Origin of the sequence: Microcosmobacter mediterraneus, assembly GCF_031846265.1 — a bacterium.
Taxonomy (GTDB): domain Bacteria; phylum Bacteroidota; class Bacteroidia; order Flavobacteriales; family Flavobacteriaceae; genus Microcosmobacter; species Microcosmobacter mediterraneus.
This window is the reverse complement of sequence record NZ_JAVRIA010000006.1, coordinates 173,015-218,573: the sequence shown is the minus strand read 5'-3', so window position 1 is coordinate 218,573 and position 45,559 is coordinate 173,015. Positions and strand designations below refer to the sequence as shown.

Annotated in this window: 48 protein-coding genes and 1 tRNA gene (1 of these 49 only partly in view); 32 read left to right on the top strand and 17 right to left on the bottom strand. The window is 31.4% G+C overall.

Annotated elements, in window-relative coordinates; translation table 11 throughout:
• The 3 genes from RM697_RS11615 to RM697_RS11605 all read right to left on the bottom strand — a co-directional run.
• The coding region (locus tag RM697_RS11615) for an immunoglobulin domain-containing protein (RefSeq protein WP_311428064.1) at window positions 1–828 on the bottom strand (828 nt) is incomplete at its 3' end.
• 227 nt (window positions 829–1,055) lie between these two features.
• Complete coding sequence (locus RM697_RS11610; RefSeq protein WP_311428063.1) at window positions 1,056–2,984, bottom strand: muramidase family protein; 1,929 nt, start codon at window positions 2,982–2,984, stop codon at window positions 1,056–1,058.
• Window positions 2,985–3,081: 97 nt separating this feature from the next.
• Window positions 3,082–4,677, bottom strand: coding sequence for a peptide chain release factor 3 (locus tag RM697_RS11605; protein ID WP_311428062.1), 1,596 nt, complete (start codon window positions 4,675–4,677; stop codon window positions 3,082–3,084).
• A 104-nt stretch (window positions 4,678–4,781) separates the two neighbouring features.
• Here RM697_RS11605 and idi point away from each other — a divergent pair, with 104 nt between their 5' ends.
• From idi to RM697_RS11580, 5 genes are all read left to right on the top strand, one after another.
• Window positions 4,782–5,309, top strand: a complete 528-nt coding sequence (gene idi, locus RM697_RS11600) for an isopentenyl-diphosphate Delta-isomerase (protein ID WP_311428061.1) — start codon at window positions 4,782–4,784, stop codon at window positions 5,307–5,309.
• Window positions 5,306–5,716 carry a 6-pyruvoyl trahydropterin synthase family protein gene (locus tag RM697_RS11595; RefSeq protein ID WP_311428060.1) on the top strand — a complete coding sequence of 137 codons (411 nt, stop codon included), beginning with the start codon at window positions 5,306–5,308 and terminating at the stop codon, window positions 5,714–5,716. Before idi ends, RM697_RS11595 begins: the two co-directional genes overlap by 4 nt.
• Window position 5,717: 1 nt before the next feature.
• A complete protein-coding gene (locus tag RM697_RS11590; RefSeq protein WP_311428059.1) occupies window positions 5,718–6,689 on the top strand; it encodes a type I phosphomannose isomerase catalytic subunit in 972 nt (323 codons plus the stop codon).
• A gap of 36 nt (window positions 6,690–6,725) precedes the next feature.
• On the top strand, window positions 6,726–6,995 hold the full coding sequence (locus tag RM697_RS11585) for a hypothetical protein (protein WP_311428058.1): 270 nt from the start codon (window positions 6,726–6,728) through the stop codon (window positions 6,993–6,995).
• Window positions 6,996–7,052: 57 nt separating this feature from the next.
• Window positions 7,053–7,126 (top strand) — tRNA-Thr (locus tag RM697_RS11580).
• Between the two features lie 42 nt (window positions 7,127–7,168).
• Here RM697_RS11580 and RM697_RS11575 read toward each other — a convergent pair.
• The 4 genes from RM697_RS11575 to RM697_RS11560 all read right to left on the bottom strand — a co-directional run bounded on the left by RM697_RS11575 (window position 7,169) and on the right by RM697_RS11560 (window position 11,245).
• Entirely contained in the window at window positions 7,169–7,864 is a 696-nt protein-coding gene (locus RM697_RS11575; RefSeq protein WP_311428057.1) for a DUF4369 domain-containing protein, read from the bottom strand.
• Between the two features lie 53 nt (window positions 7,865–7,917).
• Complete coding sequence (locus RM697_RS11570) at window positions 7,918–9,228, bottom strand: DUF819 family protein (protein ID WP_311428056.1); 1,311 nt, start codon at window positions 9,226–9,228, stop codon at window positions 7,918–7,920.
• Window positions 9,229–9,513: 285 nt separating this feature from the next.
• Window positions 9,514–10,239: a DUF6090 family protein gene (locus tag RM697_RS11565; RefSeq protein WP_311428055.1), complete on the bottom strand. Its 726-nt coding sequence runs from the start codon at window positions 10,237–10,239 to the stop codon at window positions 9,514–9,516.
• Window position 10,240: 1 nt separating this feature from the next.
• Window positions 10,241–11,245, bottom strand: a complete 1,005-nt coding sequence (locus RM697_RS11560; protein ID WP_311428054.1) for a 3-oxoacyl-ACP synthase III family protein — start codon at window positions 11,243–11,245, stop codon at window positions 10,241–10,243.
• A gap of 184 nt (window positions 11,246–11,429) precedes the next feature.
• Here RM697_RS11560 and RM697_RS11555 point away from each other — a divergent pair, with 184 nt between their 5' ends.
• The 5 genes from RM697_RS11555 to RM697_RS11535 all read left to right on the top strand — a co-directional run bounded on the left by RM697_RS11555 (window position 11,430) and on the right by RM697_RS11535 (window position 18,006).
• A complete protein-coding gene (locus tag RM697_RS11555) occupies window positions 11,430–13,874 on the top strand; it encodes an alpha/beta hydrolase family protein (protein ID WP_311428053.1) in 2,445 nt (814 codons plus the stop codon).
• A 167-nt stretch (window positions 13,875–14,041) separates the two neighbouring features.
• The gene (gene htpG, locus RM697_RS11550) at window positions 14,042–15,925 is read left to right on the top strand and encodes a molecular chaperone HtpG (RefSeq protein WP_311428052.1); all 1,884 of its coding nucleotides are present in this window, start codon (window positions 14,042–14,044) and stop codon (window positions 15,923–15,925) included.
• Window positions 15,926–16,102: 177 nt separating this feature from the next.
• Window positions 16,103–16,519 (top strand): hypothetical protein, encoded by a 417-nt coding sequence (locus RM697_RS11545; protein WP_311428051.1) that lies wholly within the window; start codon window positions 16,103–16,105, stop codon window positions 16,517–16,519.
• Window positions 16,520–16,522: 3 nt separating this feature from the next.
• A complete protein-coding gene (locus tag RM697_RS11540; protein ID WP_311428050.1) occupies window positions 16,523–17,269 on the top strand; it encodes a Tim44 domain-containing protein in 747 nt (248 codons plus the stop codon).
• Between the two features lie 152 nt (window positions 17,270–17,421).
• Window positions 17,422–18,006, top strand: coding sequence for a Crp/Fnr family transcriptional regulator (locus tag RM697_RS11535; protein ID WP_311428049.1), 585 nt, complete (start codon window positions 17,422–17,424; stop codon window positions 18,004–18,006).
• 230 nt (window positions 18,007–18,236) lie between these two features.
• Here the strand turns inward: RM697_RS11535 and RM697_RS11530 are convergent, their stop codons facing one another.
• Entirely contained in the window at window positions 18,237–19,295 is a 1,059-nt protein-coding gene (locus RM697_RS11530) for a hypothetical protein (protein WP_311428048.1), read from the bottom strand.
• A gap of 31 nt (window positions 19,296–19,326) precedes the next feature.
• On the opposite strand from RM697_RS11530, the gene RM697_RS11525 reads away from it, so the two are divergent.
• Both RM697_RS11525 and RM697_RS11520 read left to right on the top strand, forming a co-directional pair.
• Window positions 19,327–20,076, top strand: a complete 750-nt coding sequence (locus RM697_RS11525) for a hypothetical protein (protein WP_311428047.1) — start codon at window positions 19,327–19,329, stop codon at window positions 20,074–20,076.
• 42 nt (window positions 20,077–20,118) lie between these two features.
• Window positions 20,119–21,447, top strand: coding sequence for a hypothetical protein (locus RM697_RS11520; RefSeq protein ID WP_311428046.1), 1,329 nt, complete (start codon window positions 20,119–20,121; stop codon window positions 21,445–21,447).
• Here RM697_RS11520 and RM697_RS11515 read toward each other — a convergent pair.
• Window positions 21,444–21,854 (bottom strand): hypothetical protein, encoded by a 411-nt coding sequence (locus RM697_RS11515; protein WP_311428045.1) that lies wholly within the window; start codon window positions 21,852–21,854, stop codon window positions 21,444–21,446. The two genes, RM697_RS11520 and RM697_RS11515, sit on opposite strands and share 4 nt — an antisense overlap.
• Window positions 21,823–22,425, bottom strand: coding sequence for an RNA polymerase sigma factor (locus RM697_RS11510; protein ID WP_311428044.1), 603 nt, complete (start codon window positions 22,423–22,425; stop codon window positions 21,823–21,825). The genes RM697_RS11515 and RM697_RS11510 overlap by 32 nt, the downstream gene beginning before the upstream one ends.
• A 140-nt stretch (window positions 22,426–22,565) precedes the next feature.
• On the opposite strand from RM697_RS11510, the gene RM697_RS11505 reads away from it, so the two are divergent.
• Together RM697_RS11505 and RM697_RS11500 are read left to right on the top strand one after the other, a co-directional pair.
• Window positions 22,566–22,904, top strand: coding sequence for a DUF6249 domain-containing protein (locus tag RM697_RS11505; RefSeq protein WP_311428043.1), 339 nt, complete (start codon window positions 22,566–22,568; stop codon window positions 22,902–22,904).
• A gap of 92 nt (window positions 22,905–22,996) precedes the next feature.
• On the top strand, window positions 22,997–23,992 hold the full coding sequence (locus RM697_RS11500) for a hypothetical protein (protein WP_311428042.1): 996 nt from the start codon (window positions 22,997–22,999) through the stop codon (window positions 23,990–23,992).
• On the opposite strand, the gene RM697_RS11495 is transcribed toward RM697_RS11500, so the two are convergent.
• Complete coding sequence (locus tag RM697_RS11495) at window positions 23,993–24,670, bottom strand: M15 family metallopeptidase (protein WP_311428041.1); 678 nt, start codon at window positions 24,668–24,670, stop codon at window positions 23,993–23,995. It abuts the gene before it with no gap.
• A gap of 31 nt (window positions 24,671–24,701) precedes the next feature.
• Here RM697_RS11495 and RM697_RS11490 point away from each other — a divergent pair, with 31 nt between their 5' ends.
• The 7 genes from RM697_RS11490 (at window position 24,702) to RM697_RS11460 (ending at window position 28,803) form a co-directional block, all read left to right on the top strand.
• Window positions 24,702–25,307 carry an alpha-ketoglutarate-dependent dioxygenase AlkB family protein gene (locus tag RM697_RS11490; RefSeq protein ID WP_311428040.1) on the top strand — a complete coding sequence of 202 codons (606 nt, stop codon included), beginning with the start codon at window positions 24,702–24,704 and terminating at the stop codon, window positions 25,305–25,307.
• A 374-nt stretch (window positions 25,308–25,681) separates the two neighbouring features.
• On the top strand, window positions 25,682–26,605 hold the full coding sequence (locus RM697_RS11485) for an alpha/beta hydrolase family protein (protein ID WP_311428039.1): 924 nt from the start codon (window positions 25,682–25,684) through the stop codon (window positions 26,603–26,605).
• A gap of 306 nt (window positions 26,606–26,911) precedes the next feature.
• Window positions 26,912–27,772 (top strand): SPFH domain-containing protein, encoded by an 861-nt coding sequence (locus tag RM697_RS11480; protein ID WP_311428038.1) that lies wholly within the window; start codon window positions 26,912–26,914, stop codon window positions 27,770–27,772.
• Between the two features lie 3 nt (window positions 27,773–27,775).
• On the top strand, window positions 27,776–27,958 hold the full coding sequence (locus RM697_RS11475) for a hypothetical protein (protein WP_311428037.1): 183 nt from the start codon (window positions 27,776–27,778) through the stop codon (window positions 27,956–27,958).
• A gap of 3 nt (window positions 27,959–27,961) precedes the next feature.
• Window positions 27,962–28,120 carry a DUF4177 domain-containing protein gene (locus tag RM697_RS11470; RefSeq protein WP_311428036.1) on the top strand — a complete coding sequence of 53 codons (159 nt, stop codon included), beginning with the start codon at window positions 27,962–27,964 and terminating at the stop codon, window positions 28,118–28,120.
• A gap of 2 nt (window positions 28,121–28,122) precedes the next feature.
• Window positions 28,123–28,626: a DUF1648 domain-containing protein gene (locus RM697_RS11465; protein WP_311428035.1), complete on the top strand. Its 504-nt coding sequence runs from the start codon at window positions 28,123–28,125 to the stop codon at window positions 28,624–28,626.
• Window positions 28,627–28,629: 3 nt separating this feature from the next.
• A complete protein-coding gene (locus RM697_RS11460) occupies window positions 28,630–28,803 on the top strand; it encodes a type II toxin-antitoxin system antitoxin (RefSeq protein WP_311428034.1) in 174 nt (57 codons plus the stop codon).
• Between the two features lie 38 nt (window positions 28,804–28,841).
• Here RM697_RS11460 and RM697_RS11455 read toward each other — a convergent pair whose 3' ends face one another.
• Both RM697_RS11455 and RM697_RS11450 read right to left on the bottom strand, forming a co-directional pair.
• The gene (locus tag RM697_RS11455; protein WP_311428033.1) at window positions 28,842–31,154 is read right to left on the bottom strand and encodes a M56 family metallopeptidase; all 2,313 of its coding nucleotides are present in this window, start codon (window positions 31,152–31,154) and stop codon (window positions 28,842–28,844) included.
• Window positions 31,155–31,156: 2 nt separating this feature from the next.
• Window positions 31,157–31,516, bottom strand: coding sequence for a BlaI/MecI/CopY family transcriptional regulator (locus tag RM697_RS11450; protein ID WP_311428032.1), 360 nt, complete (start codon window positions 31,514–31,516; stop codon window positions 31,157–31,159).
• A 172-nt stretch (window positions 31,517–31,688) separates the two neighbouring features.
• On the opposite strand from RM697_RS11450, the gene RM697_RS11445 reads away from it, so the two are divergent.
• Entirely contained in the window at window positions 31,689–32,630 is a 942-nt protein-coding gene (locus RM697_RS11445; protein WP_311428031.1) for a calcium/sodium antiporter, read from the top strand.
• Between the two features lie 51 nt (window positions 32,631–32,681).
• Here the strand turns inward: RM697_RS11445 and RM697_RS11440 are convergent, their stop codons facing one another.
• Window positions 32,682–33,704, bottom strand: coding sequence for a glutamine synthetase beta-grasp domain-containing protein (locus RM697_RS11440; protein ID WP_311428030.1), 1,023 nt, complete (start codon window positions 33,702–33,704; stop codon window positions 32,682–32,684).
• Window positions 33,705–33,884: 180 nt separating this feature from the next.
• On the opposite strand from RM697_RS11440, the gene RM697_RS11435 reads away from it, so the two are divergent.
• From RM697_RS11435 to RM697_RS11420, 4 genes are all read left to right on the top strand, one after another.
• The gene (locus RM697_RS11435) at window positions 33,885–36,068 is read left to right on the top strand and encodes a glutamine synthetase III family protein (RefSeq protein ID WP_311428029.1); all 2,184 of its coding nucleotides are present in this window, start codon (window positions 33,885–33,887) and stop codon (window positions 36,066–36,068) included.
• A 188-nt stretch (window positions 36,069–36,256) separates the two neighbouring features.
• Complete coding sequence (locus RM697_RS11430; RefSeq protein ID WP_311428028.1) at window positions 36,257–36,397, top strand: hypothetical protein; 141 nt, start codon at window positions 36,257–36,259, stop codon at window positions 36,395–36,397.
• 236 nt (window positions 36,398–36,633) lie between these two features.
• A complete protein-coding gene (locus RM697_RS11425; protein ID WP_311428027.1) occupies window positions 36,634–37,338 on the top strand; it encodes a Curli production assembly/transport component CsgG in 705 nt (234 codons plus the stop codon).
• A gap of 39 nt (window positions 37,339–37,377) precedes the next feature.
• On the top strand, window positions 37,378–38,556 hold the full coding sequence (locus tag RM697_RS11420; protein ID WP_311428068.1) for an AIR synthase related protein: 1,179 nt from the start codon (window positions 37,378–37,380) through the stop codon (window positions 38,554–38,556).
• On the opposite strand, the gene RM697_RS11415 is transcribed toward RM697_RS11420, so the two are convergent.
• A complete protein-coding gene (locus RM697_RS11415; protein ID WP_311428026.1) occupies window positions 38,553–38,840 on the bottom strand; it encodes a hypothetical protein in 288 nt (95 codons plus the stop codon). The two genes, RM697_RS11420 and RM697_RS11415, sit on opposite strands and share 4 nt — an antisense overlap.
• A 248-nt stretch (window positions 38,841–39,088) precedes the next feature.
• Between RM697_RS11415 and prfA the strand changes: the two genes are divergently transcribed.
• From prfA to RM697_RS11395, 4 genes are all read left to right on the top strand, one after another.
• On the top strand, window positions 39,089–40,165 hold the full coding sequence (gene prfA, locus RM697_RS11410) for a peptide chain release factor 1 (RefSeq protein ID WP_311428025.1): 1,077 nt from the start codon (window positions 39,089–39,091) through the stop codon (window positions 40,163–40,165).
• Window positions 40,166–40,198: 33 nt separating this feature from the next.
• Complete coding sequence (gene pyrF, locus RM697_RS11405; RefSeq protein ID WP_311428024.1) at window positions 40,199–41,014, top strand: orotidine-5'-phosphate decarboxylase; 816 nt, start codon at window positions 40,199–40,201, stop codon at window positions 41,012–41,014.
• A 24-nt stretch (window positions 41,015–41,038) separates the two neighbouring features.
• Window positions 41,039–41,839 (top strand): ABC transporter substrate-binding protein, encoded by an 801-nt coding sequence (locus RM697_RS11400; RefSeq protein ID WP_311428023.1) that lies wholly within the window; start codon window positions 41,039–41,041, stop codon window positions 41,837–41,839.
• A 184-nt stretch (window positions 41,840–42,023) separates the two neighbouring features.
• Window positions 42,024–42,533 carry a hypothetical protein gene (locus RM697_RS11395; RefSeq protein WP_311428022.1) on the top strand — a complete coding sequence of 170 codons (510 nt, stop codon included), beginning with the start codon at window positions 42,024–42,026 and terminating at the stop codon, window positions 42,531–42,533.
• Between the two features lie 4 nt (window positions 42,534–42,537).
• On the opposite strand, the gene RM697_RS11390 is transcribed toward RM697_RS11395, so the two are convergent.
• Together RM697_RS11390 and RM697_RS11385 are read right to left on the bottom strand one after the other, a co-directional pair.
• Window positions 42,538–42,738 (bottom strand): Lacal_2735 family protein, encoded by a 201-nt coding sequence (locus tag RM697_RS11390; protein ID WP_311428021.1) that lies wholly within the window; start codon window positions 42,736–42,738, stop codon window positions 42,538–42,540.
• 98 nt (window positions 42,739–42,836) lie between these two features.
• Complete coding sequence (locus RM697_RS11385; RefSeq protein ID WP_311428020.1) at window positions 42,837–43,544, bottom strand: DUF4197 domain-containing protein; 708 nt, start codon at window positions 43,542–43,544, stop codon at window positions 42,837–42,839.
• A 40-nt stretch (window positions 43,545–43,584) separates the two neighbouring features.
• On the opposite strand from RM697_RS11385, the gene RM697_RS11380 reads away from it, so the two are divergent.
• Complete coding sequence (locus tag RM697_RS11380; protein WP_311428019.1) at window positions 43,585–44,544, top strand: MBL fold metallo-hydrolase; 960 nt, start codon at window positions 43,585–43,587, stop codon at window positions 44,542–44,544.
• 78 nt (window positions 44,545–44,622) lie between these two features.
• Window positions 44,623–45,559: the 5' portion of a TlpA family protein disulfide reductase gene (locus tag RM697_RS11375; protein ID WP_311428018.1), read on the top strand. The gene runs 200 nt beyond the window's last position; 937 of the gene's 1,137 nt are visible here — the first part of the coding sequence; its start codon is at window positions 44,623–44,625; its stop codon lies off the right edge, out of view.

The window sequence follows — 45,559 nt, the reverse complement described above, 5'->3', positions numbered from 1 at the left end:
AACAGAAGCTGTATCATCTTGACAGAGATCAATTGTACCATCTTCACCAGGATTAACTTGTTGTATTAAGTTAACTGTTACTGCCAATCTATTATCGCTTTCGCATGGAGGATCTAATGAAGTAGCAAAATAGGTTTGACCATCAATAAGAGGAGTACTTAAATCCAGAGGAGATGCAGACGAAAAAGATAAGTACCAATTATTTATTCCGCTAGCAACCAAATCACCTACAGTAGGTGTATTACCATCTATGACACAAAATTCTTGTAGACTATCTCCTATTGGCACATCAACAATGCCTACATTAACAAAAACAGATAGTCTTGATGTTCGGCATCCAGTAAAAGGACTTGATTGATCTGCATAATAAATCGTATTATCTGTTAGTACAGTAGTTATATTTAGTGCTGTTCCGCCAGAAGGTGTTAAATACCATTGAACATCATTACCAAATGCTTCTAAATCTTCTAATGTGGCTTCTAAGGCGTTTTCGACACAAACTCCTTGAAAGTTTAAACCTGTGGGAGGACCAAGAATATTGACCAATACTGCTTCTCTTGTTCCACAGGTTCCTGCAGCATTGTCTAAGTAATATGTTTGTCCATTAATTAAAGATTCTGAACCATTGAGCGGGACTGTGCTCGATGGTGTTTCAAACCATGCAACGCCTGCACCTTCATCTGTAGCTTGTAAATCAGATATCAATAATGAATCTAAATCACAAAATGTCTGAACTGTATCAGCAACTGAAGGACATTGTGCAAAACTTTTAAAACACAATAAAAAACTTGTAGTAATTATGAATAGTATTGATTTGGGACTTTTCATTTTAGTTTTACTATGAAGAGGCTTATGTAATCAGAAATACATAGTGATTGAATTTATAAATATTTCATAACATCAATAAGCGGAATTTCATAGGTGTTAGATGATTTAATTAATGGCTTTATACCAAAGGTATGAAATATAAAGTTACGATAAAAGGTTATTTTTTTGGATAAGATACCTTAATTCTTCATTTATGAATTGTTTTATCTAAGAAAAAAGTTGTTTATCTAATAAGTGCCAATGAGATAAGCATCAGAATTATCATTAAACATATAAATAGATACGGCTTTATTTTGAGCCATATCATTGTTGAATTTATAGCTGAAAATTGTTCCAAGAAATGAAGTGGATTTTTTATTTTTAAATGTGTTGACACCATCTAATTTTAACCTATTTAATATGTCAGAGCTTAATAGGTATCCCATTTTGTAACTTTCAGACGTTTCTTTTAAATAATTAGGGTTATATGGCTTAGGATACATGAGATTCAATATTTTGAAACGATTGTATGATACCTTCGTATTATCAGGTATATTTTGAGCATTTAAAACTACTAATTGGATATCGTATTTAGATGACTCTTTTAACAGAAGACTTGTTACACTTAAAAAGACACCAACTCTAGAACTTTCTATTATGACATAATTTTTTTGCGTAGAATCTAAATTTTCTTTGAGATCTTTTGTCTTAAAGCTTCCATTTCTGCTTAATTTTATAAGTTCTACCTCACTAATTTGTTCTTTAAAGGATTTTATATTTACTGAGTGATTTCTATCGTAGAGACAAATAACTTTACCATTTTCATTTTTTAAATAGTTAATCATTTTCTCTTGCATTTCCTCATAAGTAGGTAAGGTCTTTACAATAATTGTTTTACTAGTGTTACTATCTACTTTAGTAATAATAAAAGTACCTAGTTTACTAATGTCATTGTTGTAATTAAAATTGGGTATTGGTTTTATTTTATAGCGAATGGAGTTGTCGTTAGTCTCCTCAAATTGAAGGCTATCAGCTTGTTTTAGGCGTATTAAATTTGGAATCATGTTAGGATGATTCGTTTTAGCAGAAGCTATAGCATCATTAATTCCCTTTAAATAGTCGTCGGCTTTGTTGGTTATATCTGTCGTGTTTTCTGTAGAATGTTCAATCCAAAATATGTCTGTTTTAAAAGGAGTTGTTTTTACAGTTTTATTAGTGATATTTTGCCCGGATGTACTGCTTAATCTAATAGTGTCTCCAGCCATAACCGACGTCTCAAGTTTTGGATTTAATGCTATAAGTTGAGCAGTTGTTATACCAGCTTTCTTGGCAATACTGTAAAGAGTTTCTTTTGGTTTAATAACATATAATTCTTCAGATTCAGTAATTGTATTAGGAGGTTTCTCTGAAATAGTTATCGTTGTATCATTGTTTTTATTCGTATTTTCTTCTGATTTTTTTAAGGTAATTAAAGTGCCAGTTCTCAATACGTCCTTTATTTGAGGATTAAGAGTTTCTAATTCAGTGATAGAAAGATCAAATTGTTTTGATAGTTTAAATTTAGTATCTCCTTTTTTAACTAGATAGGTTTTTGGTGTTATAGTGTTTTTATTATCGGAGACAATAAGTATTTGTCCAATTTCTATAAGATTACCATTTAGGCGGCCTTTGTTTAACTGTCTCAGTTCTTCTATGGGCATATTATAGTTTTGCGAAATTCTCCACAGCGTTTCACCTTTTGCTACGACATGAGTCCCATTTGTCTCAGAAATAGTATTTGTAATTCCGTTTGAAGGAACCCTAAGGTTATGACCAGCTTGGAGTCCATTGCGTATAAATGGATTCAATTCTTCGAGAGCAGTAATACTTATGCCGAAGGATTTTGAGATACCATATTTTGTTTCTCCTTTTGAAACTATGTAGTTGCTATATTCATCAGATATGTCTAACGAACTTGAATTGCTGAATTTAGGAATTAAAAGAATTTCTCCTGTTCTAATAACCTCTTTAGACTCAGGATTTAATTGATATATCGCATCTATAGTTACATTGTATTTTAGAGAAATTCTATAAACATTCTCACCTTTTTTTATGAGATGCTCAATAGTGTTGTTTTGACCATAAGTATATAGCCCAGAAAAAAAAAGCACTAAAGCAATTTTAAAAAAAGTGCTCATTCGCAGAATAATTGAGAGGGTTAAGGATTTACTTATGTAAAAATATTACATTCTAATGGTAATGTAAATCGCCTTTTTTCAAATTATTCATAGTTTATCAACATAACTCAAATTCAGAAGTGAAATGCAATTTAATGTTAGGATATTTCTGTTGTGTCATCTGAATAGAAAATGCTGAATCAGATAAAAAGACCAATTGCCCTTGTTTATCCTTGGCTAAATAGCGTTGTTTCACTCTAACAAATTCTTTAAACTCCTCGCTTTTCTCATCTTCAGGATCTACCCAACACGCTTTATGAACATTAAGGTTTTCGTAAGTACATTTTGCGCCATATTCGTGCTCTAATCTGTATTGAATCACTTCATACTGAAGTGCGCCAACTGTACCAATCACTTTTCTTCCATTGAGTTCAAGAGTAAACAATTGTGCTACTCCTTCATCCATTAATTGATCTATACCTTTATAAAGCTGCTTTGCTTTCATAGGATCTGCATTATTGATATACCTAAAATGCTCAGGTGAAAAACTAGGAATGCCTTTGTAGTTTAGTACTTCACCTTCGGTTAAGGTATCACCAATTTTAAAATTTCCTGTATCTTGTAATCCAACAATATCTCCAGGATAAGAAATATCTACAATTTCTTTTCGTTCGGCAAAAAAGGCATTAGGACTTGAGAATTTTAGTTTCTTATTATGTCTTACATGCAGATAAGGCGTGTTCCGTTTAAACTCACCAGAAACTATTTTTATAAAAGCTAAACGGTTTCTATGATTAGGATCCATATTAGCATGAATCTTAAATACAAATCCTGAGAATTTATCTTCATTGGGTTTTACCAATCGTTCTTCACTGTTTTTTGGTCTTGGCTTTGGAGCAATCTCCACAAAACAATCTAATAATTCTCTAACACCAAAGTTATTTAAGGCAGATCCAAAAAATACAGGTTGTAAATCGCCATTTAAATATGTTTCTTTATCAAATTCTGGATAAATACCTTCAACTAGCTCAATCTCATCTCTTAAAGTCTGAGCTGCATTATCGCCTACAAGTTTATCTAATTCAGTAGATGCAAGGTCATTAATTTCGATAGTTTCTTCTATGTCTTTTCTACTATCTCCACTAAATAAATTAATGTTCTTTTCCCAAATATTATATATACCTTTAAAATCGTAACCCATTCCAATAGGGAAACTAAGTGGCGTTACTTTAAGACCAAGTTTTTGTTCAATTTCATCTAATAAATCAAAAGCGTCTTTTCCTTCTCTATCCATTTTATTGATAAAAACAATCATAGGAATATTACGCATTCTACAGACTTCAACTAGTTTTTCAGTCTGCTCTTCAACACCTTTTGCAACATCAATAACTACAATAACACTATCAACTGCAGTAAGGGTTCTAAACGTATCTTCAGCAAAATCTTTGTGACCAGGTGTATCTAAAATATTTATCTTTATACCATTATATTCAAAAGCTAAAACAGAGGTAGCAACAGAAATTCCACGTTGACGCTCTATTTCCATAAAGTCACTAGTAGCGCCTTTTTTTATCTTATTACTTTTTACAGCACCAGCTTCTTGTATAGCACCACCAAAAAGCAATAACTTTTCAGTTAATGTAGTTTTACCAGCATCTGGATGCGAAATAATTCCGAAGGTTCGTCGTCTGTCTATTTCTTTTTGAAAACTCATATCATCTTAAAATCGGTTGCAAAGATAATATTCTACTGGTCATTTTCTTTATTTTAGTAAATCCTTATAAGTTTTTATTGGATTAGTTGGTATTTTTGCAATCTATGAATGAAGAACATGTTATCCTTGTTAATGAACACGACGAAAAAGTAGGTTTAATGCCAAAATTAGAAGCCCATGAAAAAGCGCTTTTACATCGTGCTTTTTCTGTTTTTATTTTTAATAGTAAAAATGAATTAATGCTTCAGCAGCGAGCATTACACAAGTATCATTCTCCAGGACTTTGGACTAATACTTGTTGTAGTCATCAACGCGATGGAGAAACTAATATTGAAGCAGGGAAACGACGTTTACATGAAGAAATGGGCTTTGTAACAGAATTAGAAGAAGCTACATCCTTTATTTACAAAGCACCTTTTGATAATGGATTAACCGAGCACGAATACGATCATGTAATGACAGGTTATTTTGAAGATAACCCTGTCATAAATCCTAACGAAGTTGCCGATTGGAAATGGATGAAATTAGAAGATGTAAGGAAAGATATAACCTTAAATCCAAGTGAATATACTGCTTGGTTTAAAATAATATTTGATCGTTTTTACGAATTTATAAATGTAAATAACAGATGAGAGTAACCGTCCACAGAAAAGCACATTTTAATGCAGCGCATAGGTTATATCGTAAAGATTGGAGTTTTGAAAAAAACGAATCTATATTTGGAAAATGTAATAATCCAAACTTCCATGGCCATAATTATGAGCTTATTGTTAGTGTTACAGGTGCAATTGATCCTGAAACGGGTTATGTCATTGATATGAAAGTGTTGAAAGACATTATTAAATCTGAAGTAGAAGATGCTTTTGATCATAAAAATCTTAACGTAGAGGTTGAAGATTTTAAAAACCTTAATCCAACTGCAGAGAACATTGCTGTGGTGATTTACAATAAAATAAAACCAAAGTTAGATACTAGTTTGGATTTAGAGATAACGCTTTACGAAACGCCAAGGAATTTTGTAACATATTCAGGGAACTAATATGAATTCAGAATTATATCCACTAAAGTTTTACCCAATTTTGAAAGAGAAAATTTGGGGAGGAAATAAGTTAGCAAAACAACTGAATAAACCATCCAATCAGCAAAATATAGGAGAGAGTTGGGAAATTAGTGATGTAGAAGGCGATACATCAATTGTTGCAAACGGCAGATTAAAAGGTGAATCGTTAAAATCACTTTTATCTAAATATCAACATGCATTGGTAGGAGATAAAAATTACGAGGTATTTGGAGATAAATTTCCTTTGCTCATTAAATTTATTGATGCAAAACAAGATTTATCCATTCAGTTGCATCCAAACGATGAGTTAGCTGCAAAACGACACAATTCTTTTGGTAAAACTGAAATGTGGTATGTAATGCAAGCAGATGAAGATGCCAATCTTATTGTTGGTTTTAACAAAAAGATAACGCCTCAAGAGTATTTAAAACATTTAGAAGAAAAGACCTTGACTGAAATATTGAATTTTGATAAGGTTAAGGAAGGCGATACTTATTTCATCGAAGTTGGACGTGTACATGCCATTGGAGCAGGTGTGATGCTTGCTGAAATTCAGCAGACAAGTGATATAACCTATCGTGTTTACGATTGGGATCGTGTGGATGCTCACGGTAATGAACGCGAATTGCACAATGATTTAGCTATAGATGCCATTGATTTTAACATGGCTAATGATTATAAGGTTAATTACAAGTCTAGTGTTAACAGGTCTAATATAATGGTTGATTGTCCTTACTTTAAAACAAGTCTTTTACCAATAGAAGGCACTATAAACAAAATAAACGATAAGGATTCATTATTTATTTATATGTGTGTTGATGGCGAAGTAAAGATTGAAACTAATACTGTTACTGAGATATTAACTAAAGGAGAAACAGTATTGATACCAGCTTCTGTTAAAGATTTTAATATTGTTTCAAAAGGCGCTAAACTCTTAGAGGTTTATGTGTAATAAATGTTTATTTTTAACTAACAAATAATTGAGATTATGGGAAATATTAGAGATTTAAAAAAGGATATTAATTATGTTTTAGGAGATATTATAGAAGCTGTCTATGTTTGGGAACTTCAAAACCCTGATAAAGACACTAAAAAAAGTGAAGCTATAATAGACGATGCCATTAATACGTTTGACGATCTTATTGCTAAGGTCAATGATAGAAAAGTAGAAAACCGTAAAGCACATTTAAAGGCTGTTAATACAGAATTAGAAGATCGAGGTAGAGGCTTAATCGACAAGATTAATGCTTTAAGCTAAAAACCGATTAAAAGTTTGCAATTTTAATTTTCAAAATTATATTTGCAGCGCTTTTTTGCCGATGTAGCTCAGCTGGCTAGAGCAGCTGATTTGTAATCAGCAGGTCGTGGGTTCGAGTCCCTCCATCGGCTCTTCAAAATTACCTCTCATGCTATTTTAGTGTGAGAGTTTTTTTATTCCTCATTTAATTCAGAAATAAACGTGTTCAGCTCTATTCCGTATAATGAGTTCTTTACATTTTCAGATAAGCCTTTGTAGATAGAATCTATAAATACAGGATTAGCATCTGGGATTTCATAAAGTGCTAAGTAAGGTGCAATTTCACTATCATTATTATTTATGGCAAACTGTATCGTATAGCTATATTTCTTTTTAATCAGTTTGGTAGATTGCTTTGTGAGCGAATCTAATGCCACGCTATCTTTATTTTTTTGAGCTAAAAAACTAGCTTCAATAATATCTAGATTCTGATTGTTATAGCGATTCATCACTTTTAAATACTCATCTAGTAATTTTTGTTGCTTGGATCCAATGATTTCAGCATCGAAGTTAAAGTTCTTTAAAGAGGTGTTTATTTGGGTTATACCTTTATTGGCAAAGAACGGAATCACATTTTCTTCTTTACTGTTTTTATCAAGTTTTAAGAATAAAACTTCTGGTTGAGATAATTCAGATTTTAAGGTGAAATTGGAATTTCCATTAAGACTTGCAGAGTCAAGAGTTACGTAGACAGAATCTTTAAATTTTTGAAGGTATAAGGTTCCTTTCTTTAAACCTTTAACAGTTCCGTTCAGGGTAAAGTCTGCAACAGTTTCTTTCTGACAACTAAGGCAACATATTACTAAAGCTAATACCAATAATTTCTTCATGAAATTTTGTCTTAAAATTTGAAGGCAAATATCTAAAAACTATTCTAGGAATACTAACCTCCAGAAGCAATTTGCATTAAAATAGTACATCCAATAGCTGCAATAGTTCCAATAGCATAACCAAATACAGCTAAAAGAACACCAACTGTAGCTAACGATGGATGAAATGCTGAAGCTACAATTGGTGCAGAAGCAGCACCTCCAACATTAGCCTGACTGCCAACTGCTAAGAAAAAGTAAGGAGCTTTAATGAGTTTAGCTACAACAATGAGAAGTAATGCATGTATTGTCATCCAAACTACTCCAATTACAATTAAACCACTATTTTCAAAGATAAGAGTCAAGTCCATTTTCATACCAATTGATGCGACTAGAATATAAATAAAAACACTTCCAAATTTACTTGCACCTGCACCTTCATAATTCTTAGCTTTTGTATATGATAGTAGAATGGCAATTAGAGTTGAAATACTTATCATCCAGAAAAATTTAGACCCAAGGAAGGTGAAAATATTTCTGACTGTATCTTTTTCAATTTTAGCAACTATAGTATCAAAATAAGGTGCTAAAAAGTTAGAGGCAAAATGCGAAAAACTTACCGCTCCAAAGGCAATAGCTCCAATAATCATAATTTCTGAAAGTGATGGATTTCGCTTAACTTTTTCAGAAAACTGTATTACCTTTTCTTTAAGGTCTTCTATTGAGGACGTATCTGCTTTAAGCCATTTATTTATAGCATTACGCTTACCAATACCGATTAAAATAATGGCCATCCAAATATTGGCTACAACGATATCTACAAATACCATGGCTCCATATTTAGAGGGATTGTATTGATAAATTTCTAACATAGCTGTTTGGTTGGCACCACCACCAATCCAGCTTCCTGCAAGTGTAGATAAACCTCTCCAAACGGCATCAAAATCTGCACCACCAACAGTTTCGGGAGAGAAAAGCGAGATTAGTAGTATTGCAATAGGTCCACCAATAACAATTCCTATAGTTCCAGTAAAAAACATAACTAGTGCTTTCCAACCTAAGTTAAATATGCCTTTTAAATCAATACTTAATGTCATTAAAACTAAGGCAGCTGGTAATAAATAACGACTAGAAACGTAGTATAAGCTCGTACTGTGCTCAATGGTTTCTCCAGCATCATTAGTTGTAGTCCATTCAGGAGCAATTAGACCAAGAGTTGTAAATAATGCAGGAATCATATACGCCATAAAAAGGCCAGGAACTATTTTATAAAATTTTTCCCAAAATCCTCCTTTAAGTGATTCTGTATAAAATACAAATCCTAAGGCGAGCATTAGGAGTCCGAAAACAATTGTATCATCTGTAAAAAGCGGTTGCGTATCCATATAGTTAGTTTAGAGTAGCAAAATACAAATTAAATTAGAGTCTGTAGAGGTATACTAAAGTGTTAATTGATAGTTAAAAATGTTAAGAAATGAAATAAAACTAAAGTTATTACGTCTAATAAGTGTGATAAGCTTAAATAAACAAAAACTGGTTAAAACCACTTCATGTTTTAATAGTTTAGTGTTAGTTAAAGTTGGTTAATAGCGAGAAAAGCCCAGATTTTTTATCTGGGCTTTTCTATTTTTTACAATGAGCAATGAATTATAAAAGTTGTTGTGCTTTCGTTATTTTTTAATTTTAAGCTCACTATCTATTAATTCAATTAACTTTTTTGACGAATTATGTAAATCCATCAAACTGTTTAAAGTTGGTATCCTTGTATCTAGATTTATTTTCAACAAAACCAAGAATTCGCTATCTCTACTCAAGGCTTCATAACTATTTGGAATAGCATAATTTCGATAGCTGAAGTCCTTAAAATTAGCTTGTATATATGGGAACCACATATTTGTTAAGCTATTTCGGTCATAAACTTGTTGCTGTTCAAATCTCTTCTTAAGCTTTTCGTAATAGAAAATAAGCTCAGTTTCCAATTCTTTATTTTTCAAGTTACCCAATCCAATTTCTTTAATTTTTTCATATCCAGTTACAGTAATTGATATACCATTAAGCGTATTGCATTTACCAATTTTGTAATTGTGAGTAGAATCTAATACTACTTTTTTTTCCAGAGTTTCTATTAATTCTTCTTGAATTTTTATTTCGTTTTCAGCTCTATCGATAATTTTAGGTGTTTCGAGATTATCCGTTCTCAAATTGTCTCGAATTTCTATTAAGGATTGCTCGATAGATTTTCTCTTTTTATTGTTTTCATTCCAATTATTAATCTGAAGTGCAATCAAGATTCCTAAAACGACAAGAATAATTTCTCCAATTGCATAAATCAGGTACTTACTGAATTTATTTTCAGTCAGCATTTTTTGTCTAATTTTTCTAAAGAATTTTATCATTCTACCACCTAATAATCGCACTTCCCCAAGTAAAGCCACTACCAAAAGCGGCGAGCACAACAGTGTCTCCTTCCTTTACTTTACCTTCTTCCCAAGCTTCAGTCAAAGCAATAATCACTGAGGCAGCAGTAGTGTTACCATATTTCATAATGTTGTTAAAGACTTGGTCATCACGTAAACCAAATTTCTTTTGTATAAACTGCGCAATTCTTAAATTGGCTTGATGTGGTATAAGCACATCGATATCCTCTTTTTGTAAACCGTTAGCCATTAAGCCTTCCATAATGACTTCACTAAAGCGTACTACAGCATGTTTAAATACAAAAGTGCCATCCATATACGGGAAATAGGATAAATCCTCTTCGCCACCTTCTAAGATTTCAGGAACCCAATGCCTAATACTTGGTGATTCTACAATTAATTTGTCGGCATATTTGCCTTCACTATGTAAGTGTGAAGATAAAATTCCTTTAGTGGTATCTTCTTCTCTAGATAAGACACAAGCACCAGCACCATCGCCAAAAATTACTGTGACACCACGACCACGTGTTGTTTTATCCAAACCATTAGAATGGTATTCTGCACCAACAACAAGAATGTTCTTGTACATTCCTGTTTTTATAAATTGGTCGGCAACCGAAATTGCATATACAAACCCAGAACACTGATTTCTAATATCTATAGCTCCAACGTTTGGCATGTTGAGCATGTCTTGTAATTGCACACCACATCCAGGAAAATAGTAATCTGGTGTCATGGTTGCAAACACAATAAAATCAATGTCATCCTTATCTAAACCAGAGCGTTCTATAGCCATTTTAGATGCTTTTGCGCCCATAACAGCAGAGGTGTCTTCTGTACCTTCTTTAATCCATCGACGTTCTTTAATTCCTGTGCGTTCTTGGATCCATTCGTCACTGGTATCCATCCATTGTTTTAAATCATTATTGGTTACTACATTTTCAGGGACATATTTTCCGAGTCCAGTGATTTTAGAATTGTACATATAATTAGTTTTTATTCAGTCTTGCAATTTAAGTAAATAGTCGTTAAAGGTATTTGATAAGCTATTTTAAAAACTATGCATGCATAGTATTACAAGGCTTTTTGCTCTAATTTTAACAGCATATTAAACTAAAAACCTTGTAAATTAAGTATCTTCATGTCCACTAATTTAATCATTCTTCATCATGAAAACTACACTTAAGTTTATGCTTATCTTTTTTATCTGTTTTGGATATGCTCAAGATAACTTAACCTATCAAACACCTCCAAAAGAAATACTCGATTTAGCAGATGTTAACCTTGCTCCTGGCGTACAAATAGATAGTAAAGCTGAGAATATGGTTTTATTTTACAGAAACCAATACAAATCTATTGCAGAGCTATCTGAAACCGAATTACGTTTGGCAGGTCTTCGTATTAATCCGGTTACTAATATTGGTAGTAGAACCACCTTTTACACTAACCTAAAGGTAAAAAAGGTAAGTGAAACCGAGGCAAAACAGGTTTCTGGATTACCAGACAATCCAAGATTATCCGGATTTAGTTGGTCTCCGGATGAGTCAATGATAGCCTGTTTAAATACTACAAGAAAAGGTGTTGAAGTTTGGGTTTTAGATATTAATAAAGCTTCTGTTAAGAAAATTACTGAGGCTAATATTAATGCTAATATGGGCAGCACCATTCGTTGGTTTAAAGACAATAAAAATTTACTAGTTAAGGTTCTTCCTTCGGATAGAAAACCTTTAATAAATACGAGTGTTGCTGTACCAACAGGACCTACAGTTTCTGTGAGTGATGGAACCAAAGCACAAAATAGAACCTATCAAGATTTATTAAAAACACCAAATGATGAGTTTAACTTTGAGCAATTAGCACGTTCAGAACTCAAAAAAGTATCTATTGATGGTGTTATGGAAAATTTTCTTCCAGCGAATATGTACAATGGTGTAAGTTTTTCTCCAGATGGCGAATACGTTATGATTACCACTATTAAAAGACCATTTTCTTACTTAGTAACCTATAGACGTTTTCCTAGTGAAAGTCATATTTATAATGCGAGTGGAAATTTAATAACCATGGTTAACGAAGTGCCTTTGGACGAAGTAAGACCAAAAGGTTTTATGTCTACCAGAATGGGAAAACGTAGTATGCAATGGCGAGGAGATAAACCATCTACACTAGTTTGGACAGAAGCTTTAGATCAAGGAGATCCTGCACAAGAGGTTGAATTTAGAGATGCACTTTACGAGGTAAATGCACCTTTTAAAGGAAAACCTCGTCTCATGCTTAAAACAATGCAACGATTTGGAGGTGTAGAATGGGGAAATGATAATACTGCTATTGCTTATGATTATTGGTGGAATACAAGAAACCTTAAAACCTATATGTTTAATCCATCGGATGCCAACCAAAAACCAAAACTTATTGGAGATCGAAATTACCAAGACGTCTATAGTGATCCAGGAAACTTTGTAACCTCAAAAAATGAATATGGTCGTAACACACTAGAAATAGATGGTTCTAAGCTCTATCTAATGGGAGATGGCTATACTAAAGAAGGTCAGTTTCCATTTATTGATGAGTTTAATATGAAAACGACCAAAACCAATAGGCTTTACCAATCTGAATATACAGATAAGTTAGAACGTTTAAACTCGGCTTTAGATCTTAAGAAAGGTAAAATTTTAGTGCGAATAGAGTCGCAGACAGAGTATCCTAATTACTACATAAGAAACATTAATAAAAAGGACGATTTAGAGGCTATAACTGCTTTTGAAAATCCGTTTAAAAGTATTGAAGATGTAGATAAACGCGTCATTAGTTATAAAAGAGATGATGGATTAGACTTAGAAGGTACGCTGTATTTACCACTAAATTTCGAGAAAGGTAAAAAATATCCAATGGTGCTTTGGGCTTATCCAAGAGAGTTTAAAGACAAATCTAGTGCGTCTCAGAGTACAACAAATCCTAACGAATTTATTTATCCTTATTATGGTTCACCAATTTATTGGGTTACGAGAGGTTATGTGGTTTTAGACGATGCTGCTTTTCCTATTGTTGGTGAAGGAACAGATGAACCAAACGATACCTTTAGATCACAATTAGTAGGTAATGCCAAAGCGGCTATCAATGCCGTAGATGATTTGGGTTATATAGATCGAAATAAAGTTGCTGTTGGTGGTCACAGTTATGGTGCATTTATGACGGCTAATTTATTATCACATTCCAATTTATTTGCTGCAGGAATTGCTAGAAGTGGAGCTTATAACAGAACACTTACACCTTTTGGATTTCAAAGCGAAGAACGAAGCTATTGGGAAGCGCCAGATATATATTACAACATGTCGCCATTTATGCATGCAGACAAAATGAAAACACCTTTGTTGTTAATTCATGGTGTGGCAGATAATAACTCAGGGACGTATCCTTTACAAAGTGAACGTTATTTTAATGCTTTAAAGGGATTAGGAGCTCCAGTACGTTTAGTTATGTTGCCGAAAGAAAGTCATGGTTACAGAGCAAAAGAGTCTATTATGCACATGCTCTGGGAGCAAGATCAATGGTTAGAAGAGCATGTGAAAAATAATGATGAAACAATTGAGAAAAGAGAAGAAAAAATAAAGAATTAAATGTATGAGACTATAAATAAAAGAGTCGTTCTGAAAAGAGCGACTTTTTTTATGTCATCTTGTCACAATTTTAGACTTGGTATTTTATTTGACTAAGTCTATGCAGTATATAAATTATTGTATTAATTAGATTCCTGCCTGCGTAGGAATGACAAAAACAACATAAAATGACAAAAGGAAGTATTAATGTATCGGTAGAAAATATCTTTCCGTTAATTAAAAAGTTCTTGTACAGTGATCACGAAATCTTTTTACGTGAGCTGGTTAGTAATGCTACAGATGCCACGATGAAATTGAAGCATCTCACCAATATTGGTGAAGCCAAAGTGGACTATGGAGACCCTAAAATTGAAATTAAAGTTGATAAGGAAGGTAAGAAACTTCATATCATAGATCAAGGTTTAGGAATGACTAAGGAAGAAGTAGAAAAGTACATTAATGAAGTAGCTTTTTCTGGTGCTGAAGAGTTTTTAGACCAGTACAAAGATAAAGTTGAAGATGCAGGAATTATTGGACACTTTGGTCTTGGATTCTATTCGGCATTTATGGTTGCCGATAAGGTTGAGATAATTACAAAATCTTTTAAAGATGATCCAGCTGCGCATTGGACCTGTGATGGTTCTCCAGAGTTTACCTTAGAGGAAGCCGATAAGACTGAGCGAGGAACCGAAATTATTCTTCATATTGCTGAAGATTCAACCGAGTTTTTAGAGGATTCTAGAATCAATGAACTGCTGACTAAGTACAACAAGTTTATGCCTATTCCGATTAAATTTGGAATGAAGACTGAAACCTTACCGAAACCAGACGATGCAAAGGAGGATGATCCTGCTCCAACGCAAGAGGTAGATAATATCATTAATAATCCTAATCCTGCTTGGACCAAACAACCAACCGATTTAGAGGACGATGATTATAAGAACTTCTACAGAGAGTTGTATCCAATGCAGTTTGAAGAGCCTTTGTTTAATATTCATTTGAATGTAGATTATCCGTTTAATCTAACAGGTATACTATATTTTCCAAAAATGACTAACGATCTTAATGTACAAAAAGATCGTATTCAATTATACCAAAATCAAGTATTTGTAACTGATAATGTAGAAGGTATTGTGCCAGAATTCTTAACCATGTTAAAAGGTGTTATTGATTCTCCAGATATTCCGTTAAACGTTTCACGTTCGTATTTACAAGCTGATGGTGCTGTAAAGAAAATATCATCTTACATAACCAGAAAAGTAGCTGATAAATTAAAATCGTTATTTAATAATAACAGAGGAGATTTTGAAAAGAAATGGGATGATATCAAAATCGTTATTGAATACGGCATGTTGTCAGAAGAAAAATTCTTTGAAAAAGCCGATGCCTTTGCATTGTATCCTACAGTAGATGGAAACTTCTATACCTATCAAGAATTATATGATAAGATTAAGGCTAACCAAACCGATAAGGATGATAAGCTGGTTATTTTATACGCATCAAATAAAGATGAGCAGCATAGTTATATTGAAGCCGCTAAAGCAAAAGGTTACGAGGTATTATTGTTAGATTCTCCGATTGTATCACATTTATTACAGAAATTAGAAACCACCAAAGAGAAGATTTCTTTTGCTCGTGTTGATGCAGATCATGTAGATAATTTAATTAAGAAAGACGACTCTAAGATTTCTAAGTTATCTGATGAGGAGAAAACTAAATTGGACGAATTACTAAAAGACGTTATTCCTTCTGAAAAATTCTCTGTACAGTTAGAAACTATGGATAGTGATGCTGCGCCATTTATGATTACGCAACCTGAGTTTATGCGTAGAATGAAAGAAATGCAAGCCACAGGAGGAGGCATGTTTGGTATGGGTAATATGCCAGAGATGTATAATCTAATAGTGAATACAAATTCTGAATTGGTAGGCGATATTTTAAACACCAAAACGCGTAAAAAGCAAGAGCGTTTAATCAATCAGAGTTTAGATTTAGCACGCTTATCGCAAGGCTTACTTAAGGGTGAAGAACTTACTAACTTTATTAAGCGAAGCTATGATATGATTAAGTAGTTGATACGCTGATGAATTTCAATAACCTATATATTTAAAACCACTTAGAGACTCTAGGTGGTTTTTTTGTTTCAAATTTTACAAATAATTTTTATACCTTAAAAACTATGAAATTCGATTTATCTAAATACGCTAAGCTCATAAAAATATTAGTGTTCATTCCTTTTTATAACAGGATTGCTAATACTCTCAGAGTTGGTATTGCCAGAAAAAGAGATACAAACAACAGTAGTTTCTAAAGATGAAAGTTATAGAGCGAGGTTTGGCACAACAACCTATAACATATATTTCGAAAATTTAAACGATCAATTTAATAAAGAAGTCTTTGATCATTTAATGGAAGGAGAAGAAGTCCTAGTTAACGTCTCCTTTTTCTCTAAAGAAATTTCAACTGTTACCTCTATTAAAACTGGTATTACGCATGTTAAAGAGACAAGTGAGGAATACTTTTTATACGGATTAGCTTTAGTATTTATCTTAACTAGTTTAATATGGTTGAAACCAAGAATGATGTCAGCCAAAGAAGCCAGAATATTAGCAATTCTTATATTTATCAGTGCATTTTCATTACTAAGAATTTTAAAACACCTATAAATTATGAAGCCACATCATAAAAAAGTACTCCTTACCATATTAATCATAGGATTCTTGTTTTACATAGATCCAGTATACGCAGGACCAGGAGGCTCTGTTGTAAAAGGATTGTTTAAAACATGGTGGGGAAAACTATTATTATTTGCACTATGTATTATTTTCTTTCCTTTAATAGTCTATACATACACTGTTGAATTCTTTGCTATCAGAAAAACTAAAAAGCAGCTTAATGCTATTGGATTAATTAATAGAGATTTCTCATGGTTAAACCTTCAAAAAAATGTTTATAATGTTTTTACAAGAGTTTATGAAGCTTGGGATAAAGAGAATATGAAAGAGGTCTCTGAGTATGTAAATCATTGGTATTGGCAAAATCAACAACAAGTTCATATAGATCGCTGGAAACGCGAAAATTTAAAGAACATTTGTAAGCTAGATAAAATTAATAGTATAAAACCTGTATATGCAGAAATTACGGATGAAGAGAATTTTGAAGGTTCAAAGATAGCGTTCATTATTACAGCTAATATTAAAGATTATCTTATCAATAGAGATACCGGAAAAATAGTTGAAGGAAAAAATGTATATGGAGGTGAAGAACATATATGGATCATGGAATACACTGAAGGCAAATGGTTACTAGATGATATTAGAGAAGGTAAATTGAGTTTAGCTTTTGCAAAAATGAAAAATGTTATTCCAGAGTTAAAACTTACAGGAGCATCAAATTCAGTTCGCAATAGCCAATAACCGTTTTTTAAACTAAAATAAAAGCCATTTCAAAACTTGAAGTGGCTTTTTTCTTGTTAATGGTAGACATCATCTAATTTTTAATTCTATTATCGAAGTTACTTCACGTATTTAGAGTTTATAGTTATCTTAACACTAATAAAAGTTTACTAGTGCGCTCTGATAATTCTAAAATAAAAGAGATATTTAAAGACATTGTTTTTACCGAAGACGAAATAGAGATTATTACATCTGTTTTTCATAAGCTAAATGTTAAAAAAGGGACTATTCTTCTTAATGCAGGAGACAGTGTTAATGAGCAATACTATATTTTAGAAGGTTGTTTAAGATCGTATTATATAAATTCTGAAGGTAAAGAATTTACAGTTCAATTTGGTATTAAAGATTGGTGGATGAGTGATTATACGGCATTTTTTACAGGATCTAAAGCAACGATGACTATAGAAGTCATACAAGATGCTATACTTTATAAAATAACAGAGAAAAATAAAGAGTACTTGTATGCCAAAATCCCAAAAATTGAACACTTTTTTAGGGTTAAATTAGAGAAGGCCTTTGCTGCTTTTCAAAAACGTGTGTTATCAGATATCTCAAAGTCTGCAAAAGAACGTTACTTGTTATTTATAAATACTTATCCTAACATACATAAAAGCGTTAAAAATTATCATATCGCATCTTATCTAGGTATTACGACAGAAAGTTTGAGTAGAATTAGAAAAGAACTGCTTAAAGATTAGTTTATTACCATAGATCAATTTTTAACTGCTTCAAAACTTATAAATTTGTTACACAAAATAAATCTATCCCTAATAATTAATAGCTAAAAAGCGCATTGTATTCTGTACATGCGCTTTTTTACATTATTAGAATCCTTTGGAGTATTTTGTCTTATTAGTCTAAAAATAGGTTTGGTAAAAAGAGAATAGTAAAATAATTAAAATAAGATTAAGCATTTCAGAAAACAATATTACATATTTCTTGCAGCATCTAAGATGTACTTTTTAAATTTAGCTTCGTTTTCCAAGATTTTGTAAAACTCTACAATATATTCTTTAGTAACTTTAAATGCTGTTTCATTTTTAAAGAATATTTCATGGTCTTGAAGCATTGTTAAGACCTCTGCTTTTTTAGCTTTAAATAGTTGTCTTACAGTATTAAATACTTCAGCATCTCTTTTGTAGCCTAAAAATAATCGTTCTCTTACACTTGTAATTGGTAGTTTATATGATCTTGAATCTGAGACTACTGCATAAGAACAATTGACCAAGCCAGACATATCGAAATCATAAGGAACAGGAACGTATTTTTTATCAATTACCATCATCTTTACATTATGTTGATATGTTGCAGAGAAATCAGTATTACCAATCATAAACTGAAATAGTTCTGTTTTTAGAGCTTCAAAAGCATCTTGTCCATTAGGATAAATAGATCTATTAACCACATTACCTTCAAAGCGCTTAGCAACAGATTCATCATCTTCAATAACAAATCCTTTGATATTATGAAAGTCAGATTTTTTCTTCTTCACATCTTCATATTCAATATCTAAAAGCCGTGTTTTAAAATGTATTGGTGATATAATCTCATAAATTTTATATGCTAAATACTCCTTAACCACATTATCATTCATGGCTTTTTCTTTCTTACATGGTAAAACAAGTTTTAATTTTTTTTCACCTTTAAAGAGTGTTGTTTTAGCATCACTCTTTTTAATTTTAAGTTTTAAAGGCGTGAAATAGCAAGCTTTTTTTCTAAAATTACCTCTAACTTTTAATTTTATTGGTAAGGATTTCCATGCACTATCTGCTGTTTTGTAACTTAACTCAGACTCCATATAAGTAGTATCGTTAGTTACTTTTTTTACGTTTTTTCGCGAATATTTTAGTTTAATTGGGAGTAAATTATTACTAGAGAAAAGGCGTACTTTTGTAGTGTTAGCTTTAGTCTTTAACTCTGTTTGTGCATTTATGTTTGGAGTACATAATAACAAGATTAAAGAAAGAACGAAATAGTATTTATTCATTTTAATTGCTAACTTTATCAAATATAACCAATTGCAAATTATTATCAATAAGTATTTTACAATCTTAAACTTTAGAACAGTCACTGTTCTGGTGTTATCAGTACTCATTACTTATTTATCCTACCATTTTAAAATAGATTTTAATGTGGATATGACCTTGTTAAGTATTGCTATTATCTTCCCATTGGTATTTTCCATTAGAGGTTCTTTTAGAAGACGAGAAAATGCACTTGAGCATCTTAGTGAATTTAAAAGTAGTCTCAGTACAATTCGGTATTTTTTACTCTCTAAACCAGAGTTGGTAGATCAGTTTAAAGACGAAGTAGATACCATACTTAAAACGATTAATGATAGTGCAATCGATCATTTATCTGATAAAATTAAGGATATTTCAAAAGTAGATAATGCTATGAATAAAGTGTATGAATTTATGCTAAATCATAGCGATGTTTTTACACGACAGATACGTGATAAGGTCTTTCGTTTTATGAAAGATACGCATGAGTCTTTTGAGAATCTTAATGCAATACATATTCACAGAACACCAGTAAGTTTAAAGGCTTACTGCTTAGTATTCATTTATATTTTTCCGCTAATTTACTCGCCTGAGGTTATTAAAAATGTTGGCTATAATAGTACTTGGATTGTGTATGGTGTAGTGTTGTTTACGCAATTTATATTAGTATCTCTTTACAATATTCAAAATCAATTAGAGTATCCTTTTGATAATTTTGGAAATGATGATATAGATTTAGACAATTTTAAATTAGATAGAAGTTGATTTAAAAAGTAATTTACCTTCTACAGTATAACGTAAAATTACATGAGTCAAGATTATAATAATCCAGCTTTTAAAAAACTACTACAGAAATTACAAGAAGAAAGTTGGCAATTAGAATTACTAATTTCTGGATTTGCCATTTTTGGGTTATTTCAAGCTATAGATCCTATAGGATTGTTTGCTGAAGAGGCTAAACGTAATGAGCAAATTATGCTCTTTATTATTGGAATTGTATCCTTAGTATCTTGCTATATACTGCTCTTTAACCTCCTACTGCATGTAATACTCAGAGGTTTATGGATTGGTGCTCTCGGCCTACGTTATGTATCTGGAGATATTGATTATGAAGAGTTAAAGTATAGCCCAAAATTCACCAATTATCTTAAGAAAAAAATTGGCTCTTTTGATCGATATATAGGAACATTAGAAAACTATTGTAGTATCATTTTTGCTATCTCATTTTTACTTATTTTTTATGTTTTAGCATTTACAATGACTATTGCTGCTATAGCTTTAGTGTCTTATTATATATTAAATGAACAAGTTTTAGGAGAAACCATATCTACACCAATTGGTGTAGTATTAATTGTATTTATTGTTTTTGGTATGTTCTTTACTTTTATAGATTTTGTCACACAAGGCTGGCTTAAGAAAAAAAAGTGGACAACCAAATTTTACTTTCCAATCTATTGGGTCTTTAGTTTTATTACCTTATCGTTTTTGTACAGACCATTAGTTCATAACTTTTTAGATAATAAGTTTGGAAAGCGTTTAAGTTGGGTTTTATTACCTATTTACCTTATTATTTTAATCTCAACAAGTTTTACTTACAAACAATCTAACTATATAAATTTGGGTAACTCTTCCTCTGAAACTCGAATGCATGATAGAAATTATGAGGCTTTAATTAATAGAGATAAAGGTCAGTTTATAAGACGTGTTGCCATTCCATCAAAGGTTATAACTCAACCTTATCTAAAAATTTTTGTGGTTTTTGATGAAGGTGTAGAGGATCATATTTTTGAACTGAATTCTGGATTAAAACCAGAAAAAGATATTAGAGGACTTAGCTCTGATGTTGTTTTTAGTAATAATGGAATAAATTTTAGAAAACGAGATAGTTTACGCCTAGCCTATATTAAAACTTTTAATGATATCTACCACGTTTATATAGATTCTACTGAGTATATCACAGATTTTATTTTAGGCAGAAGCTCTACTAAAGAATTTGGTTTTGAGACTTATATTGCAGTTGATAGTTTGCCTAAAGGCAAGCATATACTCAAAGTTAACAGGGAATTTATTAATAGAGACAATGATACAGCACAAACGCGTCGTGCTACTATTCCATTTTGGTATTTTAAAGACTAAACTTTAAACTGTTTATTGTGATATTGTTTTAGTATAGGGATTTGAATAAATAACATAATGCCTAAAAGACCTATAGCATAAATAAGTGTCTTAGAAATTGTAAAACCAGAAACAACTTCTGTAAATTTAGTATTAGAAAGAGAGCTTAAATCTAAACGCTTTAACCAAGTGGAATCTCCTGTGGAATTAAGCATAATATAAGTAGAAAGGCTGATTAGAACGATAATAATAGCTAGCCATCCATATTTAGATATCAAAGGTTTATAATTAATAGATTTACTCAGAGGTAGAGCGTTAATAGAGTTCATAATATTAGTTGTAAAATCTACCGAAGGTGACTCCAAATTTGGAGTCTTTAAAACTTTTTCCGCTAACTTATCTAAATGCTGCTCTGTATGTTTGTCCATAACTTTCTATTGTTTCGTTATCTAATTGTTGCTTTAAAATAGTAGCTAATTTTTTTCTACTTCTAAAAAGCTTCACTTTAATATTGTTAGGTTTTAGCTTCACAATTTTTGCAATTTCATCGAGTGATAGTTCTTCAAAATAAAATAAAGTTAGTAAAAAACTATCTTCACTCGGTAATGATTCTATACAATGCTTAATGGTTGCATTACGCTCTTCAGTTTCTAAATGATCTAAAGCATTGTCTATAGTTTTAACTTGGTGTGCTGTAAATTCATTTATTTCAAGCGTTTGTTCTGTTCTTTTATTCTTTTTAATTCTGTCTAAACTTGTATTATATGCTACTTTATAAATCCAAGTTGAAAATTTTGAATCACCTTTAAATTTTGGTAAGGACTTATATGCTTTAATAAAAGTGTCTTGAGCAACCTCTTCAGCTTCCTCCTTATTTTTCATCATTCGTGTAGCTAATGTATACACCAAATCCTTATAACGATTTACTAAAATGCTAAATGCATTTGTATCGCCAGATAAGATCTTATCTATATGTAATTGGTCGTCGTTGGTGGTCATTTGTAATTAAGACGACATATACTCATATTAGGTTACACAAAGAGTCTAAAAAAATAATTTTAAAAAATTGTAACCTAAATCTAAAGGTTGTCGTCATAAGCTATGAACACATTAAAATAATCAATTAAAAACAAACAATTATGGAAGTAGCAGTATTAGCAATTATATTCGGATCAATATTTGGCGTATTTTATTTATACTTTTCAACCCGAAACAAAGAGCGTTTAGCATTAATAGAAAAAGGAGCAGATGCAAGTATTTTTAATATAGGTAAACGCGCAGGATCATCATGGAAAGTCATTGTACTTAATATAGCATTCCTTTTAATGGGAATAGGTTTAGGTGTATTTATTGCCAATATTTTAGATACCTATACTAATTTAGATGATGATGCAGTTTATCCTGCAATGATATTCTTAATGGCAGGAGTTGGCTTGTATGTTGGTTTTACACAAACCAGAAAAGCATTAGAAGATTAATACTTAGACCAATCAATATTTTAAGAAGCGTTTCAGAAATGGAACGCTTTTTTCATTGTAGATAATTAAACTATATTTAAACCATGTTTGCATTGAAAAGAATAGTTGTATTTGCATTATTTTCTTTGAGTAATTTCTCAGTAGCACAATTTGTAGACTTTAATCAGCATTATATTAAGGATAGTGAAGCAAATTATGCGATTTCATATGCTTCTATATCCTTTGGTGATGGTCAAGGTATTTTTGCTGATGACGAAGGTATGTTTGTATTCAATAAAAAGTTATATGCAGATGTAGACTCTATCTTCATTACTGCATTAGGTTATTCTAAATTGGCATTGTCTACAGAATCCTTACCTGAGGTTATTTTTTTAGCTCCCAAAATAGATGAGCTTTCAGAAGTATTAATAACTGTTGCTTTAGATAGAAAGTTTAAAACCGAAAAACTAAAACCCTATTTAGATGATGATTATTATCATTGTTGGTTACCAACTATAGAGTCTGAAATTGCAGTGCTATTTAATAATTCAGATACAAAAGACCGACAAATTTCTAGTGTTTTGTTTCCATTGGCTTTAGAGAGTAGAGATTGGAAAAAACGAAAGCGATCTAATGCAGATAAACGAAAATTTTCAACCTTATTTAAAGTTGTGTTTTATAATAATAACAAAGGAGTTCCTGGGCAACCATTACTTAATGAAACCATAGTATTTAGAGCTACCGAAAAAGATGGTGATATGCATAATCTTAATGTAGAGGATTATAATATTACTGTACCTAAATCGGGATTCTTTGTGTCTTTGCAAGTATTGGGTTATACAGATGCTAATGGTAAATTACTACCTAATAAAAAGTACAAGGAGATTAAATCTGGTAATAGAGTGGTTAAAATTCCAACTAATTTTAGACCATTATTGCCTTTTACTAATAAGATGACTTCTGATAGAACCTTTATAAAACGTGTATTTATTAATAATAATGAATGGAAGCAGTTTAGAAAAGGTAATGGGTTTAAGTCTAATCTTTTAGATGAAGGATTAACTAATTATGGTATTGGTGTAAGTTATAAGGTATTTAAGGAGCAATAATTACTCCACTTCAAAATCAAAATACGTTTTAGGAAATGGCTCACCACGTAATGTAAAATGCCACCATTCTTTACTGTAGTTTCTAAAACCATACTTAAGCATTACTCGCTGTAGTAGTTGTCTGTTCTGTTTTTGAGTTTCAGAGATATTCTGATAATTCACCCATGATTGTTCACCAAAAAAATCATAAGCACTTCCCATATCTAGTTCTTCTTCTGTATTACCATCAATAATAGTTAAATCTATAGTGCTGCCTCTGCTATGACCAGATCGTGTGGCAATATATTCTTCTTTAAAAAGATGACGTTTTTCAACTTCAGGATAAAAACGAGACTTATTAATGGTATCGTTTAAATCTTTTGCCCAACGTATAAAATGATTCACAGCGCGTTGAGGTCTGTAGCCATCAAATACCTTTAAGCAATAGCCTAAGTTTTGTAACTCGTTCTGAACATTTTGCAAGGCTTCCACTGTAGGTTCTGTTAAAATAAGTCTATTAGATTTGTAACCAGTAATAGTATCACCAACAAAGTTGTTAGTAGAGTAGTAGCGTAATTCTACATCTAAATCTTTAATCATAGATTTTGCATATACAAAACCATCAGGGAGTTTGTTTTGATTATAAGACAAAATACTTAAAACCAAAAGACAAAGACTAAAAACTTTGATATACTTCATAGAGTAGCTAATTTAGGAAAAAAATTACCTAATGTCTCTATTTGCCAAAGCACAAGAAGTTTTTGAGCTTCCAAATGCCGATTTAATTTATAGACCTAAATTCATTGAGGAGTCAGAAGCTTCCGATCTTTTTAATCACCTCATTAATACAACACCTTGGCAGCAAGATGATATTAACATCTTCGGAAAAACATATGCACAACCTAGGCTTACTGCTCTTTATGGAGTTGAAGATAAGCCTTATAGTTATTCTGGTATTACAATGCATCCTCATAGATTTACCAAAGTATTATTAGCGTTAAAACATAACATCGAAGAGATTTCAAGCCAACCATTTACCTCAGTACTTCTTAATTTATATAGAGATGGAAATGATAGTAATGGTTGGCATGCAGATAATGAAAAAGAGTTAGGGAAGCATCCAGTAATTGCTTCTTTAAGTTTAGGAGAATCTCGCTGGTTTCATTTTAAGCACAGAACATTAAAACAAGAACGCCATAAATTATTATTAGAACATGGTAGCTTATTGATAATGAAGGGTGAAATGCAAGAGCACTGGTTGCATCAAATTGCTAAAACAAAACGAAAGGTTAAACCAAGGGTAAACTTAACTTTTAGAAAATTAATTAACTTGTAAGAATACAAATGATAAAAACAAAAAACCGAGATCCCTCAATCTCGGTTTTTCTTATTTGCTTTTTTATATACGTAGTAGATTTAGGGTCTCTAAGATCAACAACATATGGCAAATATTAATTAATTAATCCATTGAACTAAAAACTAAATTTTAGTACACTTCAAATGTAGAATTATATTTTAATTAACCTGATTAAATACAATAATTATCGATGAAGTACATTAAAATTTAACATTTAAAGTTGAAATTATGTATTTTATCGATGAAATACAACTTCGTGTGATGTCGTTGATATATTTGAGTATACCATTTTTTATAGATTTTCGTTAGGTGTATAGCGTGTAACTTAACCTTATATTTGTAAAAAATATCTCATGTACAAGATTTTTGTTGTCTTAATACTGTTTTCTAGTAGTCCTGTTTTTACTCAAAACGATTCAATTGTAGAAAAAGAAATTTCTATAAATACATTAATTGATGGTACGTTAGTATTACCAAAAACTAAAGCTAAATCTTTAGCAATTATTATTGCAGGTTCTGGACCAATAGATAGAAATGGAAACCAGAACTTTTTAAAAAATAACGCTTTAAAAAAATTAGCAGAAGGTTTAACGTTAAATGGAATTGCAACCTTTAGATATGATAAGCGCATCGTAAAGCAAATACAACAAGGTAATGTTGATCCAAATATCAAGTTTGATGATTTTGTAACAGATGCTATTTCTGTGGTTGAATATTTTAAAACATCTAAAGAATTCAGTAAAATTTATGTTTTAGGTCATAGTCAAGGTAGTTTGGTTGGCATGCTTAGTGCTAAAGACAGAGCTGATGGATTTATTTCATTAGCTGGAGCAGGACAAAACATTGGAGATGTTATTGTAGAACAAGTGTCTAAAACAGCACCAGGATTAGCTGAAGATTCTAAAAAAGTGGTCGATATACTTAAAACAGGTGAGACAACAGATAATTTCCCTCCAGTTTTAGCATCACTTTTTAGAAAAGATCTACAACCTTTTATGATTAATTGGATGTCTTATGAACCAACTTTACTTATCAAAGATTTGCAAATACCAATATTATTAATCAATGGCACTAAAGATTTACAAGTTTCTGTAGCCGAAGCAAAGCTCTTAAAAGCAGCTAATATTAAAGCAGAGCTTGCTATTATAAATGATATGAATCATGTGTTGTTTATTATCAAAGGCGGAAATTTAGAAAACTCCAAATCTTATAACGAATCCTTTAGGCCAATTTCTGAAGAGCTGGTAAAGGTCATTTCTACATTCATTAATAAATAAGCCTTAAAACACACTATGTTAAAATTGAAAAGCACCTTATTAAGGTGCTTTTTCACTAACTAACCAACCAAAATGTGTGTAATATGATATTCGCAATTATTTTGAAGTGCTATTAATCATTTCTAGCGACATCATCTTTACAATTAATATTTATCAAACTACGTGCCAAACTCTTTTTTAAATTTATTTTTTAAAAAGTGTAACAAACTATTTCATTTGCACACTAATGAAATAAATTATATCTTTATGATATCATTTTAATATCAAATTAAATTAATAATGATTAACCGATTAAATTTTTAGATTATGAAAGAAGAAAAAAGTATTGTGCCTGCAAATGGCTATTTTATGTTGTTAGTGTTTTTAGTGTCGTTTTTTGGAAGTATTGCTGCAATATTTGTTTGGCAGACGCCTTGGCCAGTAATTACTGTGGTATTATCCTTAATTATGGCATTTGGCTTTGTTATGGTGCAACCCAATAATTCTAGAGTGCTACTTCTGTTTGGTAAGTACGTTGGTACTATTAAAAAAAATGGCTTTTATTGGGTAAATCCGTTTTATACCAAGAAGAAAATTTCTTTACGTGCCAGTAATTTTGATAGTGAGCGCCTAAAAGTTAATGATAAACTTGGTAATCCTGTAATGATTAGTACCATTTTAGTTTGGAGAGTATTCAACACTTATAAGGCAGCTTTTGATGTAGATAATTTTGAAAATTTTGTAAGAGTACAAACAGATGCTGCAGTAAGGAAGTTGGCAAGTATGTATCCTTACGACAATTTTGCTGACGAAGGGCATGATGAGGATATTACACTGCGTTCTAGCGTAAATGAAGTAAGTGAAGCACTAGAAAAAGAAATTGAAGAGCGCTTAAGAATAGCTGGTATAGAAGTTTTAGAAGCACGTATAGGTTACTTAGCGTATGCTCAAGAAATTGCTAATGCCATGCTAAAGCGTCAGCAAGCTACTGCAATTGTTGCGGCACGACATAAAATTGTTGAAGGTGCTGTAAGTATGGTAGAAATGGCTATAGAAGAGCTTAACAAAAATCAAATCGTAGATTTAGATGAAGAGCGTAAAGCAGCTATGGTAAGTAATCTTATGGTGGTTTTATGTGGAGACAAAGATGCATCTCCAATAGTTAATACAGGAACTTTAAGTCATTAGAATATGAATAAGAATCAAATATCTAGTATTGCTATAGGTAGTGCAATGGGTACAAGTATTGGTGTAACCATGGGAGCTGTTTTTGGAGATGTAGCTATGGGAACGGTTTATGGTTCCATCATTGGCACTATTATAGGAGTTGTTTTAGCTTTGGTTATTTTTAAAGAAGATCCAGATAACGATTAAATTATGAAAGAATATAAAGTAGTACAACCTAAGTTAGGGTTTAGAAATAGATTTCAACAGTTTGAAGATTTATTAAACCAATATGCTAGAGAAGGTTGGCAAGTTATACAAATAGGACAAGGCTGGGCGAGTGTTGTATTTGAACGTGATAAAAACAGATAGAAATGTCTAAAAGACCTCGAATACAAATTCCTTTGGAAACGTTTGATTATGTTATTGAATTACTTTCTTTAACCTTACTAATTATTACATGGTATTTTGTAATTAGTAGTTATGCGGAATTACCAGACTCAATACCTACACGTTTTGGTATTAAAGGTGAGCCTACAGAATTTAATTCCAAGTTAATTTTATGGGTATTACCTGGTTTAGCAACTTTTATTTATGGTCTTATGTTGGTGTTAACAAAGTTCCCTCATACGCATAATTACATGGTTAATATTACTGAAAATAATGCTTTAAAAAATTATAGGTTTAGTATAAGAGTATTACGAATTGTTAATTTTTTGTGCGTACTTTTATTTCTATACTTAACCTATCATATTGTAGAAAGTGCAAAAGGAGCGTCATTGTCTTTAGGTCGTATGTTTATGCCAATTGTTATTGGATCAAGTATTATATTACCTATAGTACTTGTCATTTATCAAAAAAAACTCAATAAGTCTTAAGTTATGGCAAAGAAAAAAGCATTTGCATTACGAATAAATGAAGAGATGTTAAAGGCTGTTGAGAAATGGGCTGCTGATGAATTTCGCAGTACTAATGGACAAATAGAATGGATGCTTATGCAATATCTAAAAGCGCACAAAAGAGCGCCAAAACAAAAACCAAAAGAAAAAGAGTAACATCACTGTTACTCTTTTTAGTACTTAAAAAGTATTTTTTACTTTTTTAGAGTAATTACTATAACTCCATTTTCACCTTTTTTGCCATACTTTTCTGTGGCTTTTTTATCCTTCAAAACTGTAATAGACTCAATTGTATCTGGATCAATATCGCTTAAATCTTTTTTCTTAATCTCTTTTCCATCAACTATTATTAATGGATTTTTTCCATCAGTATCGTCTGAGGATACAAAGAAGAAATTCTTTTTATCCTTGCCAATTTTAGTAACAGTAACGTTATCTTCTGTAGTCCAAACATTAGTACCTTCACCTTTAATAATTATATCCTCAGTATTGTTATTATCGTTTCCATTGATAATAATAATTTCCTCCTCATGATCATCATCTTCATCATGATCATCATCAGAGTGTATTATTACTTTAGAAACACCTGAGGTTTTTACGTTATGTTTTTTTCCGTCTTTGGTAATCCAAATATTACCTTTAATTTCATCACTATTGTTAAAGGATAAATTAGTTTTACTTGGTTCACCTGTAGTTATAACCACAACACCATTTTTGGCATCTTTACCGTAAACTTCAAGAGCTTTTTTTCCTTTTACTATATTAAATGTTGATATGGTGTTTGTTTCAACAAGTTTAGGATAGATTTTTTCTAAATCATCTACAGATATGGTCTTACCATCTTTAACAAATAAATAATTTTTATAGTTGGATATTTTAATGTCTTCGTGTGAGTTATTGTTGTCATATTCATGGTTTGAGGATATTGATATTGTGTTGTTCTTACTTTTCCCTTTTCCTGAGATAAAAATATAATCCTCCTTGTGTTTTGATTTTTTGCTATTACCAATGTAAATACCATCTTCACCAAACTTTATGGTAATTGGCTCAATGGCATCATCGTCTTTTGAGGAATACTTAACTTCAGAATTATCACTTTTTGCTGTTATTTTTATCGCAGTAATTTCGCCCTTTTTATTTCGTTTTATACCTTTAAAACTTATAGTAATACCTTCTTTTTTTAGTTGCTCTTTTATAGTATATAAATCATTATCACTAGCATCTTTAGATATTATCACTACTTCAGTATCTCCAATGCTAAGAATTGGATTAGATTTAGTTTTTGGTGTTTTTAAAGTGCTGATGCTATTAGCTCCAGAAAAGGATATTTTATTTGCTGATATGTTTGATGTGACATCATCTTGTTTAAAATTAAAGTCTATGATATCTTCAGCTTCTTTATGAAGTAAATTAAATGATTGTATAGTTTCAGACTTTAAATTATTATTTAAAGTCATACGCTTTATATACCTTTTATCATCAGGATACTTTGTGTTGATGGAGATGCGTTGAATTTTGCCATTATCATTTCTTACAAGATCAGTAAATTTTAATTTAGCTGTTTTGTTCTTAAAAGCTTTCTCTATGTCTTTTAGGTTTTTATCATTAGTTTCAGCAGAAACAGTGAATAATGTATCTCCATTTTCTGCTTCAATAAATATTTTTTTAGTGTTAAAACTCATAAGGAATATAGCAAGTAGAGGTAATACAGCTGCAAGTTTTAGTTTGCTATAATGTTTGGATTTGTTTTTGTGTAACATAACGATTCTTTTTTTAATTAATGAATTGTAAAAATTATTTGTAATGGATATGTTGTATCCTTTTATACTGGTCTTCAGTAGTAGTTCTTGATAGCTCGTATCGCAAGAAGTTGTCTGTTGCGTATCATTATCTGCTATAAACTCTAGATTTTGATTAAGTGCATTTTTATATAACCACACAAACGGATTAAACCATAATACAATGCATAATAACTGTGCGCAAATTAGATCTACAGAATGCAATTGCCTTACATGCACTTTCTCATGCTTAATAATAAGATTAAGTTCTTTGGGTAAGAACTGTTTTGGGTTTAAAACTATCCAATTAAAGAATGAAAAAGGAGCAATAGGTTGTTTTACTTTGGTAAACTTATATCTACCTTCTTTTGTAATTTCAGATGTACTAATAAGATGAGATAGCGATGTTATTTCTAATAAAAATTTTATCGTAAAAATAGATAGTCCAATACAGTAAATCCATACCAAAATAGAGTATATAGAAAAGCTAGGCTCAACAACTTCTAGAGGTTGAGAATTAAATTCTGTCTCGTAAATTAATTGGCCTAAAGATTCGGGAACATAAGTTACATATACTGGTATAGCAATATTTGGCAGAATTAGGGATACTAAGATACCTACAAGTAAAAACCATCTATTTTCCTTAAAAAATGTATCTTTTTGTAAAAATAATTTATAGCAGACAAAAAATATAAGAAGTACTGCAGATGCTTTAATTAAATAATCCATAGTTATTTCTTTTTCTCAATAAGGTTAATAATATCTTTTAACTCGGCAACACTTATTTTTTCTTCTTTAGCAAAAAATGAAACTACATTTTTGTAAGAGTTATTAAAGTAGTGTTCAATGGCATTATTCATGAAATTCTTTTTGTAATCTTCCATTTTTACTATCGGAAAATATTGGTGTGTTTTTCCGTATGCATTATAGTTAACATAACCCTTTTCTTCAAGATTTCTTATAATGGTTGATAGAGTATTGTAATGAGGTTTATCTTCTTTTATTTCAGCCAAAACATCTTTCACAAAAGCTTTTTCTAACCTCCATAAAATATGCATGATTTCTTCTTCTTTGTTTGTAAGTTTCTGCATTTTGTAATTTTTATAATGTATTTTTAAAAATCATAATTCAAACATATAACTATTTTTGTAGTTATACAACTATTAATATAGTTATTTAACGAAAATTTTAGTTTTTATTAAGAATCAGATGTAAATCTTATCTTCGCACTTTGTTTTAAATTCAGAAAAACAGCAAAACTTTATGAGTATACTTTGGGTGGTATTGGGTTTTATTCTCTTAGTTGTAGGAGGTGAGTTTTTAGTCAGAGCATCTGTAGCCTTGTCTTTTAAACTTAATATCTCAAAAATGATAATAGGATTAACAGTGGTATCCTTTGCAACTTCTGCACCAGAGTTATTAGTTAGTATCAATGCTGCTTTTAATGGCTCTCCTGATATTGCAATTAACAATGTTGTTGGCTCTAATATTGCTAATATTGCTTTAGTTTTAGGTATTACAGCTTTTATTGGATCTATTGCTGTAGACAGATCGTTTTACAGATTGAATTGGCCTGTGATGATGCTATTTTCTATAGCACTATATTATTTTTTAAAGAACGATAATCAGTTAATTCCTATGGAGGGTGTAGCGTTATTAGGCGCTTTAATTATTTTCCTTTTTATTTTGATTAGAAGTGCCAGAAAAGAGAGAGCCGAAGAAGTTGTTGATGATACTTTAGAAAAAGTCTCTAATGTTAAAATTATTATTTGGCTATTAATAGGAGCTTTTGCTTTGTATTTTGGATCTGATTGGTTGGTAGATGGTGCAAAAAAAATAGCTATAAACGTTGGTGTTAGTGAAGCTGTTATTTCTGTTACTATGATTGCTATAGGAACTAGCGTTCCTGAGTTAGCAGCGTCTGTAATTGCTGCAGCAAAACAAGAGAAAGCCTTGTCCTTAGGTAACCTAATAGGCTCTAATATTTTTAATATAGGCTCTGTTTTAGGTATTACGTCAATTATAAAAACGATTCCGGTTACTGCTCCAGAAATTTTGAGTAGAGATATTTTTTGGATGTTAGGTTTTTCAGCAATACTAATTCCTTTGATATTCTTACCTAGACAACATCAAATAAGCAGGTATAAAGGATTTATCCTAGTGTTTGCGTATAGTTTATTTATTGTTTTGGTTTTTAGAGGATAAAAAAAACCTGCTAAACTTAGCAGGTTAATTTACATTATACTTAAGTAATAATTATACTTCAGCTGTAACGTTGGCGCTTTTTACAGTTTCAACAATTCGTCCAGCTACTTTGTAAGGATCAGCATTAGATGCAGGTCTTCTATCTTCTAACCAACCTTTCCAGCCTTTTTCTACAGTAATAATTGGGATACGAATAGAAGCTCCTCTATCTGATACACCATAGCTAAAATCATGTATAGATGCTGTTTCGTGTAATCCAGTTAAACGTTGATCGTTATATTGTCCATAAACAGCAATATGCTCTTTAGTTACAGGTCTAAATGCTTCGCAGACACGTTCGTAAACCTCTTGACTTCCACAAGTTCTTAATAAGGTATTAGAGAAATTAGCGTGCATTCCAGACCCATTCCAATCACCTTTAACAGGCTTTGGGTGGTATTCTATGTAATAACCATATTGCTCAGTAAGACGATCTAATAAGTAGCGCGCTACCCAAATTTCATCTCCAGCTCTTTTAGCTCCTTTTGCAAATAATTGAAATTCCCACTGTCCACTTGCAACTTCCTGGTTAATACCCTCAAAATTGAGACCAGCAGCAATGCATAAGTCGGCATGCTCTTCTACAAAATCACGACCATGAGTGTTCTTACCTCCAACAGAGCAATAGTACATACCTTGAGGTCCAGGATAACCACCAATAGGAAAACCTAATGGTAATTGTGTCGCTGTGTCCATTATAAAATACTCTTGTTCAAAACCAAACCAAAAGTCGTTATCATCATCATCAATTCCAGCTCGGGCATTTGTAGGATGTGGTGTGCCATCTGCATTTAATACCTCAGTCATTACTAAAAATCCATCCTTTCTCGCAGGATCAGGATAAATGGCAACAGGCTTTAATAAACAATCAGAAGAACCTCCTTCTGCTTGTTTTGTAGATGATCCATCAAACGACCAAATGGGGCAATCTTCTATTTTACCACTAAAGTTTTCTTCAACTTTAGTTTTACTTCTCATGTTTTGAGTTGGATAATAACCATCCAACCATATGTATTCTAATTTAGACTTACTCATGGTGTGTTGTTTAGTTTTTTAAATTTCACATTGCAAATATTAATAATTAGAATATAACCACAAAAAAAATAGGGTTAAATCGGGTAAAATGTTATTAACAGGTGTTAATACCCTAAAAAAAATAGGGTATAATTATTTTTATATTAAAAATGAGTAATTTTACCTTCAAATTTTAAGGTTATGTCAAAATTTAGATTCAACGCTATAAAGTCGTCTTTAAGGCAAAAGCCAATTTCTATTCCTAAAAATGGAAGGCGTTCTAAATATTTTGCTGAAAATGTATTTAATGATTCTGTCATGAAGCAGTACCTAACAAAGTCTGCTTACAATGCTATTAAAGATGCTAGATCTGGCCGTAAAATTGATAGATTAACCTCAGATCATATCGCATCTGGTATGAAAGAATGGGCTTTATCTAAAGGTGCAACGCATTATACACATTGGTTTCAGCCGTTAACAGGTACAACTGCAGAGAAGCATGATGCTTTTTTTGAACCACTTAAAGATGGAGGTGCTATCGAAAAATTTGAAGGTGAACAATTAGTGCAGCAAGAGCCAGATGCATCTAGTTTTCCTAGTGGTGGTATACGAAATACATTTGAAGCTAGAGGTTATACGGCTTGGGATCCTACATCTCCTGCTTTTATTTTTGGCTCTACGCTTTGTATTCCCACAGTTTTTGTAGCTTATACTGGTGAAGCACTAGATTATAAAACACCTTTATTAAGAGCACTACAGGCTGTAGATGAAGCAGCAGTTGCAGTGTGTAAATATTTTGATAAATCTGTAAAAACAGTAACAGCATCGTTAGGCTGGGAACAAGAATACTTTTTAATAGATAAGGCTCTTGCGATGTCCAGACCAGATATTGTAATGACAGGTAGAACTTTAATCGGTCATTCTGCTGCTAAAGGTCAACAGCTAGACGACCATTACTTTGGTACCATTCCCAATAGAGCCATGTCCTACATGAGAGATTTAGAGCGCGAGTGTATGCTTTTAGGAATTCCTGTAAAAACTCGCCATAACGAAGTGGCTCCAAACCAATTTGAGCTTGCTCCTATTTATGATGAAGCTAATTTAGCTGTTGATCATAATTCTTTATTAATGGATGTTATGGATAAAGTTGGCGAGCGTCATCATTTTAAAGTTTTATTTCATGAGAAACCATTTGAAGGTGTTAACGGTTCAGGAAAACATAATAACTGGAGCTTAGCTACAGATACAGGTGTGAATTTGTTAAGTCCTGGTAAAACACCAATGAGTAATCTTCAGTTTTTAACCTTTTTTATAAATACTATTAAAGCAGTTAATGATTATGAAGAGCTTTTAAGAGCTGCTATCGCCTCGGCTAGTAATGATCATAGACTAGGAGCAAACGAAGCGCCACCTGCAATTATGTCTGTATTTATTGGAGCACAGTTAACTAAAGTTTTGCAAGAGTTAGAGGTTGTTACTAAAGGTAAATTATCACCACAAGAAAAAACAGATTTAAAATTAAATGTCGTTGGTAAAATCCCTGAAATATTATTAGATAATACAGATAGAAACAGAACTTCTCCTTTTGCATTTACTGGAAATAAGTTTGAATTTAGAGCTGTAGGATCTAAGGCTAACTGTGCAAGTTCTATGACAGTTCTTAATACTATTGTTGCTAAGCAATTAATCGAATTTAAGTCTGAGGTCGACGCTTTAGTGAATACTAAAGACATGAAAAAAGATGATGCTATTTTTAATGTTTTAAGAGAATATATTAAACTATCTAAACATATTCTTTTTGAAGGTAATGGTTATAGTGATGCTTGGAAAAAAGAAGCAAAGAAGCGAGGAATTAGTAATAATAAAACTACACCAGAAGCATTAAAAGCTAAAATTTCTAAATCAACAATACAGTTATTTGAAGACCTTAATGTTATGAATGCAGTAGAATCTCAAGCTAGATACGAGATTGAAATGGAGGAATATGGCCTACGTATTCAAATTGAGAGCAGAGTTCTTGGCGATATTGCCAGAAACCATGTTGTACCTACTGCAGTAAAATATCAAAATATTTTAATAGATAATGTAAAGGGCTTAAAAGATATTTTTGATGCAGACTATAAAAAAGTAGGTGAGGAGCAATTAAAATTAATAAAAGAAATATCTACCCATATTAAAGGCATAAATTCTAAAGTAACATCAATGATTAATGAACGAAAAGCGGCCAATAAGCTTGTAGAAGTAGAAAAGAAATCACTTGCTTATTGTTATAAGGTTAAGCCTTTATTTTCAGAAATACGATACCATTGTGATAAATTAGAATTACTCATCGATGATGAATTATGGCCTTTAGTAAAGTACAGGGAACTGCTGTTTACCAAATAAAAAAGTCAAAACTCTTTGATTTGTGTAAGTAAAAAGCTTCATAGAGATAGGTTAAAAATGGTTGTTCATCAGTCATTAGATACGCATAATCGAAATTATAGTTAAAAAAGAGTACAAACTCAGTCATAGCTAGTTATAGCATGCTTTTATTTCGTAAGTTTGAAATGCTATTAATCAATTTTTGTGAAATGAAAAAGTTATTGCTAAGCGTGGCAGCGCTAGTCTTAGCTACAGTTTTGCTATCTCTTGATGACTCTAATACAGTCGACAAGACATTAACGCAAGATACTAATGCTAACGTAGAAAAAACCTTAGAGTCTGAGTCTTAAACTTAGTTTGAGACTAAGCGTCATGGCTTTTGATTTTTTAAAGTTGCGAAAGCTTCTTAAGAAAATTCATTAAAAGACAAGATAATGTTTATCATTATGTTGTCTTTTTTTGTTTAGAAATTTAAGCTTAATTAGGTCTAGTAAATTATTTTGCTATATTAGCAGCCCTTAAATCGCTGAAAATGAACTTCTTTTTACTTTAGTTATGCATGTAATGTATAATTAAAACTAAATTGATGATAGCAAAATCTAGTACTAAAGTTTTAATAATTGTTTTTGTATTATTACTGTTCAACTTTAGTGAATCTCAAGAGAATACAGTAGAAGAAACTACCAAGATCAATACTAAAAGCGCTAAGTTTTTAGACTTCTATAACTTAAGAGGAACAAATTCTTTTGATATTGGTATAGGCAGTTCTATTATAAATGGGGATTTTGAAGATCCTTTATTCGAAATCTATTTTAAGGCTGGTTACAAAAGGTTTTTATCTCCACACCTTAATCTAGGCCTAACATATCATAAATTTAATTTGGCTTACGATAACCTGTTTAACAACGGATTTATGTCAATAGATTTTAATTTGGAGTATTTGGTATTACCACACAAATCCATAACACCTTATATATTTTTAGGTGGAGGTTATTTAGCTACCAACTATTTTGAAGACACCACGACTAAAGTTCAAGTAGGAACAGGTCTAGAATTTATTTTATATGATGGTTTTGGTATTTCTGTATTTGCAGATTATAACTATGCGTTTGATGATTCATTAGATGGTCTTGTTGCAGGAGCTTCTGATGATACCTTTTTTAGAATGGGATTAGGTCTTCAATTTTACTTTGGAGGCTCCAAGAAAAGGGAAAAACTCTATGGAGATCAAAAAACAGTTATTAATTCTAACTTATTATCACCATCTAACACTACAAAAATTACCAAATAACTAAAGCATTCCTTATTTTTGAAGCCTCAACTAAAAACCATGGCTGAAGATATTAGTAAACGTTACGCACAACGTGGTGTTTCTGCATCAAAAGAAGATGTCCATAATGCTATTAAAAATATTGATAAGGGACTGTTTCCTAAGGCATTTTGTAAAATTGTTCCAGATTATCTAACAGGAAATGATGATTATTGTCTTATTATGCATGCTGATGGTGCTGGTACAAAATCATCTTTAGCATATATGTACTGGAAAGAAACAGGAGATCTCTCGGTCTGGAAAGGTATTGCCCAAGATGCACTAATCATGAATGTTGACGACTTGCTCTGTGTTGGTGCTACTGATAATATTATGTTGTCTTCAACTATTGGTCGAAATAAAAATCAAATTCCAGGTGCTGTAATTTCTGCCATCATCAACGGAACAGAAGAACTGATTTCAGATTTAAAAAACTTTGGTATTACTATTCATTCTACAGGAGGCGAAACTGCTGATGTTGGTGACTTAGTCAGAACAATTATTGTAGATTCTACAGTAACTGCACGTATAAAGCGTACTGATGTTATTGATAATGCCAATATAAAGCCAGGAAATGTCATTGTTGGATTATCCTCTTATGGTCAAGCCACTTATGAATCTGAGTACAATGGAGGTATGGGAAGTAATGGCTTATCATCTGCAAGACACGATGTGTTTAATACCTATTTATCTCAAAAATATCCCGAAAGTTTTGACCATGCTGTTCCTGAGGATTTGGTGTACTCAGGAGGTATAAAATTAACTGATAATGTAGAGAACTCTCCAATCGATGCTGGTAAATTGGTGCTATCTCCAACGCGAACTTATGCACCAATTATTAAAAGAATATTATCCAAATATTCTTCTAAAGAAATTAATGGCATGGTGCACTGCTCTGGTGGTGCTCAAACAAAAATTCTTCATTTTATTGAAAATTTACATGTTATAAAGGATAATTTATTTGAAGTTCCACCACTTTTCAAACTTATACAAGAACAATCTAATACAGATTGGAAAGAAATGTATCAAGTATTTAACTGTGGTCATAGAATGGAATTGTATGTACATCCAAACATAGCTGAAGATTTAATTGCCATTTCAAAATCTTTTAATGTTGATGCTCAAATCATCGGAAAAGTAGAAAGCTCAGATTCAAAAAAACTTACTATTATTAGTGAATACGGAACGTTTCAGTATTAAATAAACTGCTTAATAATTACTAAAAATCCTATAGTAATAAATATATCAATGACGTAAAGCATTGAAAATAGTCTAAAAGTTGTTAGTCCAAGCTTATTAAAAGCACGTAATTTTTTTCTTGCTTTAGTTTCTTTAACTAAATGCCAAGCAAATAGTGTTAATACCAATTTGGTAATTACTGCAAAAAAGATGTAAGGGTTTAAAATGGTAATGACGAGTGTTGCTATACAAGACCATAAAAACATAGGTCTGTAAAACAACAGAATAGCGGACATACGTTGCATAGTTTAAAACGTTAGGAATGATTAAACAGTAATGTTCGTTGTATTCGCTTTTAAATTTTAGAGTAACTCTGTAGTATGAACTATGATTTTTATTGCTGTATTTGTTAAAAGTATTTGAGGATAATTAAGTAACGATAATTTCTTAATTTTAGTATCTATTGGTCATGTTTTTAGACTGTTTTTACAGTAAATATTCCGCAAGTAATCCATAAATTATCGTATTTTTACCATTCAATTTTACACTTTAAATGTTAGAGAAATTACAGATAATTCAGCAGCGATTTGATGAGGTTAATGACCTTATTATACAACCAGATATCATTTCTGACCAAAAGCGCTATGCTAAATTAATGAAGGAATACAAGGACTTAAAAGTAATTGTAGATAAAGGGAAAATATATAAAGAAGCCACAGATAATAAAACTGAAGCTGAAGACATAATTGCAGATGGTTCTGATGCAGAAATGGTAGAAATGGCAAAAATGCAGTTAGATGAGGCCAAAGAAACTATAGAAAAACTCGAAGAAGAAATCAGGTTTATGCTTATACCAAAAGATCCTGATGATGCTAAAAATGTAGTTGTAGAAGTTAGAGCTGGAACAGGTGGTGATGAAGCAAGTATTTTTGCTGGAGATTTGTATAGAATGTACTCTAAATATTGTAGCGATAAAAATTGGAAAGTAGATGTTGTAAGTCAGAGCGATGGTACATCTGGTGGTTTTAAGGAAATTATATTTGAGGTCTCTGGCGATGATGTTTATGGTATATTAAAATTTGAAGCAGGAGTGCATCGTGTACAACGTGTACCTCAAACAGAAACTCAAGGTCGAGTTCATACAAGTGCCGCAACAGTTATGGTATTGCCAGAAGCCGAAGAGTTTGATTATGAATTAGACATGACAGAAGTACGTATTGAAAGAACGACATCAACAGGTCCAGGTGGACAATCTGTTAACACTACTTACTCAGCGATTAAACTACATCATGAACCTACAGGTATGATTGTGAGCTGCCAAGACCAAAAATCATCACACAAAAATCTAGAGAAAGCCCTAAAAGTGCTACGATCTCGCTTATACGATTTAGAATTAGCAAAACAACAAGCAGCAGATTCAGCGAAACGGAAAAGTATGGTGAGTTCTGGTGATAGAAGTGCTAAAATTAGAACATATAACTATCCTCAAGGACGAGTAACAGATCATAGAATAGGTCTTACACTTTACGATTTGCAAAATATTGTAAATGGAGATATTCAAAAAATTATAGACGAATTAATGCTTGCAGAAAACACAGAGAAATTGAAGGCGAGCGAAGAACATATTTAGTAATCTAGCCTTGTATTATGAGGCTTTTTTTATATGACTACAAACGAGCTTATCTCAGAAATTAAAAAGAAACAATCTTTCCTTTGTATAGGATTAGATGTAGACCTTAATAAAATACCAAAACATTTATTAGAAAAAGATGATCCTATCTTTGCTTTTAATAAAGCTATTATAGATGCTACGCATCATTTGTGCGTGGCTTACAAACCAAACACAGCGTTTTATGAAGCTTATGGATTAAAAGGATGGAAATCTCTTAAAAAAACTATTGACTACATAAATACTAACTATCCAGAAATTTTCACAATTGCTGATGCTAAGCGAGGTGATATTGGTAATACAAGTAGCATGTATGCTAAAGCATTTTTTGAAGATTTAAATTTTGATAGTATCACTGTAGCACCTTATATGGGAAAGGATTCTGTTGAGCCTTTTTTAGCATTTAAAAACAAGCATACTATTCTTTTAGCATTAACTTCTAATCAAGGTGCTTTTGATTTTCAGACACTTAATGTTAAAGGGCAAGATTTATATAAACAAGTATTAGAAACCTCTACAACATGGGAAAATTCCAAAAATCTGATGTATGTTGTAGGAGCTACAAAAGCTGAGTTTTTAACTGATATTCGTAAAATAATACCGCATAATTTTCTTTTAGTTCCAGGAATTGGTGCTCAAGGTGGTAATTTGCAAGATGTTTGTAAATATGGCATGAATGATTCTGTTGGATTGCTAATAAATTCCTCTCGAGGAATAATTTATGCTTCAAATAAAGAAGATTTTGCTGAAGCTGCTGCAACAAAAGCTAAAGAACTGCAGGATCAAATGTCTATAATTCTAAATAAGTAATGTCATTACAAGGTAATAAATGATATGGCAATCTCATCAATCATTTACAAAGACCAACTTAATCGTTCACTTCAATTAAATCATGTTCCTCAACGAATCGTTTCATTAGTTCCAAGTTTAACTGAGCTTTTAGTGGATTTAGGGCTTGAGGACAAGATCGTAGGAATTACAAAATTTTGTATTCATCCTAATCAAATAAGAAAAGAAAAAATTATTGTTGGTGGTACAAAACAAGTTAATATTGAAAAGATAAAAACCCTTCTACCAGATATTATTCTTTGTAATAAGGAGGAGAATACTAAATCTATTATTGAAGATTTAACATCTGTAGCACCAATTCATATCAGTGATATTTATAATCTTAAAGATTGTTTAGAACTTATTACAATGTATGGTAAGTTGTTTAATGCTGAGGATAAAGCTTTAGAAATTTGTTCTAAGATAAAAATAGAGCGCAATCAATTTTTATTTACAATTACAAATCCAATAAAACCAAAAGCAGCCTATTTTATTTGGAAAGAGCCATGGATGGTTGCCGCTTCTAATACGTTTATAGATTTTATGTTGAAAGAAGCAGGATTTGATAATATATTTAATAATTTGAAGCGTTATCCAGAAATAGAATTAAATAATGAGTACCTAGTTAATGCTGATGTAATTTTATTATCCAGTGAGCCTTATCCTTTTAAAGAGAAACATGTAAAGGAACTTCAAGATAAATTTCCAAATAAAAAGATTTGTATTGTAGATGGCGAGATGTTCTCGTGGTATGGCTCTAGGGTATTGAAGGCTTATACGTATTTTAAAACTTTAAAGCATAATTAGTTTAATAAAAAAGTCGGTATTTAAACCGACTTTTTTCTAACTAACTTTTCCAAACAAGTTGTAACATATTGTTTTTCTGCTTTGCAAAGATGCTTTATTATGGTCTATGTAATGTTATGTTAATATTAGTATTAGATTAAGCTTGGTTTAATATATTTAGATAACCAACTTAAATATTAATAAAATGAAAACATCGTTATTACTTCTTTGTCTACTCATTTTTTCAATAAATGTAAAAGCCCAAAACAACACAGATGTATGTAACTGTTGCACAGAAACTCATGCACAATTTGATTTTTGGATTGGTGAGTGGATAGTAACTAATCCAGATGGTTCTAGAGCAGGAGAAAATACTATAGACAAGATACAAGATCAGTGTATTCTTAGAGAAAACTGGACAAGTGCTCAAAGAAATTTTACAGGTACAAGCTATAATTTTTATAACGCTCAAGCCAAACATTGGGAACAAATATGGATTGATAATAAAGGTGGTAATTTACACTTAAAAGGACATCGAAAAGATAATCAGATGATTCTAAAAACTGATAAAACCAAAAACAGTGAAGGTGTCCTATTTTATCATCAAGTGACTTGGACAAAAAATAAAGATGGTTCGGTGAGACAACTATGGGAAACGTTTACTGAGGGTCAAGATGTCGTAATTGCCTTTGATGGCTTATACAGAAAGCGATAATTTTTTAAACATTTAACGCAAAAGTAGTATCTCTTACAACAAACATTAATTTATTAATCTCATTAAGTATTAAGGTAGCTTCAAATTCTTTTAAATCGCTAAGTGCTTGATCCGTTTGTCTAAAATTGTAAGCATCCTCAATAAGCTGAATATATTTCTGTTTCAGTTTGTCTTTTTTCTGAAGTAATTTTTGTGAATTATTCAAAACTATCTTATCGATCAATTTAGATAAGAAAGTTAATTAATAATCTTAAATAAACATGAGAAATGTTTAATTATTTTTATAAAAAAATGAACAATAAATTAATCTTGAAGCGCAAATACTTTTTTCAGTAAATCTGTAGTTCTTGATGAAACTTTGTTTCTTATATCTTTTTCCTCAACAGCAATCATAGTATAAACACCTTTTAAAGCTTCTTTAGTAACATAATCTGTAAGATCAGGATTAACATTATTAGTAAACGGAATAGCATTATACTTTGTAATTAAATTTTCCCAAATCTGGTCAGCTCCTACTTTACTAAATGAGTTATTAATTACAGGTTTAAACTTGCTGTATAAGGCAGTTTCAGTTCTAGACGTTAAATATTGTGTGGCTGCATTATCGTTGCCTAATAAAATATTTTTTGCATCTGCAAATGTAATATCCTTGACAGCATTAACAAAAATAGGAGTAGCCTCTTTAACAGCATCTTCTGCTGCTCTATTAAGTACTTTTAAGCCTTCATCAGCTAGATTTCCAAGTCCAATATCTCTGAGACCTTTATCTACTTTTCTAAGCTCTTCAGGTAGCAAAATTTTAACTAATTCATTTTTAAAGAAACCATCTTTAGCAGTTAGTTTACTTACTTGTTTATCAATTCCAAAATCCAGAGCTTGCCGTAATCCTGAGGCAATATCTGCATTACTCAAAACACCACCAGATTGCGGTAATTGTTTTACAACTTCCTGTAATTCCGCACATGCTGTTAAACTTAAAATCAATACAACTGAAACTATTCTTTTAATCATTGTGTTAGCTTTTTTATCTTTAGCAAAGATAAATTTAGATATGAGAATACTTCAAATTTTAGGCCTAATATTTTGTTTACTAAGTTGTAATTCTAAGCAACAATTACCAAAAACTATAAGTTTAGATCATAAAAATCAGTCTAACCAATATATTACAGTGCTTGGCATTGCTCAAGATGCAGGATTTCCACAGATAAATTGCGATAAAATGTGTTGCTCTAGCTATTATAAAGGCTATGAGACCAAAAAATTAGTATCCTGTTTAGGCTTGGTAGATTTAGAGGCAAAAAAGAAATATATTTTTGATGCCACTCCAGACTTTACAGAACAAATACAAGGCTTAAAAGTTATTCACTTAGATAATGGAAATGTAATAGATGGTGTATTCCTAACACATGCTCATATTGGTCATTATACAGGATTAATGTATTTAGGTTTTGAAGCTTTAGGAGGAGATAATATTCCGGTTTACGCAATGCCGCGAATGAAAGACTATCTTGAAACTAATGGACCATGGAGTCAATTAGTGTCTTTTAAGAATATTGATTTAAAACCATTAAAAAATGATTCAACAATTAGGCTTTGTTCCAATTTAAAAGTAACTCCAATTTTGGTGCCTCATCGCGATGAATTTTCAGAAACTGTAGGTTATAAAATTGAAGGCCCAAATAAAAAAGCACTGTTTATTCCAGATATTGATAAATGGCAAAAATGGGATAAAAATATTATTGAAGAAGTTAAAAAAGTAGATTATGCGTTTTTAGATGCCTCATTTTTCAGAGATGGAGAGTTAGAGAGAGATATGAGTAAAATACCGCATCCTTTTACCACTGAAACTACAAGCTTATTTGAAAATGAATCTATTGAAACCAAGAGTAAAATTCACTTCATTCATTTTAATCATACTAATCCTGCGATAAGAGATTCACATGTTTTGAAAGATAGTATTCAGGCCCTTGGGTTTAGATTTGCAAAAGAAGGTGATAATTTTAAGCTTTAAATACCGTTTTATTAGTAAATATTAGAAATGCTTATTTTTAGCACGATATTTGAACTCAATACTTAAACATATTATAATATGAAACCCAAACCTAAAGTCTTACTTATTGTCTTACTTGGTTTCTTTTTGAGCAATACTTCTTTTAGTCAAATTAAAGTTTCCGAATTTCTTCAAGAATCAAAGATCAATACATCAAACGAAAATGCTTTGTACTTAGTGGATTTTTGGGCAACTTGGTGTGGTCCATGTATACATGCTAAAAAGTATTTAGGTGTACTTCAAAAACAATTTCCTAATAACTTTTATATTGTTTCACTTTCAGAGGAGAACCCTTTAACGGTTGAGAAATTTTTAAAAAAGAATCCCACAGATTTAGCAGTTGCTATAGATTTTTATGGTGAGACATTCAAAACTTTTGGAGTTAGAGTGCTACCAAAAGCTATGCTTATTAATGCCAATGGGAAAATTTTATGGGAAGGTCATCCTAGTGATATTACCAAACAAGATATCAGTAGATTTTTAAAGCAAAATAAAGCAAAGACCTCTATTGATAAAGTTTTTAAGTTAGAAAAAGTTGAGGATACTGTTGAAGAAGAAACCTCATTAGAAATGAAAGGTGGTTTTGCACTAAAATTGCAAGCTAATGATGAAAAAATAGATTTTGAATTAAATGATAAAACCGATATAATACATCTAAAAGGAAGACTAGATAAACTTTTGGGATACTATTATAAAGTACATTCTTCACAAATTAAAATACCAGACTCAGATAATAAGTATTATGATATACACTTTGAGAAAGATTCTAAAGCTCATCAAAATTTTGGAAAATTACTCGCAAAAAAACTAAAATTTAAAGTCAGAGATAATGAAGAGACCACTAATGCTTATGTGCTAAATATAAATAAACCAATGTTTTGGGATACCAATCAGATAAATTGGGGAAGAAATAGTCCGTCTTACCTTATTAGTGATTCACAAATAGAAGCAGATAATGTTACGTTAAAAGACCTAG

Bases quoted from the DNA above. Each gene is read 5' to 3' on its own strand.
- RM697_RS11610 (WP_311428063.1), bottom strand. From the start codon at position 2,984: ATGAGCACTTTTTTTAAAATTGCTTTAGTGCTTTTTTTTTCTGGGCTA.
- RM697_RS11605 (WP_311428062.1), bottom strand. From the start codon at position 4,677: ATGAGTTTTCAAAAAGAAATAGACAGACGACGAACCTTCGGAATTATT.
- idi (WP_311428061.1), top strand. From the start codon at position 4,782: ATGAATGAAGAACATGTTATCCTTGTTAATGAACACGACGAAAAAGTA.
- RM697_RS11595 (WP_311428060.1), top strand. From the start codon at position 5,306: ATGAGAGTAACCGTCCACAGAAAAGCACATTTTAATGCAGCGCATAGG.
- RM697_RS11590 (WP_311428059.1), top strand. From the start codon at position 5,718: ATGAATTCAGAATTATATCCACTAAAGTTTTACCCAATTTTGAAAGAG.
- RM697_RS11585 (WP_311428058.1), top strand. From the start codon at position 6,726: ATGGGAAATATTAGAGATTTAAAAAAGGATATTAATTATGTTTTAGGA.
- RM697_RS11575 (WP_311428057.1), bottom strand. From the start codon at position 7,864: ATGAAGAAATTATTGGTATTAGCTTTAGTAATATGTTGCCTTAGTTGT.
- RM697_RS11570 (WP_311428056.1), bottom strand. From the start codon at position 9,228: ATGGATACGCAACCGCTTTTTACAGATGATACAATTGTTTTCGGACTC.
- RM697_RS11565 (WP_311428055.1), bottom strand. From the start codon at position 10,239: ATGATAAAATTCTTTAGAAAAATTAGACAAAAAATGCTGACTGAAAAT.
- RM697_RS11560 (WP_311428054.1), bottom strand. From the start codon at position 11,245: ATGTACAATTCTAAAATCACTGGACTCGGAAAATATGTCCCTGAAAAT.
- RM697_RS11555 (WP_311428053.1), top strand. From the start codon at position 11,430: ATGAAAACTACACTTAAGTTTATGCTTATCTTTTTTATCTGTTTTGGA.
- htpG (WP_311428052.1), top strand. From the start codon at position 14,042: ATGACAAAAGGAAGTATTAATGTATCGGTAGAAAATATCTTTCCGTTA.
- RM697_RS11540 (WP_311428050.1), top strand. From the start codon at position 16,523: ATGAAGCCACATCATAAAAAAGTACTCCTTACCATATTAATCATAGGA.
- RM697_RS11530 (WP_311428048.1), bottom strand. From the start codon at position 19,295: ATGAATAAATACTATTTCGTTCTTTCTTTAATCTTGTTATTATGTACT.
- RM697_RS11520 (WP_311428046.1), top strand. From the start codon at position 20,119: ATGAGTCAAGATTATAATAATCCAGCTTTTAAAAAACTACTACAGAAA.
- RM697_RS11515 (WP_311428045.1), bottom strand. From the start codon at position 21,854: ATGGACAAACATACAGAGCAGCATTTAGATAAGTTAGCGGAAAAAGTT.
- RM697_RS11510 (WP_311428044.1), bottom strand. From the start codon at position 22,425: ATGACCACCAACGACGACCAATTACATATAGATAAGATCTTATCTGGC.
- RM697_RS11505 (WP_311428043.1), top strand. From the start codon at position 22,566: ATGGAAGTAGCAGTATTAGCAATTATATTCGGATCAATATTTGGCGTA.
- RM697_RS11495 (WP_311428041.1), bottom strand. From the start codon at position 24,670: ATGAAGTATATCAAAGTTTTTAGTCTTTGTCTTTTGGTTTTAAGTATT.
- RM697_RS11490 (WP_311428040.1), top strand. From the start codon at position 24,702: ATGTCTCTATTTGCCAAAGCACAAGAAGTTTTTGAGCTTCCAAATGCC.
- RM697_RS11485 (WP_311428039.1), top strand. From the start codon at position 25,682: ATGTACAAGATTTTTGTTGTCTTAATACTGTTTTCTAGTAGTCCTGTT.
- RM697_RS11480 (WP_311428038.1), top strand. From the start codon at position 26,912: ATGAAAGAAGAAAAAAGTATTGTGCCTGCAAATGGCTATTTTATGTTG.
- RM697_RS11475 (WP_311428037.1), top strand. From the start codon at position 27,776: ATGAATAAGAATCAAATATCTAGTATTGCTATAGGTAGTGCAATGGGT.
- RM697_RS11470 (WP_311428036.1), top strand. From the start codon at position 27,962: ATGAAAGAATATAAAGTAGTACAACCTAAGTTAGGGTTTAGAAATAGA.
- RM697_RS11465 (WP_311428035.1), top strand. From the start codon at position 28,123: ATGTCTAAAAGACCTCGAATACAAATTCCTTTGGAAACGTTTGATTAT.
- RM697_RS11460 (WP_311428034.1), top strand. From the start codon at position 28,630: ATGGCAAAGAAAAAAGCATTTGCATTACGAATAAATGAAGAGATGTTA.
- RM697_RS11455 (WP_311428033.1), bottom strand. From the start codon at position 31,154: ATGGATTATTTAATTAAAGCATCTGCAGTACTTCTTATATTTTTTGTC.
- RM697_RS11450 (WP_311428032.1), bottom strand. From the start codon at position 31,516: ATGCAGAAACTTACAAACAAAGAAGAAGAAATCATGCATATTTTATGG.
- RM697_RS11445 (WP_311428031.1), top strand. From the start codon at position 31,689: ATGAGTATACTTTGGGTGGTATTGGGTTTTATTCTCTTAGTTGTAGGA.
- RM697_RS11440 (WP_311428030.1), bottom strand. From the start codon at position 33,704: ATGAGTAAGTCTAAATTAGAATACATATGGTTGGATGGTTATTATCCA.
- RM697_RS11435 (WP_311428029.1), top strand. From the start codon at position 33,885: ATGTCAAAATTTAGATTCAACGCTATAAAGTCGTCTTTAAGGCAAAAG.
- RM697_RS11430 (WP_311428028.1), top strand. From the start codon at position 36,257: ATGAAAAAGTTATTGCTAAGCGTGGCAGCGCTAGTCTTAGCTACAGTT.
- RM697_RS11425 (WP_311428027.1), top strand. From the start codon at position 36,634: ATGATAGCAAAATCTAGTACTAAAGTTTTAATAATTGTTTTTGTATTA.
- RM697_RS11420 (WP_311428068.1), top strand. From the start codon at position 37,378: ATGGCTGAAGATATTAGTAAACGTTACGCACAACGTGGTGTTTCTGCA.
- RM697_RS11415 (WP_311428026.1), bottom strand. From the start codon at position 38,840: ATGCAACGTATGTCCGCTATTCTGTTGTTTTACAGACCTATGTTTTTA.
- prfA (WP_311428025.1), top strand. From the start codon at position 39,089: ATGTTAGAGAAATTACAGATAATTCAGCAGCGATTTGATGAGGTTAAT.
- pyrF (WP_311428024.1), top strand. From the start codon at position 40,199: ATGACTACAAACGAGCTTATCTCAGAAATTAAAAAGAAACAATCTTTC.
- RM697_RS11400 (WP_311428023.1), top strand. From the start codon at position 41,039: ATGGCAATCTCATCAATCATTTACAAAGACCAACTTAATCGTTCACTT.
- RM697_RS11395 (WP_311428022.1), top strand. From the start codon at position 42,024: ATGAAAACATCGTTATTACTTCTTTGTCTACTCATTTTTTCAATAAAT.
- RM697_RS11385 (WP_311428020.1), bottom strand. From the start codon at position 43,544: ATGATTAAAAGAATAGTTTCAGTTGTATTGATTTTAAGTTTAACAGCA.
- RM697_RS11380 (WP_311428019.1), top strand. From the start codon at position 43,585: ATGAGAATACTTCAAATTTTAGGCCTAATATTTTGTTTACTAAGTTGT.